The sequence below is a fragment of the Pseudomonas fluorescens group sp. genome (assembly GCF_020093335.1).
In the GTDB taxonomy this organism is placed as follows: domain Bacteria; phylum Pseudomonadota; class Gammaproteobacteria; order Pseudomonadales; family Pseudomonadaceae; genus Aquipseudomonas; species Aquipseudomonas petroselini.
On the sequence record NZ_JAIOKW010000009.1, the window covers coordinates 56,292 to 111,410 of the forward strand.

59 protein-coding genes, 1 pseudogene and 1 riboswitch (2 of these 61 running past the window's edge) are annotated in these 55,119 nt (G+C 60.3%); of the genes and pseudogenes, 38 read left to right on the top strand and 22 right to left on the bottom strand.

All coding sequences use genetic code 11. The features are described 5' to 3' along the window. The 6 genes from mreD to tldD all read left to right on the top strand — a co-directional run. Positions 1-55, top strand: partial view of a rod shape-determining protein MreD gene (gene mreD, locus K7431_RS12575; protein WP_003171788.1) — the 3' end only. The gene continues 434 nt to the left of window position 1, outside the view; 55 of the gene's 489 nt are visible here — the last part of the coding sequence; its start codon lies beyond the left edge, outside the window; its stop codon occupies positions 53-55. Positions 56-106: 51 nt separating this feature from the next. Then, positions 107-703 (top strand): Maf family protein, encoded by a 597-nt coding sequence (locus K7431_RS12580; RefSeq protein WP_012722225.1) that lies wholly within the window; start codon positions 107-109, stop codon positions 701-703. Positions 704-773: 70 nt separating this feature from the next. Then, on the top strand, positions 774-2,231 hold the full coding sequence (gene rng / locus K7431_RS12585; protein WP_012722226.1) for a ribonuclease G: 1,458 nt from the start codon (positions 774-776) through the stop codon (positions 2,229-2,231). 76 nt (positions 2,232-2,307) lie between these two features. Beyond that, positions 2,308-6,123 (top strand): YhdP family protein, encoded by a 3,816-nt coding sequence (locus tag K7431_RS12590; protein WP_012722227.1) that lies wholly within the window; start codon positions 2,308-2,310, stop codon positions 6,121-6,123. A 48-nt stretch (positions 6,124-6,171) separates the two neighbouring features. Further along, the gene (locus tag K7431_RS12595) at positions 6,172-7,020 is read left to right on the top strand and encodes a carbon-nitrogen hydrolase family protein (RefSeq protein WP_012722228.1); all 849 of its coding nucleotides are present in this window, start codon (positions 6,172-6,174) and stop codon (positions 7,018-7,020) included. A 16-nt stretch (positions 7,021-7,036) separates the two neighbouring features. Continuing rightward, a complete protein-coding gene (gene tldD, locus K7431_RS12600) occupies positions 7,037-8,479 on the top strand; it encodes a metalloprotease TldD (protein WP_012722229.1) in 1,443 nt (480 codons plus the stop codon). Between the two features lie 45 nt (positions 8,480-8,524). Here the strand turns inward: tldD and yjgA are convergent, their stop codons facing one another. Further along, positions 8,525-9,046, bottom strand: a complete 522-nt coding sequence (gene yjgA / locus K7431_RS12605) for a ribosome biogenesis factor YjgA (protein ID WP_043204785.1) — start codon at positions 9,044-9,046, stop codon at positions 8,525-8,527. Between the two features lie 108 nt (positions 9,047-9,154). On the opposite strand from yjgA, the gene pmbA reads away from it, so the two are divergent. The 6 genes from pmbA (at position 9,155) to K7431_RS12635 (ending at position 14,415) form a co-directional block, all read left to right on the top strand. Next, the gene (gene pmbA / locus K7431_RS12610; protein ID WP_043204787.1) at positions 9,155-10,501 is read left to right on the top strand and encodes a metalloprotease PmbA; all 1,347 of its coding nucleotides are present in this window, start codon (positions 9,155-9,157) and stop codon (positions 10,499-10,501) included. A 153-nt stretch (positions 10,502-10,654) separates the two neighbouring features. After that, entirely contained in the window at positions 10,655-11,050 is a 396-nt protein-coding gene (locus K7431_RS12615; RefSeq protein WP_012722232.1) for a hypothetical protein, read from the top strand. Next, positions 11,043-12,419 carry a class II fumarate hydratase gene (locus K7431_RS12620; protein ID WP_012722233.1) on the top strand — a complete coding sequence of 459 codons (1,377 nt, stop codon included), beginning with the start codon at positions 11,043-11,045 and terminating at the stop codon, positions 12,417-12,419. The genes K7431_RS12615 and K7431_RS12620 overlap by 8 nt, the downstream gene beginning before the upstream one ends. Positions 12,420-12,446: 27 nt before the next feature. Next, the gene (locus K7431_RS12625) at positions 12,447-12,875 is read left to right on the top strand and encodes a hypothetical protein (RefSeq protein WP_012722234.1); all 429 of its coding nucleotides are present in this window, start codon (positions 12,447-12,449) and stop codon (positions 12,873-12,875) included. A gap of 1 nt (position 12,876) precedes the next feature. After that, a complete protein-coding gene (locus K7431_RS12630; RefSeq protein ID WP_012722235.1) occupies positions 12,877-13,488 on the top strand; it encodes a superoxide dismutase in 612 nt (203 codons plus the stop codon). Between the two features lie 33 nt (positions 13,489-13,521). Next, a complete protein-coding gene (locus K7431_RS12635) occupies positions 13,522-14,415 on the top strand; it encodes a ZIP family metal transporter (RefSeq protein WP_012722236.1) in 894 nt (297 codons plus the stop codon). A 36-nt stretch (positions 14,416-14,451) separates the two neighbouring features. Here K7431_RS12635 and K7431_RS12640 read toward each other — a convergent pair whose 3' ends face one another. The 10 genes from K7431_RS12640 to K7431_RS12685 form a co-directional block, all read right to left on the bottom strand. After that, the gene (locus K7431_RS12640; RefSeq protein WP_012722237.1) at positions 14,452-14,724 is read right to left on the bottom strand and encodes an HPr family phosphocarrier protein; all 273 of its coding nucleotides are present in this window, start codon (positions 14,722-14,724) and stop codon (positions 14,452-14,454) included. A gap of 16 nt (positions 14,725-14,740) precedes the next feature. Then, on the bottom strand, positions 14,741-15,598 hold the full coding sequence (rapZ, locus tag K7431_RS12645; protein ID WP_012722238.1) for an RNase adapter RapZ: 858 nt from the start codon (positions 15,596-15,598) through the stop codon (positions 14,741-14,743). Between the two features lie 2 nt (positions 15,599-15,600). Then, positions 15,601-16,065, bottom strand: a complete 465-nt coding sequence (ptsN, locus tag K7431_RS12650; protein WP_012722239.1) for a PTS IIA-like nitrogen regulatory protein PtsN — start codon at positions 16,063-16,065, stop codon at positions 15,601-15,603. Between the two features lie 10 nt (positions 16,066-16,075). Further along, positions 16,076-16,381: a ribosome hibernation-promoting factor, HPF/YfiA family gene (hpf, locus tag K7431_RS12655; RefSeq protein ID WP_003171804.1), complete on the bottom strand. Its 306-nt coding sequence runs from the start codon at positions 16,379-16,381 to the stop codon at positions 16,076-16,078. A gap of 147 nt (positions 16,382-16,528) precedes the next feature. Next, positions 16,529-18,022: an RNA polymerase factor sigma-54 gene (locus K7431_RS12660; RefSeq protein WP_012722240.1), complete on the bottom strand. Its 1,494-nt coding sequence runs from the start codon at positions 18,020-18,022 to the stop codon at positions 16,529-16,531. Positions 18,023-18,207: 185 nt separating this feature from the next. Continuing rightward, positions 18,208-18,933 carry an LPS export ABC transporter ATP-binding protein gene (gene lptB / locus K7431_RS12665; protein ID WP_003171806.1) on the bottom strand — a complete coding sequence of 242 codons (726 nt, stop codon included), beginning with the start codon at positions 18,931-18,933 and terminating at the stop codon, positions 18,208-18,210. Next, positions 18,933-19,466 carry a lipopolysaccharide transport periplasmic protein LptA gene (gene lptA / locus K7431_RS12670; protein ID WP_012722241.1) on the bottom strand — a complete coding sequence of 178 codons (534 nt, stop codon included), beginning with the start codon at positions 19,464-19,466 and terminating at the stop codon, positions 18,933-18,935. Before lptA ends, lptB begins: the two co-directional genes overlap by 1 nt. Then, positions 19,453-20,025, bottom strand: coding sequence for an LPS export ABC transporter periplasmic protein LptC (gene lptC / locus K7431_RS12675; RefSeq protein WP_012722242.1), 573 nt, complete (start codon positions 20,023-20,025; stop codon positions 19,453-19,455). Before lptC ends, lptA begins: the two co-directional genes overlap by 14 nt. Positions 20,026-20,033: 8 nt before the next feature. After that, the gene (locus tag K7431_RS12680) at positions 20,034-20,558 is read right to left on the bottom strand and encodes a KdsC family phosphatase (RefSeq protein ID WP_010213109.1); all 525 of its coding nucleotides are present in this window, start codon (positions 20,556-20,558) and stop codon (positions 20,034-20,036) included. Further along, on the bottom strand, positions 20,559-21,533 hold the full coding sequence (locus tag K7431_RS12685; RefSeq protein ID WP_012722243.1) for a KpsF/GutQ family sugar-phosphate isomerase: 975 nt from the start codon (positions 21,531-21,533) through the stop codon (positions 20,559-20,561). Positions 21,534-21,855: 322 nt separating this feature from the next. Here K7431_RS12685 and K7431_RS12690 point away from each other — a divergent pair, with 322 nt between their 5' ends. The 10 genes from K7431_RS12690 (at position 21,856) to hisC (ending at position 30,156) form a co-directional block, all read left to right on the top strand. Further along, the gene (locus tag K7431_RS12690) at positions 21,856-22,665 is read left to right on the top strand and encodes an ATP-binding cassette domain-containing protein (RefSeq protein ID WP_012722244.1); all 810 of its coding nucleotides are present in this window, start codon (positions 21,856-21,858) and stop codon (positions 22,663-22,665) included. Then, positions 22,665-23,462 (top strand): lipid asymmetry maintenance ABC transporter permease subunit MlaE, encoded by a 798-nt coding sequence (mlaE, locus tag K7431_RS12695; protein ID WP_012722245.1) that lies wholly within the window; start codon positions 22,665-22,667, stop codon positions 23,460-23,462. Before K7431_RS12690 ends, mlaE begins: the two co-directional genes overlap by 1 nt. Next, a complete protein-coding gene (gene mlaD / locus K7431_RS12700) occupies positions 23,462-23,929 on the top strand; it encodes an outer membrane lipid asymmetry maintenance protein MlaD (RefSeq protein WP_012722246.1) in 468 nt (155 codons plus the stop codon). The genes mlaE and mlaD overlap by 1 nt, the downstream gene beginning before the upstream one ends. Positions 23,930-23,940: 11 nt before the next feature. Further along, positions 23,941-24,588, top strand: a complete 648-nt coding sequence (locus tag K7431_RS12705; protein WP_012722247.1) for an MlaC/ttg2D family ABC transporter substrate-binding protein — start codon at positions 23,941-23,943, stop codon at positions 24,586-24,588. Next, positions 24,585-24,890, top strand: a complete 306-nt coding sequence (locus K7431_RS12710; protein WP_012722248.1) for an STAS domain-containing protein — start codon at positions 24,585-24,587, stop codon at positions 24,888-24,890. Before K7431_RS12705 ends, K7431_RS12710 begins: the two co-directional genes overlap by 4 nt. Before the next feature lie 114 nt (positions 24,891-25,004). Continuing rightward, a complete protein-coding gene (locus tag K7431_RS12715) occupies positions 25,005-25,244 on the top strand; it encodes a BolA family protein (protein ID WP_003188597.1) in 240 nt (79 codons plus the stop codon). 23 nt (positions 25,245-25,267) lie between these two features. Continuing rightward, positions 25,268-26,533, top strand: coding sequence for a UDP-N-acetylglucosamine 1-carboxyvinyltransferase (gene murA / locus K7431_RS12720; protein ID WP_012722249.1), 1,266 nt, complete (start codon positions 25,268-25,270; stop codon positions 26,531-26,533). A gap of 234 nt (positions 26,534-26,767) precedes the next feature. Beyond that, a complete protein-coding gene (gene hisG / locus K7431_RS12725) occupies positions 26,768-27,403 on the top strand; it encodes an ATP phosphoribosyltransferase (RefSeq protein ID WP_003188599.1) in 636 nt (211 codons plus the stop codon). A gap of 374 nt (positions 27,404-27,777) precedes the next feature. Beyond that, positions 27,778-29,100 (top strand): histidinol dehydrogenase, encoded by a 1,323-nt coding sequence (gene hisD, locus K7431_RS12730; protein ID WP_012722250.1) that lies wholly within the window; start codon positions 27,778-27,780, stop codon positions 29,098-29,100. Positions 29,101-29,103: 3 nt separating this feature from the next. Then, entirely contained in the window at positions 29,104-30,156 is a 1,053-nt protein-coding gene (hisC, locus tag K7431_RS12735; RefSeq protein WP_012722251.1) for a histidinol-phosphate transaminase, read from the top strand. Between the two features lie 68 nt (positions 30,157-30,224). On the opposite strand, the gene K7431_RS12740 is transcribed toward hisC, so the two are convergent. Next, positions 30,225-31,499, bottom strand: coding sequence for a uracil-xanthine permease family protein (locus K7431_RS12740; protein ID WP_012722252.1), 1,275 nt, complete (start codon positions 31,497-31,499; stop codon positions 30,225-30,227). Between the two features lie 2 nt (positions 31,500-31,501). Then, entirely contained in the window at positions 31,502-32,140 is a 639-nt protein-coding gene (gene upp, locus K7431_RS12745) for a uracil phosphoribosyltransferase (RefSeq protein ID WP_012722253.1), read from the bottom strand. Positions 32,141-32,304: 164 nt separating this feature from the next. Here upp and K7431_RS12750 point away from each other — a divergent pair, with 164 nt between their 5' ends. The 4 genes from K7431_RS12750 to K7431_RS12765 all read left to right on the top strand — a co-directional run bounded on the left by K7431_RS12750 (position 32,305) and on the right by K7431_RS12765 (position 34,272). Then, positions 32,305-32,862, top strand: coding sequence for a hypoxanthine-guanine phosphoribosyltransferase (locus K7431_RS12750; protein ID WP_012722254.1), 558 nt, complete (start codon positions 32,305-32,307; stop codon positions 32,860-32,862). Positions 32,863-32,865: 3 nt separating this feature from the next. After that, the gene (locus K7431_RS12755) at positions 32,866-33,333 is read left to right on the top strand and encodes a WbuC family cupin fold metalloprotein (protein ID WP_012722255.1); all 468 of its coding nucleotides are present in this window, start codon (positions 32,866-32,868) and stop codon (positions 33,331-33,333) included. Positions 33,334-33,368: 35 nt separating this feature from the next. Continuing rightward, positions 33,369-33,854 carry a hypothetical protein gene (locus K7431_RS12760; RefSeq protein WP_012722256.1) on the top strand — a complete coding sequence of 162 codons (486 nt, stop codon included), beginning with the start codon at positions 33,369-33,371 and terminating at the stop codon, positions 33,852-33,854. 130 nt (positions 33,855-33,984) lie between these two features. Then, a complete protein-coding gene (locus K7431_RS12765; protein WP_012722257.1) occupies positions 33,985-34,272 on the top strand; it encodes a PA4642 family protein in 288 nt (95 codons plus the stop codon). Positions 34,273-34,341: 69 nt separating this feature from the next. On the opposite strand, the gene mqo is transcribed toward K7431_RS12765, so the two are convergent. Further along, the gene (gene mqo, locus K7431_RS12770) at positions 34,342-35,850 is read right to left on the bottom strand and encodes a malate dehydrogenase (quinone) (protein ID WP_012722258.1); all 1,509 of its coding nucleotides are present in this window, start codon (positions 35,848-35,850) and stop codon (positions 34,342-34,344) included. A gap of 395 nt (positions 35,851-36,245) precedes the next feature. On the opposite strand from mqo, the gene K7431_RS12775 reads away from it, so the two are divergent. Next, the gene (locus K7431_RS12775; RefSeq protein ID WP_012722260.1) at positions 36,246-36,566 is read left to right on the top strand and encodes a hypothetical protein; all 321 of its coding nucleotides are present in this window, start codon (positions 36,246-36,248) and stop codon (positions 36,564-36,566) included. 8 nt (positions 36,567-36,574) lie between these two features. On the opposite strand, the gene K7431_RS12780 is transcribed toward K7431_RS12775, so the two are convergent. Then, positions 36,575-36,808, bottom strand: a complete 234-nt coding sequence (locus tag K7431_RS12780; protein WP_043204801.1) for a hypothetical protein — start codon at positions 36,806-36,808, stop codon at positions 36,575-36,577. A 194-nt stretch (positions 36,809-37,002) separates the two neighbouring features. Here K7431_RS12780 and K7431_RS12785 point away from each other — a divergent pair, with 194 nt between their 5' ends. After that, positions 37,003-37,590 (top strand): YajG family lipoprotein, encoded by a 588-nt coding sequence (locus K7431_RS12785; RefSeq protein WP_012722262.1) that lies wholly within the window; start codon positions 37,003-37,005, stop codon positions 37,588-37,590. A gap of 58 nt (positions 37,591-37,648) precedes the next feature. Here K7431_RS12785 and K7431_RS12790 read toward each other — a convergent pair whose 3' ends face one another. Continuing rightward, positions 37,649-37,858: a hypothetical protein gene (locus K7431_RS12790; RefSeq protein WP_012722263.1), complete on the bottom strand. Its 210-nt coding sequence runs from the start codon at positions 37,856-37,858 to the stop codon at positions 37,649-37,651. 182 nt (positions 37,859-38,040) lie between these two features. On the opposite strand from K7431_RS12790, the gene K7431_RS12795 reads away from it, so the two are divergent. Beyond that, a complete protein-coding gene (locus K7431_RS12795) occupies positions 38,041-38,298 on the top strand; it encodes a hypothetical protein (RefSeq protein ID WP_012722264.1) in 258 nt (85 codons plus the stop codon). A gap of 119 nt (positions 38,299-38,417) precedes the next feature. Here the strand turns inward: K7431_RS12795 and K7431_RS12800 are convergent, their stop codons facing one another. Then, a complete protein-coding gene (locus K7431_RS12800) occupies positions 38,418-39,581 on the bottom strand; it encodes a 1-acyl-sn-glycerol-3-phosphate acyltransferase (RefSeq protein ID WP_173390377.1) in 1,164 nt (387 codons plus the stop codon). 133 nt (positions 39,582-39,714) lie between these two features. On the opposite strand from K7431_RS12800, the gene K7431_RS12805 reads away from it, so the two are divergent. From K7431_RS12805 to K7431_RS12815, 3 genes are read left to right on the top strand one after another with little or no spacing between them, the layout of a single operon-like run. After that, on the top strand, positions 39,715-39,897 hold the full coding sequence (locus K7431_RS12805; protein ID WP_012722266.1) for a CPXCG motif-containing cysteine-rich protein: 183 nt from the start codon (positions 39,715-39,717) through the stop codon (positions 39,895-39,897). Positions 39,898-39,908: 11 nt separating this feature from the next. Continuing rightward, positions 39,909-40,169: a putative signal transducing protein gene (locus K7431_RS12810; RefSeq protein ID WP_003171843.1), complete on the top strand. Its 261-nt coding sequence runs from the start codon at positions 39,909-39,911 to the stop codon at positions 40,167-40,169. A gap of 36 nt (positions 40,170-40,205) precedes the next feature. After that, a complete protein-coding gene (locus K7431_RS12815; protein WP_012722267.1) occupies positions 40,206-40,826 on the top strand; it encodes an SOS response-associated peptidase in 621 nt (206 codons plus the stop codon). A gap of 78 nt (positions 40,827-40,904) precedes the next feature. Here K7431_RS12815 and K7431_RS31125 read toward each other — a convergent pair whose 3' ends face one another. Both K7431_RS31125 and K7431_RS31130 read right to left on the bottom strand, forming a co-directional pair. Further along, the gene (locus K7431_RS31125) at positions 40,905-41,747 is read right to left on the bottom strand and encodes a methyl-accepting chemotaxis protein (protein WP_370636091.1); all 843 of its coding nucleotides are present in this window, start codon (positions 41,745-41,747) and stop codon (positions 40,905-40,907) included. A 15-nt stretch (positions 41,748-41,762) separates the two neighbouring features. Beyond that, a pseudogene (locus tag K7431_RS31130) lies at positions 41,763-43,106 on the bottom strand (HAMP domain-containing protein); the annotation flags it as partial. Positions 43,107-43,285: 179 nt separating this feature from the next. On the opposite strand from K7431_RS31130, the gene K7431_RS12825 reads away from it, so the two are divergent. Further along, the gene (locus K7431_RS12825) at positions 43,286-44,104 is read left to right on the top strand and encodes a M48 family metallopeptidase (protein WP_043204803.1); all 819 of its coding nucleotides are present in this window, start codon (positions 43,286-43,288) and stop codon (positions 44,102-44,104) included. 94 nt (positions 44,105-44,198) lie between these two features. Here the strand turns inward: K7431_RS12825 and K7431_RS12830 are convergent, their stop codons facing one another. From K7431_RS12830 to K7431_RS12840, 3 genes are all read right to left on the bottom strand, one after another. Further along, a complete protein-coding gene (locus tag K7431_RS12830; RefSeq protein ID WP_012722270.1) occupies positions 44,199-44,783 on the bottom strand; it encodes a TMEM165/GDT1 family protein in 585 nt (194 codons plus the stop codon). A gap of 88 nt (positions 44,784-44,871) precedes the next feature. Then, positions 44,872-44,993: riboswitch (yybP-ykoY riboswitch) on the bottom strand. A gap of 50 nt (positions 44,994-45,043) precedes the next feature. Then, positions 45,044-46,042, bottom strand: a complete 999-nt coding sequence (locus tag K7431_RS12835) for a class I SAM-dependent methyltransferase (RefSeq protein ID WP_012722271.1) — start codon at positions 46,040-46,042, stop codon at positions 45,044-45,046. 30 nt (positions 46,043-46,072) lie between these two features. Next, positions 46,073-47,038 carry a 2-hydroxyacid dehydrogenase gene (locus K7431_RS12840; RefSeq protein WP_012722272.1) on the bottom strand — a complete coding sequence of 322 codons (966 nt, stop codon included), beginning with the start codon at positions 47,036-47,038 and terminating at the stop codon, positions 46,073-46,075. Between the two features lie 85 nt (positions 47,039-47,123). Between K7431_RS12840 and K7431_RS12845 the strand changes: the two genes are divergently transcribed. The 5 genes from K7431_RS12845 to K7431_RS12865 all read left to right on the top strand — a co-directional run. Then, positions 47,124-47,756 (top strand): LysE family translocator, encoded by a 633-nt coding sequence (locus K7431_RS12845; protein ID WP_010213066.1) that lies wholly within the window; start codon positions 47,124-47,126, stop codon positions 47,754-47,756. Between the two features lie 131 nt (positions 47,757-47,887). Beyond that, positions 47,888-49,570, top strand: a complete 1,683-nt coding sequence (locus K7431_RS12850; protein WP_012722274.1) for a fatty acid--CoA ligase — start codon at positions 47,888-47,890, stop codon at positions 49,568-49,570. 331 nt (positions 49,571-49,901) lie between these two features. Next, positions 49,902-51,761, top strand: a complete 1,860-nt coding sequence (locus K7431_RS12855) for a DUF1302 domain-containing protein (RefSeq protein ID WP_012722275.1) — start codon at positions 49,902-49,904, stop codon at positions 51,759-51,761. A gap of 28 nt (positions 51,762-51,789) precedes the next feature. Then, positions 51,790-53,154: a DUF1329 domain-containing protein gene (locus tag K7431_RS12860; RefSeq protein ID WP_012722276.1), complete on the top strand. Its 1,365-nt coding sequence runs from the start codon at positions 51,790-51,792 to the stop codon at positions 53,152-53,154. A gap of 225 nt (positions 53,155-53,379) precedes the next feature. Beyond that, on the top strand, positions 53,380-55,119 hold the 5' portion of the coding sequence (locus K7431_RS12865) for a LuxR C-terminal-related transcriptional regulator (protein WP_012722277.1). It continues 990 nt past the right edge of the window; 1,740 of the gene's 2,730 nt are visible here — the first part of the coding sequence; its start codon is at positions 53,380-53,382; its stop codon lies off the right edge, out of view.

Consider the following 55,119-nt stretch of genomic DNA (forward strand, 5'->3'; position numbering starts at 1 on the left):
GCCGTGGATCAGTTTCGGTCTGCGCGGGCTGCGTCGTCGTTATAAAATCAATTGAATGGATTGCGAGGCTCTGCCTGGTTATCGAACCCTACAGGGAGAGTCTGCAATGAATTCGCTTTACTTGGCCTCGGGCTCTCCGAGGCGGCGTGAACTGCTGACCCAGATCGGTGTGCCCTTCACCGTGGTCAGCGCCGCCATTGATGAAACGCCTCTTACAAACGAAACCCCTGTTTCCTACGTCGAGCGCCTTGCGCGCGGCAAGGCAACGGCGGGTTTTGCTGCGCTTGAGCACACAACAGGCGCCTGCGTGCTGGGCGCCGATACCGCCGTGATTGTCGATGGCAAGATCCTTGGCAAACCGGTGGATCAGGCCGATGCCCTGGCCATGTTGACGGCCTTGGCGGGACGCGAACATGAAGTCCTTACCGCCATCGCGCTCACTGACGGCCAGCGCTGCGAAGCGCGCTGTGTCAGCAGTCGAGTGCTTTTCCGTGGGATTTCCGTCGAGGAGGCTACAACCTACTGGCACAGTGGCGAACCCCATGACAAAGCGGGCGGCTATGCTATCCAAGGCCTGGGTTCGGTGTTTGTCGCCGGGCTCAATGGCAGTTATTCCGCTGTGGTAGGCCTGCCGGTGTGTGAAACCGCGCAACTGCTCGATCAATTCGGCATACCCTGTTGGCAAAACATCACCGCGCGCTGAACGCCGTACGCCAGCGCCCAGCCTTAAGCGATCGGTCACTATTGTGAAAACGCCTGAACGAGACCCAGCCATGAGTGAAGAGATTCTGATCAATATCACGCCGATGGAATCGCGCGTGGCGGTGGTAGAGAACGGTGTTCTGCAAGAAGTGCACGTGGAGCGCACCCAGAAGCGCGGAATTGTCGGCAATATCTACAAAGGCAAGGTGGTGCGCGTATTGCCGGGCATGCAAGCGGCATTCGTCGACATCGGCCTGGACCGCGCGGCGTTTATCCATGCTTCGGAAATTTCCCTGCGCGAAGGCCCTGCGGTAGAAAGCATCAGCGCCCTGGTGCATGAAGGGCAAAGCCTGGTGGTACAAGTCACCAAGGACCCCATCGGCTCAAAGGGCGCACGCCTGACCACTCAGCTGTCGATTCCTTCGCGGTACCTAGTTTATATGCCGCGCACTGCCCATGTCGGCATTTCCCTGAAGATCGAAGACGAAGCCGAGCGCGAACGCCTGAAGAAAGTGGTCAGCGACTGCGTGGCGGCCGAAGGCATCAAGGAGGCGGGCGGTTTTATCCTGCGTACCGCCGCCGAAGGTGCCGGTGCCGATGAGATCCTGATGGACATCCGCTACCTGCGACGCCTGTGGGACCAGATCGATGCCCAGATCAAGACCATCAGTGCGCCAAGCGTTATTTATGAAGACCTGGGCCTGGCCCTGCGCACGCTGCGCGATTTGGTCAGCCCCAAGATTGAGAAAATTCGCATCGACTCGCGGGAAACTTTTCAGCGCACCACGCAGTTTGTTGCCGAGCTGATGCCGGAAATTGCCGACCGCCTGGAACATTACCCTGGCGAGCGACCGATCTTCGACCTGTATGGCGTCGAAGACGAAATCCAGAAGGCCCTTGAGCGCAAAGTGCCGCTCAAATCCGGCGGCTACTTGGTGGTCGACCCGGCGGAGGCCATGACCACCATTGACGTCAACACCGGTGCGTTTGTCGGCCATCGCAACCTTGAAGAGACCATCTTCAAGACCAACCTCGAAGCGGCGACCGCGATTGCCCGCCAGCTGCGCCTGCGTAACCTGGGCGGCATCATCATCATCGACTTCATTGACATGGAAGACGAAGAGCACCAGCGCCAAGTGTTGCGTACCCTCGAAAAGCAGCTGGAACGCGATCACGCCAAGACCAATATCATCGGCATCACCGAGCTGGGCCTGGTGCAGATGACCCGCAAGCGCACCCGCGAAAGTCTCGAGCAAGTGCTGTGCGAGCCGTGCAGCAGTTGCCAGGGGCGCGGTAAGTTGAAGACCCCGGAAACGGTTTGCTACGAGATTTTCCGGGAAATCTTACGAGAGGCACGTGCCTACCAGGCCGAAGGTTATAGAGTGCTCGCCAACCAGAAAGTGGTCGACCGGTTGCTGGACGAAGAGTCCGGTAACGTGGCCGAACTGGAGGGGTTTATCGGGCGCACCATTCGTTTCCAGGTTGAAACCATGTATTCACAGGAACAATACGACGTGGTGCTGCTCTGATCCTCATTCGTTTACTTTTCAAGAGACCGGCCGACCTTGATCTGCCGTCCGACTACCGCCTTGAGGGTCGCCTGACATGGAGCGTCTGATACGCTTTTTTGCCGCTTTGACCCGTTGGGGCCTGGGCCTCTGCGCGTTGCTGCTGGTATTGGCGGCGGTGTACGTGAGCCTCGGTCGTGAGTTGACCCCGCTGGTGGCCGAGTACCGTGCCGAAGTCGAGGTCAAGGCCCAGGCTGCGGTGCAGATGCCTTTGCACATCGGCAGCCTCGAAGGCCGCTGGAGCGGCTTCGCGCCGGTATTGCTGGCCCATGATGTGATGGTGGGCGAGGGCAGCAGTGCCTTGCGCCTGGACCAGGTCGAAGTGGTGCCGGATATCTGGGCCAGCCTGATGGCCCGCGAAGTCCGCATTGCGCATCTGCAGGTCAGTGGCCTGCAACTCAGCGTCAAGGAAGACAAGGACGGGCATTGGGCACTGCAAGGCCTGCCGGTGCAGGACGACCAGCCGCTGGACCCGGAGCAGTTGCTCAAGCGCATGCAAGTGGTCAAGCGCGTGTCCCTGCTCGACAGCCAGGTGACGTTGCAACCGTTTGACCATGCACCGGTGACCCTTACCTATGTCGGCCTGAGCCTGCACACCGGCGCCACCCGCCAACGCCTGGACGCGCGCCTGACCCTGCCCGACGGCCAGCCCCTTGCCGTCAGCCTGCGCACCCGTATTCGCGCCAGCCAGTGGAAGGAGGGTGAAGTCCAGGCCTACCTGAGCCTGCCGCAAAGCGATTGGGCCAAGTGGATTCCGGCCAAGCTGACCCAACAGTGGAAACTCACCCAATTCAAGGCCGGCGGCGAATTCTGGCTGAACTGGGCCAAGGGCACCGTGCAGAGCGCGGTGGTGCGCCTCAACTCGCCGCAGGTGAAGGGCAGCTACGCCGACCGTAAGCCTGTCCATATCGAAAATCTCGCGCTCACCGCTTACCTGCAACGCAGTGACACCGGCCTCAAGGTGCTGTTCGACTCGCTGGCGATGAACCTAGGGGAGACCCGCTGGGAATCTCGCCTGCAAGTGCAACAGCGCCTGGCCACCGACAAGGAGCAGGAAGTCTGGAAGCTCCAGGCTGACCGCCTGGACCTGACGCCGATCACACCACTGCTCAACGCCCTGGCGCCGCTGCCGGAAGGTTTTGCCAAGACGATCCAGCACCTCAAGGCCACAGGCCTGCTACGCAATGTGCTGGTGGATTTTCGGCCTCAAGACACTACCGATCAAAAAGTCAGCTTCGCCGCTAACCTCGAGCGCATCGGTTTTGATGCCTACTTCGGCGCGCCGGCTGCGCGTAACGTGTCCGGCAGCATCAGCGGCGACCTGGGCCATGGCGAGTTGCGCATGGACAGCAAGGACTTTTCCCTGCACCTCGATCCGATCTTTGCCAAGCCCTGGCAGTACATCCAGGCGAATGCGCGCCTGACGTGGAAACTGGACAAAGAGGGGTTCACCCTGATTGCGCCGTATATCAAGGTGCTGGGGGAAGAGGGCAAGATCGCCGCCGATTTCCTGATTCGCCTGCATTTTGATCACAACCAGGAAGACTACATGGACCTGCGGGTCGGCATGGTCGATGGCGATGGGCGCTTCACGCCCAAATACCTGCCGGCGGTGTTGAGTCCTGCGCTGGATGAGTGGCTACGCACCGCGATCCTCAAGGGCGCAGTGGATGAAGGCTTCTTCCAGTATCAAGGTTCGTTGAACCACGATGCGCTGCCGGCCTCGCGCAATATCAGCCTGTTCTTCAAGGTGCATGATGCCGAACTGGCCTTCCAGCCGGGCTGGCCTCATGTCAGCAAGGTCAAGGGCGAGGTGTTCGTCGAGGAAAGTGGTGTGCGTATCCTGGCCAGCAAGGGCCAGTTGCTCGACACCAAGGTCAAGGACATCTACGTCAATATTCCCCACGCACCTGAAGGCAAAGACAGCCATCTGCTGCTCACGGGTGGGTTTGCCGGTGGCTTGGGCGATGGTCTGAAAATCCTCCAGGACGCGCCGATCGGCACGGCATCGACGTTTGCCGGCTGGAAAGGTGAGGGCGACTTGCAAGGCAGCCTTGACCTGGACATTCCGCTGGCCAAGGGCGCAGAGCCGAAAATCGTGGTGGACTTCAAAACGGATAAGGCGCGCCTGCAACTGGCTGAGCCCACCTTGGACCTGACCCAGCTCAAGGGCGACTTCCGTTTCGACAGCGCCAAGGGCCTCAGTGGCCAGAACATCACAGCCCAGGCGTTCGACCGGCCAATCACCGCGCAGATCTTTGCCGACGGCAAACCGGGCAACATCAGCACACGCGTGGTTGCCAAGGGCCAGGTGACGGTCAAGCGGCTGACGGATTGGCTGAAAATTACCCAGCCGTTACCGGTGTCCGGCGATATTCCGTACCAGTTGCAACTGACTCTGGACGGCGCCGACAGCCAGTTGATGGTCAGCTCCAACCTCAAGGGCGTGGCAGTGGACTTGCCGGCGCCGTTCGGCATGCCGGCCAGCCAAGGGCGTGACAGTGTGTTCCGCATGACGTTACAAGGGGCCGAGCGCCGTTATTGGTTCGATTACGGCGAGTTGGCCAACTTTACCTTTGCTGCGCCGCCGGACAAATTCAATGACGGTCGCGGTGAGCTGTTCCTCGGTGATGGCGACGCCGTGCTACCGGGTGCCAAGGGATTGCGCATTCGCGGTGTGTTGTCGGAGCTCGATATCGATCCCTGGAAGAAACTGGTGGAGCGCTATGCCGGCAACGATCCGGGCGGCAGCGCCAAGCAATTGCTCAGCGGCGCCGACTTCAAGGTAGGCAAGCTGACTGGGCTTGGCACCCAGTTCGATCAGGTCACTTTGCAACTGGACCGCAAACCTGCGGCGTGGGGTTTGCAACTCGACAGCCAGCAGGCCAAGGGTACGGTTAACGTGCCCGACGCCAAAGGCGCGCCGATTGCGATCAACCTGCAATACGTGAAGCTGCCGGCGGTGGACCCAACGGTGCAAGCGGACGAAAACGCGCCGGACCCCTTGGCGAGTATCGATCCCAAGGATATTCCCGCGCTGGATATCGCCATCGACCAGTTGTTCCAAGGCCCGGACCTGATAGGTGCGTGGTCGCTGAAAATTCGCCCGACGGCCAAGGGCCTGGCCTTCAACAACCTGGATCTGGGCCTCAAAGGCATGCAGCTCAAGGGCGCCGGTGGTTGGGAAGGTGCGGCGGGTGACAGCAGCAGTTGGTACAAGGGCCGCTTGGACGGCAAGAACATTGGCGATGTGCTCAAGGGCTGGGGTTATGCGCCCACCGTCACCAGCCAGGATTTCCATCTGGATGTGGACGGACGTTGGCCCGGTTCGCCGGCCTATGTGGGGCCCAAGCGTTTCTCCGGCAGCCTGGATGCGGCATTCCGCAACGGCCAGTTTGTGGAAGTGGAAGGCGGCGCCCAGGCCCTGCGGGTATTCGGCCTGCTGAACTTCAACTCCATCGGGCGCCGGCTGCGCCTGGACTTCTCGGACTTGCTCGGCAAAGGCTTGAGTTATGACCGGGTAAAAGGCTTGTTGGCGGCCAGTAACGGTGTGTTCGTGACCCGTGAGCCGATCACCATGACCGGGCCTTCCACTAATCTGGAACTGAATGGCACCCTGGACCTGGTGGCTGACCGGGTTGATGCCAAGTTGCTGGTAACGCTGCCGGTGACCAACAACCTGCCGATCGCGGCGTTGATCGTTGGCGCGCCCGCGATTGGCGGTGCGTTGTTCCTGATCGACAAGTTGATTGGTGATCGGGTTTCCCGCTTCGCCAGCGTGCAATACAAAGTGGAAGGGCCATGGAAGGACCCGAAAATCACCTTCGACAAGCCATTTGAAAAGCCAAACTGAGAGCCTGTGGAGTAGCATGGCCGTACGCCCCTTACGGAGAGTCGGCCCATGTCCTTTGCGGTAATTCAAATGGTCAGCCAGAGCGATGTGCTGGCCAACCTGGCCCAGGCCCGTCGCTTGCTGGAGCAGGCTGCGGCAGGCGGTGCAAAGCTGGCGGTGCTGCCGGAAAACTTCGCTGCCATGGGCCGCCGCGACGTGGCGGATATCGGTCGCGCCGAGGCGCTGGGCGAAGGCCCGATCCTGCCATGGTTGAAACAGACCGCCCGCGACCTCACCTTATGGATAGTGGCGGGGACTTTGCCGCTGCCGCCGAAGGATCAACCGCACGCCAAGTCCAACGCTTGCTCGCTGCTGGTCGACGATCAGGGCGAAATCGTTGCCCGTTACGACAAGCTGCACCTGTTCGATGTGGATGTCGCCGATGCTCGCGGTCGTTATCGCGAATCCGACGACTATGCTTTCGGGGGCAATGTGGTGGTGGCGGATACGCCCGTCGGTCGCTTGGGCCTGACGGTGTGTTACGACTTGCGCTTCCCCGAGCTGTACAGCGAATTGCGCGCGGCGGGGGCCGAATTGATTACTGCGCCGTCGGCGTTTACGGCAGTGACCGGCGCGGCGCACTGGGATGTGCTAATTCGCGCCCGTGCCATCGAGACCCAGTGCTACCTGCTGGCGGCCGCCCAAGGTGGCGTGCATCCTGGGCCACGGGAAACCTATGGCCATGCAGCGATTGTCGACCCCTGGGGACGCGTGCTGGCACAACAGGATCAAGGCGAAGCGGTGCTGCTGGCCGAACGCGATAGCAGTGAACAGGCGTCGATAAGGGCGCGCATGCCGGTGGTCAACCATCGGCGCTTTTTCTCGCAGGGCGCACAGCGACCTGCTTCGGAACGATGAATTTAAGGCCCTACCTATGAGCGAGTTGTTGTCCTCAGTCAGTGAACACCTCCTGGCACCCGGTGGCGTGACCATCGAAAGTTTGCAAACCGTGCTGGGCGATCTCGCCGGGCCCGGCATCGACGCGGCCGACCTGTATTTCCAGGGCCAGATCTCCGAGTCCTGGGCCCTTGAAGACGGGATCGTCAAGGAAGGCAGCTTCAACTTGGATCAAGGGGTGGGTGTCCGTGCGCAATCCGGTGAAAAAACCGGTTTTGCCTACAGTAACGCAATCACCCTGGAAGCCTTGGGCCTGGCGGCGCGTGCCGCGCGTTCGATCTCCCGTGCCGGGCAAAATGGCACGGTGCAGGCATTCAGCACCCAGGACGTGGCGCAGTTGTACGCGCCGGATAATCCCCTGGAAGTGATCAGCCGTGCGGAAAAGGTCGAGTTGCTCAAGCGTATCGACGCCGCCACCCGTGCCCTTGACCCGCGTATCCAGCAAGTCACCGTCAGCATGGCGGGTGTGTGGGAACGAATCCTGGTGGCGTCCACCGATGGTGGCCTGGCGGCCGATGTGCGGCCGTTGGTGCGTTTCAATGTCAGTGTGATCGTCGAACAGAACGGTCGCCGCGAACGCGGTGGGCATGGCGGCGGCGGGCGTACCGACTACCGTTATTTCCTCACCGACGACCGTGCCATGGGCTACGCCCGTGAAGCGTTGCGCCAAGCATTGGTCAATCTGGAAGCCATTCCGGCGCCGGCCGGTACCTTGCCGGTGGTGCTGGGTTCGGGCTGGTCCGGCGTGCTGCTGCACGAGGCCGTCGGCCATGGCCTGGAAGGTGACTTCAACCGCAAGGGCAGTTCGGCCTACAGCGGGCGCATGGGCGAGATGGTTGCGTCCAAGCTCTGCACGATCGTGGATGACGGCACCCTGGCCGGGCGCCGTGGTTCGCTGAGCGTCGATGACGAGGGCACGCCGACCGAGTGCACCACCTTGATCGAGAACGGTGTGCTCAAGGGCTACATGCAAGACAAACTCAACGCCCGCCTGATGGGCGTGGCACGCACCGGTAACGGTCGTCGTGAATCTTACGCGCACCTGCCGATGCCACGCATGACCAACACCTACATGCTCGGTGGCGAAAGCGATCCTGCGGAAATCATCGCCTCGGTGAAACGCGGCATCTACTGCGCCAACCTCGGTGGCGGCCAGGTGGATATCACCAGCGGCAAGTTCGTGTTTTCCACCAGCGAGGCGTACCTGATCGAAGACGGCAAGATTACCGCGCCGGTCAAGGGCGCAACGTTGATCGGTAATGGTCCGGAAGCCATGAGCAAGGTGTCGATGGTGGGTAACGACCTGTCGCTGGACAGCGGCGTGGGTACGTGCGGGAAAGATGGGCAGTCGGTGCCGGTGGGTGTCGGCCAGCCAACGCTGAAGATTGATGCGATCACCGTGGGTGGCACGGGGTCGTAAGCGGTGGAGCTTCGGGTGGCGAAGACCGCCACCCGGGGAAGGGCATCAACGCAGGCCGCGTTGAGTCTCGTCCAGCTCACGGATGTATTTGAAGATTTTACGGCTGGTGGCCGGCGCCTTGTTATGCGCCTGCTCGTGCTGGGCTTGACGGATCAGGGAACGCAGTTGCTGGCGGTCCGCGTCCGGGTAGTCCAACACGAATTTCTCCAGCACCCCGTCATCGCCCGCGATCAGGCGGTCACGCCAACGCTCCAGGTTATGGAAGCGTTCGTTGTACTGGCGAGTGGAGGCATCGGTTTGATCAAGCAAAGCCAGAATGGCGTCAGTGTCCTGATCGCGCATGAGTTTGCCGATAAACATGATGTGCCGTTTACGCGCGATATTCGCGGTGTGCTTGGGTGCGTCCGCAAGAGCCCGGCGCATTTCGTCGGTCAGTGGCAGTTTTGCAATCAAGTCTTTCTTGAGCGTTGTAAGGCGCTCGCCCAGGTCAACCAGAGCATGCAGCTCACGTTTGACCTGGGTTTTGCTTTTCTCCCCATCGAGGGAGTCGTCGTAAGAATCAACCATGGTGGCAGTCCGCAAAGAAACGCCGCCATGATAACCAGTCGGGGGCCGCTTGTCCGGCCCGGTCGCTCGATGGCCTTAACCGAAAGCAGAATTTGAGTGGAGAAAACCATGAGTGCAGCCCAAAGCGTCGGTCCACAAGCGTTACCGGCACTGCAGGAACAAGTCGAGCAGATCCTTGCCGAGGCCAAGCGCCAGGGGGCCAGTGCCTGTGAAGTGGCGGTATCGCTGGAGCAGGGGTTGTCGACATCGGTTCGTCAGCGGGAAGTGGAGACGGTTGAGTTCAACCGCGACCAAGGCTTTGGCATCACCTTGTATGTCGGACAGCGCAAAGGTTCTGCCAGTACCTCGGCCAGTGGCCCGGAAGCGATTCGCGAGACCGTCGCGGCGGCGTTGGCGATTGCCAAGCACACCTCTGAGGATGAAAGCTCGGGTTTGGCCGACAAGGCACTGATGGCCAAGGACTTGAAGGATTTTGATCTGTTCCACGCCTGGGACATCACGCCCGAGCAGGCCATCGAGCAGGCGCTGACGTGTGAAGCGGCGGCGTTCGATGCCGATGCCCGCATCAAGAACGCTGATGGCACCACGTTGAGCACCCATCAGGGCTGTCGCGTGTATGGCAACAGCCATGGTTTTATCGGCGGTTATGCGTCGACTCGTCATAGCCTGAGCTGCGTGATGATCGCCGAGGCCAACGGCCAGATGCAGCGCGATTACTGGTATGACGTGAACCGCCAGGGCGATTTGCTGGCAGACCCGGTCAGCATCGGCCAGCGTGCTGCACAGCGTGCGGCGAGCCGCCTGGGCGCGCGCCCTGTGCCGACCTGTGAAGTGCCGGTGCTGTTTTCGGCGGAACTGGCCGGTGGCTTATTTGGCAGTTTCCTGGGAGCGATCTCCGGTGGCAACCTGTACCGCAAGTCCTCGTTCCTGGAAGGGGCGATTGGCCAGAAACTGTTTCCCGAGTGGCTGACCATCGATGAACGTCCCCACCTGATGCGTGCTATGGGGAGCACGTCGTTTGATGGCGATGGCTTGGCGACTTATGCCAAGCCGTTCGTCGAAAGCGGCGAGTTGGTCTCCTACGTCCTGGGCACTTATGCCGGGCGCAAACTGGGCCTGCCAAGCACTGCCAACTCCGGCGGGGTGCATAACCTGTTCGTCACCCATGGCGACGAAGACCAGGCGGCGCTGTTGCGGCGGATGGGGCGTGGCCTGCTGGTGACTGAGTTGATGGGGCACGGGCTGAACATGGTCACGGGCGATTATTCCCGTGGCGCGGCGGGTTTCTGGGTGGAAAACGGCGAGATTCAGTTTGCCGTCCAGGAAGTGACAATCGCCGGCAACATGCGCGATATGTTCAAGCAGATCGTTGCCGTCGGAAACGACCTGGAACTGCGCAGCAATATCCGTACGGGTTCGGTGTTGATCGAGCGGATGACCGTCGCCGGTAGCTGATCCTTCCAACACGCGGCCACAAAAAAAGGCGCGCCATCTTCAAGATGGCGCGCCTTTTTTTGTGGCCGCGTGTCAGTGGGATTAACGTGCCGCTCTTGTTTTGATTCTCAATATCATTTAATAATAAATATCATTACCGAATGAGTGTGGATCATGAGCTCTGTCCTGCATGAGGATCCTTACCTTGAAAGCTGGCGCTGGATGAGTCGCCAGATTCGCTGCGGCCTCGATCCCAACGAGCCGCGCCTGATCGAACATTACCTCAATGAGGGTCGATACCTGGCGTGCTGCACCGCGACCCATCCGTGGACGATCGCTGAAACCTCATTTCGCCTGTTGCTCGACACCGCCAGCGATATCGCACTGCCCTGGCACTGGCGCTCCGTGTGCCTGGACCAGGCCTGGCGCCCCCTGCGTGACCTGGAAAAACTCTCCCACTGTGCCTGCCGCCTCAAGCGCTGGCAGACCTTTGCCTGGCAATTGGCTACCTGCGAATTGCTGCCGTCTATTTCTGTTTCTGACCTGGTGCAAGGATCTAACGATGAGTAACACCCGTATCGAACGCGACAGCATGGGCGAACTGCAAGTGCCTGCCGAGGCCCTGTATGGTGCGCAAACCCAACGCGCGGTGAACAACTTTCCGATCAGCAACCAACGCATGCCGGCGCAATTCATCCGTGCCCTGATCCTGGCCAAAGCCGCTGCAGCCAAGGTCAACGTCGATCTCAAGCAAATCAGCGAAGGGCAGGGCAAGGCCATTGTCGATGCCGCCCAGGGGTTGCTGGAAGGCGACTTCATGCAGCACTTCCCGGTGGATATCTTCCAGACCGGCTCCGGCACCAGCTCCAATATGAACGCCAACGAAGTGATTGCGACCCTCGCCAGCCGTGTGCTGGGCGAGTCGGTCAACCCGAACGACCACGTGAATTGCGGCCAAAGCAGCAACGACATCATTCCAACCACCATCCACGTCAGCGCCGCGTTGGTCTTGCACGAGCAAACGCTGCCGGCCCTGCTGCACCTGGTGCAGGTGATCGAGCGGAAGGCTGAAGAGGTTCACCCGTTCATCAAGACCGGCCGCACGCACCTGATGGACGCCATGCCGGTGCGCATGAGCCAGGTGCTCAACGGCTGGGCGCAGCAGCTCAAGGCCAATATCGGTCATCTGCAGGACCTTCTGCCGAGTCTTCAGGCGCTTGCCCAGGGCGGCACGGCGGTCGGTACCGGGATCAACGCCCACCCTGAATTTGCTGCGCGTTTCAGCCAGCAACTGAGCAGCCTGACCGGCGTGAAATTCACCCCCGGCAAAAACCTGTTCGCCTTGATTGGCTCCCAGGACACTGCCGTTGCCGTGTCCGGTCAATTGAAGGCCACCGCCGTGTCGCTGATGAAAATCGCCAACGACCTGCGCTGGATGAACTCCGGTCCGCTCGCCGGCTTGGGTGAGATTGAGTTGGAAGGCCTGCAGCCTGGCTCTTCGATCATGCCTGGCAAGGTCAATCCGGTGATTCCTGAAGCGACTGCCATGGTCGCCGCGCAAGTCATCGGGAATGACACGGTGATCACCGTCGCCGGTCAGTCGGGCAATTTCGAGCTGAACGTGATGCTGCCGATCATCGCGCAGAACCTGTTGAGCAGCCTTGAGCTGCTGGCCAACGCCAGCCACCTGCTGGCGGACAAGGCCATCGCCAGTTTCAAGGTCAATGAAGCGAAGCTAAAAGAAGCGCTGTCGCGCAACCCGATCCTGGTCACCGCACTCAACCCGATCATCGGTTATCAAAAAGCTGCTGAAATCGCCAAGAAGGCCTATCAGCAAGGCCGTCCGGTGATTGACGTCGCTCTCGAGCACACCGACTTGCCGCGTAGCCAACTGGAGATCCTGCTGGACCCGGAAAAGCTCACGGCCGGCGGCGTGTAATCACCGACCCTGCTTTGGAGGCTCACCATGGAGCACTGGAAACGCACGATCGAACGGGCCAATCGCTGCTTTATGGCAGGCGAGCTGGTCGACGCTCGCGAGGCCTATTTGCAAGCCCTGGCCCTGGCCCAAGTGTTGTTCGAACGCTGGGCGGATGCCGACGAAGCAGTGGCGGCGTGCGTCATTTCCCATCACAACCTGGCGGACCTGCACCTGCGCCTGAACCAACCGGAGGAGAGCGCGGAATACCTCTGCGCTATCCACCAGCGCCTGCTGCAGACCATGCAGGACCCGCGACTCAGCCCGCAGTTGCGGGAAGCGGCCTTGCGCCAGAGCAGCAAAACCTACGTCGAGCTGTTGAATTTCATCAGCGATCACGGCGAGTACCCGCGTACTCATCGCTTGCTGGGCGGCACTGCGGCACAGCCGACCACTCCTCAATACGGAGCACATTGATATGACTTACACCTTGCCTGCCTTGCCTTACGCGTACGACGCCCTGGAGCCGCATATTGATGCGCAAACCATGGAGATCCACTACAGCAAGCATCACCAGACTTACATCAACAACCTCAACGCTGCGGTAGAGGGCACTGAATTCGCCGGCTGGCCGGTCGAGAAGCTGGTGTCCAGCGTGCAGCAACTGCCGGAAAAACTGCGTGCCGCCGTGATCAACCAAGGCGGCGGCCATGCCAACCACTCGTTGTTCTGGGCGGTGATGTCGCCCAAAGGTGGTGGCAAACCCGAAGGTGCATTGAGCAAAGCCATTGATGAACAGCTTGGCGGTTTTGATAGCTTCAAGGAGGCCTTCACCAAAGCGGCGTTGACGCGTTTCGGCAGCGGTTGGGCGTGGCTGAGTGTCACCCCGCAAAAAACCCTGGTGGTGGAGAGCAGCGGCAACCAGGACAGCCCACTGATGAACGGCAACACGCCGATCCTCGGCCTGGACGTGTGGGAACACGCCTATTACCTGCTGTACCAGAACCGCCGCCCGGAATACATCAACGCCTTCTACAGTGTTATCAACTGGCCAGAAGTTGCAGACCGCTACCAGGCCGCCGTGGCCTGACATCCACCTTCATAACAAGACCTAAGGCCGACTATGGGCACTGAAACACTGGCGATCAGCAGCGGGCGAATGTTTCGTTATGCGTTTGGCTCGCTGCTGCTGCTGGCAGGTACTGCATTGCTGGTGGCCCACGGGCTGGCCTGGCTGGACCTGGAACCGCGGATTCTACGCGCCCTGCAGGGCGGCTCCATTTGCGCGCTCGGCACTGCGCTCGGTGCGGTCCCGGTGCTGGTGATTCGCCATATGCCGGTGGCGTTGAGCGATACATTGCTGGGCTTTGGTGCGGGGGTCATGTTGGCGGCGACGGCGTTTTCGCTGATCGTGCCGGGCATTGCCGCGGCAGAAGGCTTGGGGCTTTCGCCCTGGAGCGCCAGCGGCTTGATCAGCTTCGGCATCATGCTGGGAGCGTTCGGGCTGTATCTGGTTGACCGCAAGGTCTCCGGCGCCAGTCCGGAAATGCTGGTCGGCACGCCGGATAAACCGGTGATCCCGCCGCGTATCTGGCTGTTTGTGTTTGCCATCATCGCCCACAACATTCCCGAAGGCATGGCGGTCGGTGTATCCGCTGGCGGCGGTATGCCGGATGCCGACAGCCTTGCCATGGGGATTGCCCTGCAAGACGTGCCCGAAGGCCTGGTGATTGCGTTGGTCTTGGCCGGGGCAGGCATGTCGCGGGTCAAGGCGTTCCTGATCGGCGCGGCGTCAGGTCTGGTGGAGCCCGTGTTTGCAGTGCTCTGTGCCTGGCTGGTAAGCCTGGCAGAAGTGCTATTACCGTTGGGCCTTGCCCTGGCCGCTGGTGCGATGCTGCTGGTCGTCACTCACGAGGTGATCCCCGAGTCGCGCCGCAATGGTCACGAAAAGCTCGCCAGCCTGGGTTTGTGCATCGGTTTTTGTTTGATGATGGTGATGGACACGGCGCTGGGGTGAGGTCGTTGCGACTTCATCCCGCCTCAAAGGGTGAGTTTACTCACCCTCATCAAAGTAGTTATTGATCAGCGCCACCAGGGCGTCCATCGCTTCCTGCTCTTGCTCACCTTCTGTCTTCAAGTGAATCTTGGTGCCTTTGCCGGCGGCCAGCATCATCATGGCCATGATGCTTTTGCCATCGACCATGGACTCTGGCGTGCGTCCGGCGCGGATCTGGCAAGGGAACTGTCCTGCAACGCCGACGAACTTGGCTGACGCCCGGGCGTGCAAGCCCAGCTTGTTGATGATTTCAATTTCCAGAGCGGGCATCGCGCAGGTGTTCCTTTCAGCTGAGGTCGCGGTGGCGGACCTGGACGTTCTTGAGGGTTTTTTGCAGCACCTGGCCCAGGCGCTCGGTCAGATAGACGGAGCGGTGGTGACCGCCGGTGCAGCCGATGGCAATGGTGACATAGGCCCGATTGCTGGCAGCAAATCGGGGTAACCATTTGAGCAAGTAGCTGGAAATGTCCTGGAACATCTCCTCCACATCCGGTTGTGCAGCCAGGTAATCGGCGACGGGCTGATCCAGTCCGGACTGATCACGCAGTTCCGGCTTCCAATAAGGGTTGGGCAGGCATCGCACATCGAATACCAAGTCGGCGTCCACCGGCATGCCGCGCTTAAAACCAAACGACTCCACCAGAAACGCCGTGCCTGGCTCCGGCTGGTTCAGCAGGCGCAGCTTGATGGCATCGCGCAGTTGGTACAGGTTAAGGCTGGTCGTGTTGATCTTGAGGTCGGCGAGGTCAATGATCGGTCCCAGCAGCTTGGTTTCATCTTCGATGGCTTCTGCCAGCGAGCGATGAGGGCTGCTGAGGGGGTGACGCCGGCGGGTTTCGGAGAAACGCTTGAGCAGTGTCTCTTCGTCGGCATCCAGGTACAGCACATCGCAATGAATGTGCTTGGCCCGCACTTCCTCGAGCAATTGCGGAAATCGCTCCAGGTGGCTGGGCAGGTTGCGGGCATCAATCGAAACGGCGACCAGGGGTTGAGCCAGTTCGGTGTGGATCAACGCGCGTTCTGCCAATTCCGGCAGCAGGCCGGCGGGCAGGTTGTCGATGCAATAGAAACCGTTGTCCTCAAGAACATTGAGGGCGGTACTTTTACCCGAGCCGGAGCGGCCGCTGACGATGATCAAGCGCATGGTTACTGCCCGTTCTGTTCATCCAGGACAACCTGGTACAGCGCCTCATTGCTGCTGGCGCTGCGCAGTTTGTCGCGTACGTCCTTGCGGTCGAGCATGCTGGCGATCTGCCGGAGCAGTTCCAGGTGCGCATCGGTGGCAGCTTCCGGGACCAGCAGAACGAACAGCAGGTCGACCGGGGCACCGTCGATGGCGTCGAAATCGATAGGGGCGTCCAGGTGCAGCAGGGCGCTGACAGGTGTCTCGCAGCCTTTGAGGCGGCAGTGGGGAATGGCGATGCCGTTGCCAAAACCGGTCGAGCCAAGTTTTTCACGGGCAATCAGTGCCTCATACACAGCTTGCGTATCCAGTTCGGGCACTTCACGGCCGATCAGGTTGGCAATTTGTTCGAGGGCGCGTTTTTTACTGCCGCCCGGCACGTTCACGAGGGAACGGCCGGGGGTCAGGATGGTTTCAAGTCGGATCATGGGGGGAGAGTTAACGACCTGTACCTTGCATCAGGTGCAGATTCTTTTCCTTATGCTTTATGAGTTGGCGGTCCAGCTTGTCGTAGAGCGAGTCGATCGCCGCGTACATGTCTTCATGTTCCGCATTGGCGACGAGCTTGGCATTCGGAACATGCAGGGTGGCCTCGATTTTCTGCTTGAGCTTGTCGACCTCCATGATGACCTGCACGTTGGTGATCTTGTCAAAATGCCCCGCAAGCTTGTTCAACTTGCTTTCGGTGTACTCACGCAGGGGCTTGGTAACTTCCAGTTGGTGTCCACTGATGTTGACTTGCATACAGCTTCTCCTTCGTTGCCAGTGCATAACGCGACGGGTAGGAATACCCGCCACTGGTCTGCATTTTAAAACTGCCTGCGCGTCGATCTTGCCTGATCGCCGCTCGGCGAGTTTCAAAACGCATCCCGGAACGCTGTGGCCCGCCCGTCACATCAAACGCTTACGCTCGCTGGAAGGCGCGATCCCAAGGGATTCGCGGTACTTGGCGACGGTTCGACGGGCGACCTGAATGCCTTGTGCCTCCAGTAAACCAGCGATCTTACTGTCACTCAATGGCTTTTTCTGATTTTCAGCAGCAACCAGTTTTTTGATGATCGCGCGGATCGCCGTGGACGAGCATTCACCGCCTTCGGAGGTGCTGACGTGGCTGGAGAAAAAGTATTTCAGTTCATAAATACCCCGAGGGGTATGCATGAATTTTTGCGTGGTCACCCGGGAAATCGTTGATTCATGCATGCCGACCGCTTCGGCGATGTCATGCAGCACCAGCGGTTTCATCGCTTCGTCGCCGTACTCCAGGAAGCCGCGCTGATGCTCGACGATCTGGGTGGCGACTTTCATCAGGGTTTCGTTTCGGCTTTGCAGGCTCTTGATGAACCAGCGCGCTTCCTGCAACTGGTTGCGCATGAAGGTGTTGTCGGCACTGGTATCGGCGCGACGTACGAAGCCGGCGTATTGCGGGTTCACCCGCAGGCGCGGCACCGATTCCTGGTTCAGCTCTACCAGCCAGCGCTCGTTGTCCTTGCGCACGATCACATCGGGAACCACGTATTCGGCTTCGCTCGATTCGATTTGTGAGCCAGGACGCGGGTTGAGGCTCTGTACCAGCTCGATGACCTGGCGCAGGTCGTCTTCCTTGAGCTTCATGCGGCGCATCAACTGGCTGTAGTCGCGGCTGCCCAGCAGGTCGATGTAATCGGTCACCAGGCGCTGGGCTTCGGCGAGCCAGGGGGTCTTGGCCGGTAATTGGCGCAATTGCAGCAACAGGCATTCGCTGAGGGTGCGTGCGCCGATGCCGGCGGGCTCGAACTGTTGGATGCGGTGCAGGACGGCTTCGATCTCGTCCAGCTCGATATCCAGCTCCGGATCGAAGGCTTCAAGAATTTCTTCGAGCGTCTCGTCCAGGTAACCCTGATTGTTGATGCAGTCGATCAGGGTCACGGCGATCAAGCGATCGGTGTCCGACATCGGCGCAAGGTTCAGTTGCCACAGCAGGTGGCTCTGCAGGCTCTCGCCAACGGAGGTGCGGGTGGTGAAGTCCCACTCATCATCGTCATTGCTGGGCAGGCTGCTGGCGCTGGTCTGGTAGACGTCTTCCCAGGCCGTGTCGACCGGAAGCTCGTTGGGAATGCGTTCGTTCCATTCGCCTTCCTCAAGGTTATCCACCGTAGGGGCGGTTTCCTGGTAGGAGGGTTCCTGCACGTCGGGATTGGGTTTTTGCTCGATATTATCGGCCAGCGGGTCTGCATTATCGAAGTCGTCGCCTTCCTCCTGGCGTTCGAGCATCGGATTGGACTCCAGGGCCTCCTGGATTTCCTGTTGCAGGTCCAGGGTCGACAATTGGAGCAGGCGGATGGCCTGTTGCAGCTGCGGTGTCATCGTCAGCTGCTGGCCCATTCTCAGGACTAGCGATGGTTTCATGGCAGGGGCTTAACACCTTATTCGCCGGCGCAATGCGCCATCCACGACAGGGCGCGTGAGCGCCAAACATAAGCAAATTATATGCCTGATGTCGGGGGCTTTGCCTAGAGCGCGGTAACAATAAAAATACGGAGGTTTTCATTGACTCCCGCGCGCCTTGGCGAACAGCCGTGACACCACGGTGTTTACAGGCGGAACTCGTGACCCAGGTACACTTCCTTGACCAGCTCGTTGGCCAGGATGGTGGCGGAATCACCTTCGGCGATCAGCTGGCCATCGTTGACGATATACGCTGTTTCGCAGATATCGAGGGTCTCACGGACGTTGTGGTCGGTGATCAGCACGCCAATGCCCTTGGCCTTGAGGTGATGGATGATCTGTTTGATGTCGCCCACCGAGATCGGGTCGACGCCCGCAAACGGTTCGTCCAGCAGGATGAACTTGGGCGCAGTGGCCAGGGCGCGGGCGATTTCCACACGGCGACGCTCACCGCCGGACAGGCTCATGCCGAGGTTGTCGCGGATATGGTTGATGTGGAACTCCTGCAGCAGGCTTTCCAGCTCCTTGCGACGGCCGTCACGGTCGAGCTCCTTGCGGGTCTCGAGGATGGCCATGATGTTATCGGCGACCGACAGTTTGCGGAAGATCGACGCTTCCTGCGGGAGATAGCCGATACCGGCGCGGGCGCGGCCGTGCATCGGCTGGTGGCTCACGTCCAGGTCGTCGATCAGTACGCGGCCCTGATCCGCCTGGACCAGACCGACGATCATGTAGAAGCAGGTGGTCTTGCCGGCGCCGTTAGGGCCGAGCAAGCCGACGATCTGGCCGCTGTCGATCGACAGGCTGACGTCGCGCACGACCTGACGGCTTTTATAGGCCTTGGCCAGATGCTGGGCTTTCAGGGTTGCCATTACTCGGCCTTCTTCTTCGGCTGGATGACCATGTCGATCCGTGGACGAGGTGCAGTGACCTTGTTGCCATTGGCGCGACCGGCGTTAGCGATCTGTTTCACGGTGTCATAGGTGATCTTTTCACCTTCCGTGGAGTTGCCGTCCGGGCTGAGTACTTTCGCCTGGTCGATCAGTACGATGCGGTTCTGCTGGGCGTGATACTGGATGGTCTTGCCGTAGCCCTTCATCGGACCGGTATCGGCAGCGGACTGCTTCTGTTCGAAGTAAGCCAGGTTGCCGACCGAGGTCACCACATCAATGTCGCCAGCCGGGGTGCGAGTCAGGGTCACGGTATTACCAGTGATCTTCATCGAGCCTTGGGTGATGATCACGCCGCCGGTATAGGTGGCGACGCCTTGTTTATCATCCAACTGCGCATCGTCAGCCGAGATGTGGATCGGTTGCTGGCTATCGTTCGGCAGAGCCCAGGCGCTCACGCTTCCCAGTGCTGCGCCCAGACCGAGCAAAATAGGGAGAGTTTTAACGAGCCTCATACTGTCCTCTTACGTTCGATAGCAGGTGTATCCTGCTTTCTTTCAAATACGCTTTCATTCCCTTGCCAGTCGATACACCGCCAGCGCCGTCGATTCTAACGTCTTGCTCGGTCTGCGCATATTGCTTCTGCGGGAATACGGTCATGCGACTGCTGGTAATCACGGTCTCACGTTTTTTATCGTCAGTGCGCGCAACGCGCACCGAGTCGATCAGTTCCACCTCGGTACCGTCCGGGTTGACCTCGCCACGTTTGCTGGTGACGTGCCATGGGAACTCGGTACCGCGGTAAATGTTCATGTCGGGGTTGGTCAGCAGGGTGACTTCGCTGGCCTTGACGTGTTCGACCTTGTCCGAGGTCATCTCGTACTGCACTTTGCCGTCGGGCAGGAACTGCACGCTCTTGGCATTGGTGGCGTAATAGTCGATAGCGCCTTCGTCAACCTGCGCGGCAGGCTGGTCGAGAAAGCGCTCCGGGCTGATATTCCAGTAGCCCACCGCCAGGAACAGCGCGGCGATGACCCCGAATAACAGGAAGTTGCGAATCTTTTTGCTCAGCATAAAACGCTCTATAAGTAGGCGGCGTGGGCCGCTTCAAGGCTACCCTGGGCTCGCAGGATCAGCTCGCAGAACTCGCGTGCGGCGCCTTCACCGCCACGGGCGGTGGTGATGCCATGGGCGTGCTCGCGAACAAAGGCTGCCGCGTTGGCGACCGCCATGCCCAGGCCCACTCGGCGGATCACCGGCAAGTCGGGCAAGTCATCGCCCAAGTAGGCGACCTGCTCATAGCTTAGGTTGAGTTGGCCAAGAAGCTCGTCCAGAACCACCAGTTTATCCTCGCGGCCCTGATACAGGTGAGGAATCCCCAGGTTTTGTGCGCGACGTTCCACAACGGGGGTTTTTCTGCCGCTGATAATCGCCGTTTGCACGCCCGACGCCATCAGCATCTTGATGCCCTGGCCGTCGAGGGTGTTAAAAGTCTTGAATTCACTGCCGTCTTCGAGGAAGTACAAGCGGCCATCGGTCAGCACGCCGTCAACGTCGAAAATCGCCAGCTTGATGTTTTTACCGCGTTGCAACAGGTCGCTGGTCATTTACATCACTCCCGCACGCAGCAAGTCGTGCATGTTCAGGGCGCCAATCGGGCGGTCGTCGCCATCGACCACCACCAGTGCGCCGATCTTGTGGTCTTCCATGATTTTCAACGCCTCGGCTGCCAGCATTTCGGGGCGCGCGGTCTTGCCGTGAGGTGTCATCACTGCGTCGATGCTGGCGGTGTGGATATCGATGGTGCGGTCCAGGGTGCGGCGCAAGTCACCGTCGGTGAACACCCCTGCCAGGCGGCCATCGGCTTCCAGGATCACCGTCATGCCCAAGCCCTTGCGAGTCATTTCCATCAGCGCGTCCTTCAGCAGGGTACCGCGCTGGACATGGGGCAACTCATCACCCGAGTGCATGACGTTTTCCACTTTCAGCAGCAGGCGGCGGCCCAGGGCGCCCCCCGGGTGCGAAAACGCAAAGTCCTCGGCGGTAAATCCACGCGCCTCCAGCAGTGCCACGGCCAGGGCATCACCCATCACCAGGGCGGCAGTGGTGGAGGAAGTCGGCGCCAGGTTCAGCGGGCAGGCTTCGTGGTCCACGTGAACGTTGAGGTTGACTTCGGCGGCCTTGGCCAGCGTCGATTCCGGGTTGCCGGTGATGCTGATCATCTGGATGCCCAGGCGCTTGATCAGCGGCAACAGGGTCACGATTTCGTTGGTGCTGCCGGAGTTGGACAACGCCAGGATGATGTCATCCTTGGTGATCATGCCCATGTCGCCGTGACTGGCTTCGGCGGGGTGCACGAAAAACGCGGTGGTCCCGGTGCTGGCCAGGGTGGCGGCGATCTTGTTGCCAACGTGGCCTGACTTGCCCATGCCGACCACGACAACGCGGCCCTTGCTGGCCAGAATCATCTCGCAGGCGCGTACGAAATCTGCGTCGATATGCGCCAGCAAGCCTTCTACGGCTTCAAGCTCGAGGCGGATTGTGCGTTGTGCGGATTGAATAAGGTCGCTGGATTGGCTCATGTCTGAAATCGTATAGCCTGACGAAAAGTCGGCGATTATAACGGTAATGATCAATTCCCTCACGCAAGTTCGTCAGGGTTTGTTCGCGGTGCGCTTGGGATTCCCTCCTTAGTAACATAGCTGGCAACGTTTTTTCCCTGTCCTGGATCTGAACAAGCACTGTTCCGGCCTTGGGCGCCCTGTACCAGCAGTGATATAGTTCGCCGCCAGTTCGGTCCGCTCTGCCCATGTGGCCATCGATTGCGCAACTATTGTGCGGCTGATGCAAACGTTTGTCGCAAGCGTGGTGTCTGAGTGAGAGGCTGCATCCCAAGGAGTTTAGATGAGTGCCGATAACGCCTACGCGGTCGAGCTGAAGGGACTGACCTTCAAGCGCGGGACGCGCAGCATCTTCAATAACGTCGATATCCGCATTCCGCGCGGCAAGGTCACGGGCATCATGGGGCCTTCCGGTAGTGGCAAGACCACCCTGTTGCGCCTGATGGGCATGCAATTGCGGCCCAGTGCCGGCGAAGTGTGGGTAAACGGCCAGAACCTGCCGACGCTGTCGCGCAGCGATCTGTTCGACGCGCGTAAGCACATGGGTGTGCTGTTCCAGAGCGGTGCGCTGTTTACCGACCTTGATGTGTTCGAGAACGTGGCGTTTCCGCTGCGTGTGCATACCCAACTGTCTGACGAAATGATTCGTGACATTGTGTTGCTGAAACTGCAGGCCGTAGGCCTTCGCGGTGCCATTGACCTGATGCCCGACGAACTGTCCGGCGGTATGAAGCGTCGTGTGGCCCTGGCCCGCGCCATTGCCCTCGACCCGCAGATCCTCATGTATGACGAGCCCTTCGTCGGTCAGGACCCGATCGCCATGGGCGTGTTGGTGCGCCTGATCCGCTTGCTCAACGATGCACTGGGCATCACCAGCATCGTGGTCTCCCATGATCTTGCAGAAACCGCGAGTATTGCCGATTACCTCTATGTCGTCGGCGATGGCCAGGTGCTGGGGCAGGGCACGCCCGAAGAACTGATGAACGCTGATAACCCGCGCATTCGCCAATTCATGACCGGCGATCCTGATGGCCCCGTGCCTTTTCACTTTCCGGCAGCGGATTACCGCTCAGATCTTCTGGGGAAGCGCTGATGCGCAAGACATCTCTTATCGAAAAGGTTCGCCTTTTCGGTCGCTCGGGCATCGACATCGTCGAAGTGCTGGGCCGTTCGACGATTTTCCTGTTTCACGCCTTGCTCGGCCGCGGCGGCATAGGTGGCGGCTTCGGCCTACTGGTCAAGCAGTTGCATGCTGTGGGTGTGATGTCCCTGGTGATCATCGTGGTCTCCGGGGTGTTCATCGGCATGGTGCTGGCGCTGCAGGGCTTCAATATTCTGTCCAGCTATGGTTCGGAGCAGGCGGTGGGGCAGATGGTCGCCCTGACGTTGTTGCGAGAGCTGGGGCCGGTGGTGACCGCTTTGCTGTTCGCCGGGCGTGCGGGTTCTGCGCTGACCGCCGAAATCGGCAACATGAAGTCCACCGAGCAGCTGTCCAGCCTGGAAATGATCGGCGTGGACCCGCTCAAGTACATTGTTGCCCCGCGTCTGTGGGCCGGCTTCATTTCCCTGCCACTGCTGACGATCATCTTCAGCGTGGTGGGTATCTGGGGTGGTTCGTGGGTGGCGGTGGACTGGCTGGGCGTCTACGACGGCTCTTACTGGGCCAACATGCAAAACAGCGTGACGTTCACGGGCGACGTGCTCAACGGCATCATAAAAAGCATCGTCTTCGCCTTTGTAGTGACCTGGATCGCCGTATTCCAAGGCTACGACTGTGAGCCCACTTCAGAAGGGATCAGTCGTGCCACCACCAAGACCGTTGTGTACGCCTCGCTGGCGGTACTGGGCCTTGACTTCATTTTGACCGCCTTGATGTTTGGAGATTTCTGATGCAAAACCGCACTGTGGAAATCGGTGTCGGCCTTTTCTTGCTGGCTGGCATCCTGGCTTTACTGTTGTTGGCCCTGCGAGTCAGCGGTCTTTCGGCCAGCCCCACCGCCGATACTTATAAACTTTACGCGTACTTCGACAATATCGCCGGTTTGACTGTCAGAGCTAAAGTGACCATGGCCGGTGTGACGATCGGCAAGGTCACTGCAATCGATCTGGACCGCGACAGCTTCACCGGTCGAGTGACAATGCAGCTGGATAAGAAGGTTGATAATCTGCCGACCGACTCCACTGCATCTATCCTCACTGCGGGGCTGCTGGGCGAGAAGTACATCGGTGTCAGCGTGGGCGGGGAATCAGCCCTGCTCAAGGATGGCTCGACAATCCACGACACACAGTCGTCGCTGGTGCTTGAAGACCTGATCGGTAAATTCCTGCTTAATACGGTCAATAAAGACGCCAAATGAGGAATCTGTACATGATCTCTACCTTGCGACGTGGCCTTCTGGTACTGCTTGCAGCGCTGCCGTTGATGGCCAACGCAGCGGGTTCTGCCCACGATCTGGTGCAGGACACGACCAACAAGATGTTGGCTGACCTGTCGGCCAACAAAGAAAAGTACAAACAAGACCCGAGTCAGTTCTACAACGCGCTCAATACCATTGTGGGGCCGGTGGTGGATGCTGAAGGCATCTCCAAAAGCATTATGACGGTCAAGTATTCGCGCAAGGCTACGCCGGCGCAGATGCAGACCTTCCAGGAAAACTTCAAGAAAGGCCTGTTCCAGTTCTACGGCAACGCTCTTCTTGAATACAACAACCAGGGCATTACCGTCGCTCCCGCCGGGGATGAGTCGGGTGATCGCACCAGCGTCAACATGAGCGTCAAGGGCAACAATGGCGCGGTCTACCCGGTGCAGTACACGCTGGAGAAGGTCAACGGCGAGTGGAAGCTGCGTAACGTGATCATCAACGGCATCAACATTGGCAAGCTGTTCCGTGACCAGTTCGCGGATGCGATGCAGCGCAATGGCAACGACCTGGACAAAACCATCAATGGTTGGGCCGGTGAAGTCGCCAAGGCCAAGGAAGAGACCGATAAAGCTGCTGGGAAGCCCGCGCAATGATCGAGTCGGCTGTTCGTCTCGGCGACGCCGGCGAGCTGTTCATCAGTGGCGTGCTGGATTACCGCACCGGGCCTGACCTGCGCAAGCAGGGTCAGGCACTGATCAAGACCAGCACTGCGCCTGCGTTGGTGCTGGACTGTTCGGCCGTGACCAAGTCCAGCAGCGTCGGCTTATCGCTGTTGCTGTGCTTCATGCGCGATGCCGAAGCTGCCAAAAAAGCGGTCAGCGTTCGGGCGTTGCCCGAAGACATGCGCGAAATTGCCGAAGTTTCCGGTCTGACCGAGCTGCTGGCGCACCCCTAATACACATTATTAAAGAGGCCCCCCGTCAGAGTCCTGCTATGCGGGGTTCGCAGGCGCGGGGCTTTTTTGTATGATGTGCGACCCGCGCGCACTGGGCGCCGATAGAGGTTGAGCATGCAGGCCCTAGAAGTTAAGAGCTTTCTTGAAGGAAAGCTGCCGGAAACGACCGTAGAAGTTGAAGGCGAAGGCTGCAACTTCCAGCTGAACGTGATTAGCGATGAACTGGCGGCACTCAGCCCGGTCAAGCGTCAGCAGCAGATCTATGCCCATTTGAACCCGTGGATCACCGATGGCAGCATCCATGCGGTCACTATGAAATTTTTCAGCCGCGCGGCCTGGGCCGAGCGCACCTGAGCCCCCAAGGCGTCGAGATTCTTATGGATAAATTGATTATTACCGGCGGTGCCCGCCTTGATGGCGAGATTCGCATCTCCGGTGCAAAAAACTCCGCCTTGCCGATCCTGGCAGCGACCCTGCTGTGCGATGGCCCGGTCACCGTGGCCAACTTGCCGCACCTGCACGACATCACCACCATGATCGAGTTGTTCGGTCGCATGGGTATCGAGCCGGTTATCGACGAGAAATTGTCGGTTGAAATCGACCCGCGCACCATCAAGACCCTGATCGCTCCGTACGAACTGGTGAAAACCATGCGTGCGTCGATCCTGGTGCTGGGCCCGATGGTTGCCCGTTTCGGTGAAGCCGAAGTGGCCCTGCCTGGTGGTTGCGCCATCGGCTCGCGTCCGGTGGACCTGCACATCCGTGGCCTCGAAGCCATGGGCGCGACCATCGACGTCGAAGGCGGCTACATCAAGGCCAAGGCGCCGGAAGGCGGCCTGCGTGGCGCCAACTTCTTCTTTGATACCGTCAGCGTGACCGGTACCGAGAACATCATGATGGCCGCTGCCCTGGCCAACGGCCGCAGCGTCCTGCAAAACGCCGCGCGCGAGCCGGAAGTGGTCGACCTGGCCAACTTCCTGATCGCCATGGGGGCCAACATCACCGGCGCCGGCACCGACACTATCACCGTCGACGGCGTAAAACGCCTGCACCCGGCCACCTACAAGGTGATGCCGGACCGCATCGAGACCGGTACCTACCTGGTTGCCGCCGCCGTTACCGGTGGCCGCGTCAAGGTCAAGGACACCGATCCGACAATCCTGGAAGCGGTCCTGGAAAAGCTGCGCGAAGCGGGTGCCGAAATCACCACCGGCGAAGACTGGATCGAGCTGAACATGCACGGCAAGCGTCCTAAAGCCGTCAACGTGCGTACCGCTCCGTACCCGGCGTTCCCGACCGACATGCAAGCGCAGTTCATTTCCTTGAACGCCATTGCCGAAGGCACCGGTGCCGTGATCGAGACCATCTTCGAAAACCGTTTCATGCACGTGTACGAACTGCACCGCATGGGCGCGAAGATCCAGGTTGAAGGCAACACCGCCATCGTCACCGGCACCGAGAAGCTCAAGGGCGCGCCAGTCATGGCCACCGACCTGCGGGCTTCGGCCAGCCTGGTAATCTCTGCGCTGATCGCCGAAGGCGACACCCTGATCGACCGCATCTACCACATAGACCGTGGCTACGAGTGCATCGAAGAAAAACTGCAGATGCTCGGCGCGAAAATCCGCCGCGTACCGGGCTAGTCCCCGGCGCTGCAAACACCTTAAGCGTGGCGAGGGAGGTTGCTCCCGCTGGACTGCGCAGCAGTCCCGCTTTTGAGGGCCGCTTCGCGACTCAGCGAGAGCAAGCTCCCTCGCCACAGGAAGGTGTTTGTTGTTAAATGGTTTGTTTCAAATCGGGGCTGTAATGGCCTCGATCTGTGTCTGGCGCCGTTCGCGACCGGACAGCAATAGCCTGATGAAGGACTGACGTTTCCCATGTTGACCATCGCACTGTCCAAGGGCCGCATCCTTGACGACACGTTGCCGCTTCTGGCTGAAGCGGGCATCGTGCCGACCGAGAATCCGGACAAGAGCCGCAAGCTGATCATCCCCACGACCCAGGACGACGTTCGCCTGTTGATCGTGCGGGCTACCGACGTGCCGACCTACGTTGAACATGGCGCGGCCGACCTCGGTGTCGCGGGTAAAGACGTGCTGATGGAATACGGCGGCCAGGGCTTGTACGAGCCATTGGACCTGCGTATCGCCCTGTGCAAGCTGATGACCGCCGGCCGTGTCGGTGATGTCGAGCCCAAGGGCCGCCTGCGCGTGGCGACCAAGTTCGTCAACGTCGCCAAGCGCTACTACGCCGAGCAAGGTCGTCAGGTCGACATTATCAAGCTGTACGGCTCGATGGAGCTGGCGCCGCTGATCGGCCTGGCCGACAAGATCATCGACGTGGTCGACACCGGCAACACCCTGCGTGCCAACGGTTTGGAGCCGCAGGATTTCATTGCCGATATCAGCTCACGCCTGATCGTCAACAAAGCATCGATGAAGATGCAGCACGCCCGTATCCAGGCGTTGATCGACACCCTGCGCAAGGCAGTGGAGTCGCGACACCGCGGTTGACCTACCTGCGTAGCTGAAAAGCTACGCCCGTCTATCCGCCTCATAGCCAGAATTCTCAGGTGCCCAAGCGGAAACGACTGCTGGAAAGGTGCGCTGACGTTCAATAACGAAGCGCGCCTTACCCCAAAAGGCAACTTATGTTAGTAGAAGATTCTTTTTCAATAATTAGCGACGCGTAGCAGCCTGCCTTTTGAGGGGCCCTGCGGGTTGGCACTGTGGTCGCGCCATGCTGCGTTGCGGGACTTGGTAAGGAAACTACCCTTACCAGCCCCGCGCCTTGCCTGGCACAACCACAGTACCAACGCGCTTCGTTATTGAACGTCAGCGCACCTTCGGGCGCCTGAGTTTTTGCCAATTCTATTGAGGCCCTCGCTATGACCACGTCCACTGCAATTGCCCGACTCAACGCTGCCGACCCGGATTTCGCCCATCATCTGGATCATCTGCTGAGCTGGGAAAGCGTGTCCGACGACTCGGTCAACCAGCGGGTGCTCGACATCATCAAGGCCGTGCGCGAGCGCGGTGATGCGGCGCTGGTGGACTTCACCCGCCAGTTCGACGGCCTGGACGTCAAGTCCATGTCTGACCTGATCCTGCCACGCGAACGCCTTGAGCTGGCCCTGACACGCATCACCGCACCGCAGCGCGAGGCCCTGGAAGTGGCGGCGTCTCGCGTGCGCAGCTACCACGAAAAGCAGAAACAGGACTCCTGGAGCTACACCGAAGCTGACGGCACGGTGCTGGGCCAGAAGGTCACGCCGCTGGACCGTGCCGGTTTGTACGTGCCTGGCGGTAAAGCGTCGTATCCGTCATCGGTGTTGATGAACGCAATCCCGGCCAAAGTGGCGGGCGTGACCGAAGTGGTCATGGTGGTACCGACCCCGCGCGGTGAAATCAACGAGCTGGTGCTGGCTGCCGCTTGCATCGCCGGTGTCGACCGCGTGTTCACCATCGGTGGCGCCCAAGCCGTCGCCGCCCTGGCCTATGGCACCGAAAGCGTACCGAAAGTCGATAAAGTGGTCGGTCCCGGCAACATCTACGTCGCCACTGCCAAGCGCCACGTGTTTGGCCAGGTCGGTATCGACATGATCGCCGGCCCTTCGGAAATCCTCGTGGTATGCGACGGCCAGACCGATCCGGACTGGATCGCCATGGACCTGTTCTCCCAGGCCGAGCACGATGAAGACGCCCAGGCGATCCTGGTCAGCCCGGACGCCGAGTTCCTCGACCAAGTGGCGGCCAGCATCAATAAGCTGCTGCCGACCATGGAGCGCGCCGAGATCATCGAGAAGTCGATCAATGGCCGTGGCGCATTGATCCTGGTGCGCGACATGGACCAGGCCATCGAAGTGGCCAACCGCATCGCGCCGGAGCACTTGGAGTTGTCCGTAGCCGACCCACAAGCCTGGCTGCCGTCGATTCGCCACGCCGGTGCGATTTTCATGGGCCGCCACACCAGCGAAGCCCTGGGTGACTACTGTGCGGGCCCGAACCACGTGCTGCCGACCTCCGGCACCGCGCGTTTCTCGTCGCCGCTGGGCGTGTATGACTTCCAGAAGCGTTCGTCGATCATCTTTTGCTCGCCGCAAGGCGCCTCCGAGCTGGGCAAGACCGCTTCCGTGCTGGCCCGAGGTGAATCCCTGAGTGCCCACGCCCGCAGCGCCGAATACCGCATCCTTGAAGAGAAGGGGAACTGAAACATGAGTAAATTCTGGAGCCCTTTCGTCAAGGACTTGGTGCCTTACGTACCCGGCGAACAACCCAAGCTGACCAAGCTGGTCAAGCTCAACACCAACGAAAACCCCTACGGCCCATCGCCCAAGGCGTTGGCGGCGATGCAGGCCGAGTTGAACGACAACCTGCGCCTGTACCCGGACCCCAACAGTGACCTGCTCAAGCAGGCGGTGGCCAAGTATTACGGGATCGACGCCGGTAAAGTTTTCCTCGGCAACGGTTCCGATGAAGTCCTTGCACACATCTTCCACGGTCTGTTCCAGCACGATTTGCCGCTGCTGTTCCCGGACATCAGCTACAGCTTCTACCCGGTTTACTGCGGTCTTTATGGCATCAAGTCCGACCCGGTGCCGCTGGACGAGCAGTTCCAGATCCGCGTGGCGGACTACGCCAAGCCCAACGGTGGGATCATCTTCCCCAACCCGAACGCGCCCACTGGCTGTGTGCTGGCGCTGGACGCGGTGGAGCAGATCCTCAAGGGCAGTCCGGATTCGGTGGTGGTGGTCGATGAAGCCTATATCGACTTCGGCGGCGAAACCGCGATCAGCCTGGTAGACCGCTATCCGAACCTGCTGGTGACCCAGACCCTGTCCAAATCGCGCTCACTCGCCGGTCTGCGCGTGGGCCTGGCCGTGGGCCACCCGGACCTGATCGAAGCGCTGGAGCGGGTCAAGAACAGCTTCAACTCTTACCCACTGGATCGCCTGGCGATTGTCGGTGCAGCGGCGGCGTTCGAAGACCGTGAGTATTTTGAGAAGACGTGCCGGTTGGTCATCGATAGCCGTGACAAGCTGGTCGCTCAATTGGAGGAGAAGGGTTTTGAGGTGTTGCCATCGGCAGCCAACTTCATCTTTGCCCGCCACCCTGAGCACGACGCTGCCAGCCTGGCGGCCAAGTTGCGGGAGCAAGGGGTGATCGTACGGCACTTCAAGCAGGCGCGGATTGCCCAGTTCCTGCGGATCAGCATCGGCACGCCTGAGCAGAACCAGGCGCTGATCGATGGTCTCGGTGAGCTCTAAGCCACACTGAAGAGCAAAATGTGGGAGGGGGCAAGCCCCCTCTCCCACATTCAGTTTTGCAGTACTGGTTAGATCAGTGGTTCGTCAGGCTTTTTGTTCTTCCAGCCATCATTGCCTGGCAGCAGCAGGTTCAAACCAATCGCCACCACCGCGCACAGGGCGATGCCCTTGAGGCCGAAGTCATCCGGGCCGGTGCCGGTACCCACCAGCACACCGCCAATCCCGAACACCAACGTCACCGACACGATCACCAGGTTGCGTGCCTCGCCCAGGTCGATCTTGTGGCGGATCAGTGTGTTCATCCCCACCGCAGCAATCGAGCCGAACAGCAGGCACAGAATCCCGCCCATCACCGGCACCGGGATGCTCTGCAGCAGCGCGCCGAACTTACCGATAAACGCCAGGCTGATGGCAAACACCGCCGCCCAGGTCATGATCTTCGGGTTGTAGTTCTTGGTCAGCATCACCGCGCCGGTCACTTCGGCGTAGGTGGTGTTCGGCGGGCCGCCAAACAGGCCGGCGGCCGTGGTGGCAATGCCGTCACCCAGCAAGGTACGGTGCAGGCCGGGCTTCTTCAGGTAGTCGCGACCGGTCACGCTGCCCACTGCAATCACACCGCCGATATGTTCGATCGCCGGGGCCAGGGCCACCGGTACGATAAACAGGATCGCCTGCCAGTTGAATTCCGGCGCGGTGAAGTGGGGCAGGGCGAACCAGGGTGCGGCGGCGATCTTCGCGGTGTCGACCACGCCAAAGTAGAACGACATGGCAAAACCCACCAGCACGCCGGAGATGATCGGCACCAGGCGGAAAATACCCTTGCCGAACACCGCCACGATCAGGGTGGTCAGCAGCGCCGGCATCGAGATCAGCATCGCCGTCTGGTAGTGGATCAGCTCGGCACCGTCGCCGGATTTACCCATCGCCATGTTGGCGGCAATCGGCGCCATGGCCAGGCCGATCGAAATGATCACCGGGCCGATGACCACTGGCGGCAGCAGCCGGTCTATAAACCCGGTGCCCTTGATCTTCACCGCCAGGCCCAGGAAGGTATAAACGAAACCGGCCGCCATCACCCCGCCCATCGTCGCCGCGAGGCCGAACTGGCCCTTGGCGAGAATGATCGGGGTGATGAAGGCAAAGCTCGACGCCAGGAAGACCGGCACCTGTCGCCCTGTCACCACCTGAAACAGCAAGGTACCCAGGCCCGCGGTGAACAGTGCGACGTTTGGATCAAGGCCTGTGATCAGCGGCATCAACACCAGCGCGCCAAATGCTACGAAGAGCATCTGTGCGCCAGACAGGATCTGGCGCCAAAGCGGGTCGTTGAATTCATCCTGCATGCTCACGCGTCCTTCTGCTTGGTGCCGAAGATCTTGTCACCGGCATCGCCCAGGCCTGGGATGATGTAGCCGTGTTCGTTGAGGCGCTCATCGATGGACGCGGTGTAGATCTGCACGTCCGGGTGGGCCTTCTCGACGGCAGCGATGCCTTCGGGCGCGGCAACCAGCACCATGGCGCGGATGTCCTTGCAACCGGCTTTCTTCAGCAGGTCGATGGTGGCAACCATGGAACTGCCGGTGGCGAGCATCGGGTCGATGATCATCGCCAGGCGCTCGTTGATTTCCGGGACCAGTTTTTCCAGGTAGGTATGGGCCTGCAACGTTTCTTCATTGCGGGCCACGCCGACGGCGCTGACCTTGGCGCCCGGGATCAGGCTGAGTACGCCTTCGAGCATGCCGATACCGGCGCGCAGGATCGGCACCACGGTGATTTTCTTACCGGCGATTTTCTCGACTTGGACGGTACCGGCCCAGCCTTCGATATCGTAGGTTTCCAGGGGTAAATCTTTGGTGGCTTCGTAAGTGAGCAACGCTCCGACTTCCTGAGCAAGCTCACGGAAGTTCTTCGTGCTAATGTCGGCGCGGCGCATAAGGCCGAGCTTGTGTCGGATCAGCGGGTGGCGGATCTCGCGAGTGGGCATGGGAAAGGCTCCGGCGGCGGGCAAAAAAACCGGCCTAGATTAATCTATCCGAGGGTGTTGTCCTATAGACATCTAGTACGTTAGTCCATTAAGGCTTGCTCGGAGCGCATGAGAAGCGTACCTTCGCCCGCTTTTCTTGCCACAGCACCCCCTTGGAGAGCGCCATGTCCGCTGATCTCGAGCATATCCGTCAAATCATGCGCGAGGCTGACTGCCTGTACACCGAAGCGCAAGTCGAAGAGGCGATCGCCAAGGTTGGCGCGCACATCACCCGCGAGATGGCCGACACTAACCCGGTGGTCTTCTGCGTGATGAACGGTGGCCTGATCTTCGCCGGCAAATTGCTCACCCACCTGCAATTTCCGCTTGAAGCGTCCTACCTGCACGCCACCCGCTATCGCAACGAAACCAGCGGCGGCGACCTGTTCTGGAAAGCCAAGCCGGAAGTCTCCTTCATTGATCGCGACGTGCTGATCATCGATGACATTCTCGACGAGGGGCACACCCTGGGCGCGATCATCGACTTCTGCAAACACGCCGGCGCGCGCAAAGTGCACACCGCCGTGCTGATCGACAAAGACCACGACCGCAAGGCGCGCCCTGAGCTCAAAGCCGATTTCGTCGGCCTGCCGTGCATCGACCGTTACATCTTCGGCTATGGCATGGACTACAAGGGCTACTGGCGCAACGCCAATGGCATTTACGCCGTCAAAGGGATGTAAGCCATGGCCCGTTTTCTTGATCAGACGCTGTTTGCCGAACTGGCCGAGAAAGCGGGCGCCAGCCCTCGTGGCCGGCACCACCACAACTTCCACCAGATGGAAGAACCCTGTCATCGCCTGGCCGTGGGCCTGCAACCTGACACCTATGTCCCGCCCCATCGGCACCTGAGCGCTGATAAGGCCGAAACCTTGTTGGTGCTGCAGGGCCGTTTGGGCTTGCTGGTTTTCAGCGACACCGGCGAAGTGCTCGCCAAGCGCGTCATGCAGGCGGGTGGTGAATGCTCGGGCGTTGATCTGCCGCCGGGTGTATTCCATGGCCTGGTGGTGCTGGCGCCCGACACGGTGATGTTCGAGTGCAAGGCCGGGCCTTATCGTCCGGTGGGCGAGGGTGAGCTGGCCGACTGGGCGCCCCGCGAAGGCGAGGCCGGCGTGGCCGAGTATCAACGCTGGATGCTTGCCCAGTTCAGTTGAGCTACAGTGCTGGGCTACCTCGCACGGAGCGGCCCATGAGCCTGTTGATTCGCACCTGCGCCGCCTTGGCGCTGACCCTCAGCTTACCCCTGGCAGCGGCGCCTGCGCCGATGCAAAGCCAATTCCTGCCGGCGGACGACCTCACCCTGCGTGCCGAAATCCCTGACCAGCAGCAACTGCTGCAAGTCACTGAGTACGCAGTGGTGGTGGGCAACCAGCGCCAATCCAACCAGCAACCGATCCCGGTGACCTCGCCGCTGATGATCCGCCTCAAGGGCAAGTCCTTGAACAAAGGCGCGACAATCAGCCAAGTGGTGCTCAATTTTGATGCTGAAAGCAAAAGCCTGAAAAAACCGGTGTATGACGACTCCAGCAAAACCCTGACGCTGTCTTACCCCTTGGCCCAATACCGGGTGATTGTCGACCTGCTGCGCAATGACACGGTGTATGTGCAGTTCCTCAGTTATGCCAATGGGCATATCTGGGCGGATTTGCATACCGGTGCGGTGCGTACCCAATAGCAAGAACACTGAAAAGCTAATGTGGGAGGGGGCAAGCCCCCGCCGACATTGAATCTCCAGCGCTTTCGAAGCCTGCGTCGCACAGGTAGACTTCAAACCCCGTGTAAATGTCTGCAGGCTGGAGTCGGTAATGCGTAAAGATAAGAAACAGGTGATTGGTGACGAGATCGGTGACGATCAGATCAAGTTGTTCCTGGACTTCGAGCCGGTCGACGCGACTTCACCGTCCCTGCACAAACTGATCAAGGCCTACCGTGGCCTGCGTATCGACGACTTCGAACGGTTCCTGGGCTTCTTCAAGGAAGCTGGCCTGGACCTCGACGGCAAGGATGAGCATGGCCAGACCTTCGTCGATCTGATCAAGGATCAGCGTCACGCGGACGAGTACATCGAACTGATCGAAAACGCTCGCGGCTGATTAGCCGAGACATAAAAAAACGCCCCGTTCTCATCACGAGAGCGGGGCGTTTTTTATGGCGTCACGGCCTCAAGCGTAGCTCTCAGTCTCGGCGGCAGGTGCAACCAGCTCCAGGCTGATGTTGTTCTGCATGTTGATCTTGCGATACAGCTCGGCGTCGGTCTCCAGGACTTTCTCCCGCGCCGGGAAGATTTCCTGCAACTTGGTCGCCCATTCCCCGGCGGTTTTTTCCGGGAAGCAGCGTTCGATCAGTTCCAGCATGATCGAAACCGTCACCGAAGCGCCTGGGGATGCGCCCAAGAGTGCTGCCAGCGAACCATCTTTGGCCGCGACCAGCTCGGTACCAAATTGCAGCACGCCGCCTTTCTTCGGGTCTTTCTTGATGATCTGCACCCGTTGGCCGGCCACTTCCAGGCGCCAGTCTTCGGCTTTCGCCTCCGGGTAGAAGCGGCGCAGGGATTCCAGGCGCTGCTCCATGGACTGCATCACTTCGCTGACCAAGTATTTGGTCAGGTCCATGTTGTCCCGGGCCACGGCCAGCATCGGGCCGATGTTGCCGGCGCGAACCGACAGAGGCAGGTCAAGGAATGAGCCGTGCTTGAGGAACTTGGTGGTGAACCCGGCGTATGGCCCGAACAGCAGGGACTTCTTGCCATCCACCACGCGGGTGTCCAAGTGCGGCACGGACATCGGTGGCGAACCCACCGCCGCCTGGCTGTAGACCTTGGCCTGGTGATGCTTGACCACTTCCGGGTTGTCGCAACGCAGCCATTGGCCGCTGACCGGGAAGCCGCCAAAGCCTTTGCTTTCTTCGATGCCCGAGGCTTGCAGCAGCGGCAGGGCCGCGCCACCGGCGCCGAGGAACACGAACTTGGCATCGACTTCACGGCTGTTGCCGCTGTTGACGTCCTTGATGCTCACGGTCCAGCCCGCGCCATTGCGCTTGAGGCCGGTGACACGCTTGCTGTACTTGACCTGGGCATCCGGCGAGCTGGAGAGGTGGCTGAGCAGCTGGTTGGTCAGCGCGCCGAAGTTGACGTCGGTACCGTTCATCACGCGGGTGGCCGCGATTTTTTCGTCGAGCGGGCGCCCCGGCATCATCAGCGGCATCCACTCGGCCATCTCGTTGCGGTCTTCGGTGTAGTGCATGTCCGAAAACGCGTGATGCTGGCTGAGGGTTTCAAAGCGCTGCTTGAGGAAAGACACACCTTTTTCGCCCTGCACGAAGCTCAGGTGCGGCACCGGGCTGATAAAGGACTTGGACGAGCCAAAGGTGCCCTTTTGGGTCAGGTACGCCCAGAACTGCTTCGACACCTCGAACTGGGTGTTGATGTGCACGGCTTTCTTGATGTCGATGGAGCCATCTGCGGCCTGCGGCGTGTAGTTCAGCTCACACAGGCCGGCGTGGCCGGTACCGGCGTTGTTCCACGGGTTGGAACTTTCCGCGGCACCCGAATCCATCAGCTCAACGACTTCCAGCTTGAGGCCGGGGTCGAGCTCTTTGAGCAGTACGGCCAGGGTGGCACTCATGATGCCGGCCCCTACCAGTACTACGTCGACTGCTTCGTTATGCGCCATTTAACGCGTCTCCAAAATCTGCAGCACCAAATTGACGGCATGGCTGCCAGGAGTGACGGGGCGGTTCACGTGTTGCCCCAGGTTACCCATGGCCAGGATCGCCATGTCCGATTCGCAATTCTTTGCAACTTCAGCACACGCTTCCTGCCGGGCGAATCTGCCTATGAACGCATTCATGGGCGCCTGTGGCAATTCGACTTATGGTCAAAGCGTGTGATTCGTGCAATCAATCCGTAGCGGACAGGCTCAAGCTCCGGTTGTTAAGGAGTACTCGGTCCTGTGTGGTTGGGCTGTTCCAGACGCTGATGGTGCTTGTACAAACGCCAAACTATTCATTTGCTCGCCACACTCTTGTGAAGTTGTGAAAACCCGTTTTTTCACGCTCTTTTGAAGACGTGAACCTCAAAAAAGGGCTGCCCCAGCCTGGCACCTGGCCCGGATACCTTGCCGACACGCGGCAAAACGGGCAAACAACTCAAGTGGCCGAGCGCAATGGCAGCTCTGGCAGATTCGGTAAAGGCGGGTGGTTTGCAAAAAAACAGCAAGCGCGCCAGCTTCACTCGATCTGTGTGGGCGGCTCTCTGTGGGCGATTCTTGGGGTTAATACCGAGGCATTAACGATGCTGCGAGGCCCGATCAGGAGACGTCCTTATAATCGGGGGGAGATTGTAGCGAAGAACGCTAAGGAAATGGGCGTGTTTTATGACTTTTATTAGGCGTTCGGTCAGGCGGCCAACGGCTGGTGTCGGGGTGACTGCGCTGCACGCGGGCTGACACGGGCGCGGGCCGGCAGCGGGTGGTGCATCCAGCTCAGGCGGATTTCGTCGATTTCCACCCAGCCGTCACCTACAGGAGGCTGGCTGCACTCCTTGAAGGCCTGGCAACGACCTTGCGCATCGAGCAGGGCATACTGGCGAAGGGCGGTCTTGCGCGTGAACAGTGACCAGAAAAAATGCATGGCGATCAACCTCCTGAGATTGGGGCCAAGCTTGCCTGTCGGGCATGACGGGTCTGTGTATCGGTCATGACATATCAGTGACATCGAACCGCTACAGTCCGCAGGGGTCTCAGGATGTAACTGGCGCTAGTTCCCGGCACTGGCGCACCGCTATACTGCCCGCCTGTCGGTACTCGATTTCTGGAGAGAAGAGCATGTTGCAACGCCTGTTGTTCGGTTTGATCACTGTGACCAGTTTGACCTTGGTTGGCTGCGCCAACAGCCCGCAACAACTGACCCCGGAACCGAAGATCACCACGCAGTTGGCCCCAGTCGGCCACGGCCAGGCGGTATCGGTGCGTGTGGTGGATGGTCGTCCATCGCCGACACTCGGCTCGCGCGGTGGCCTGTACCCGGAAACGGCCCTGGTCTCGGTGAACGCTCAAGACGTACTGCCCAAGCTGCAAGCCCAGGCTGAAGCCGCCGTGCGCCTGCTGGGTTTCACCCCGAGCCCCAACGCGCCGGGGGCTCCGCAGTTGACCATCACCCTGGCCGAATTGAAATATCAGTCGCCTAAAGACGGCCTGTACGTGACCGAGGCGTCCATCGGCGCGACCTTCAAGTCCGACGTCAGCGCCGGTACCCGTCGCTACAGCGGTCGCTACGGTGCGTCCCTGAACCAGCGGTTCGGTATGTCGCCGAACCAGGAAACCAACACCAAGTTGGTCAGCGATGTCCTGAGTGACGCCTTGACCCGACTTTTCAAGGACCCAAGCATCGGTTCATTGCTCAGCTCGCAATAACCGCTTCCCAAAAAAAACCGGACGCTGCGAGGCGTCCGGTTTTTTTTCGCCTTCAGTTTCATGCGGCGGTGTCGATACAGAAGTCCAGCAGGCTCACCCCCGTCAACAGATCGGTCTCCGGCAAGTCCGCATGCTGGTGCCCGCCAAGCGCGCAATACACCAGCCAGTGGCGGTCCTGGACGTTGAAGGCCAGGCCGCCGATCAGCGCCTCTTGCTCTTCGCTTTGGGCGATCAGGTACAGCCGATCCTGGTTTTGCGCGTGCAACATGACAAGCTCCTAAAGCGTCGAAGGGCAACAGAGTGGCCTGTTAAGGTGACGTTCAGGTGACGACGTAAATTACTGGATACATTAGCCGTCAATGGGGGAGGGAGCATTTGCGGCGCTGGAGGCCACTATCGTTCAGGTTTGTATCTGAACTGATACCAAGACACTGTCTACTGAGGTTTGCGATGGCGCTGCCCGCACTATTGATTAATGTTGTGGCTTTATTGGTGGCCTGCCCGGGTGCCGCGCTGCTGTTCATCACCCGCCTGCACGAACAACGCGCGATGGCCGAACTGACCGCACAACGCGAAGACCGCGCGATCGACCAGCCGATGTTGTTTCTGGATGTGCGCACCGAGCGGGCGCATCGCCTGGCTTACCGCGTCGGGTTCGCCTGCCTGGGGTTGGCGCTGGCCCTCTCCTGGCTCAGCACCCGTCTTTGAACACGCCATAAAGCAAATGTGGGAGGGGGCTTGCCCCCGATAGCGGTGTGCCAGTCAATTAGATGTCGACTGACACTCCGTCATCGGGGGCAAGCCCCTCCCACATTTGGAACGGTGTTTTACAGCGGAATGCCCGCTTTGACCCGATACTGATTACGCACCGGGGTTGCATATTGCACCACCAGGAACGGCCGGTGCTCGGCCGGGCATTCGTTCAGGCGGCGCTCCCATTCAGCCTTAGCCTTGGCCAGTTCGTCCGCCGGGAACACTTCGGCCGCCGTCGGCACCTGCAATTGCGGGTCGGCGTCGCTCCACTGCTGGTACGCCAGGTAGTGCACCGGGAACAGCCTGTAACCGCCCAAAATCTGCCGGTCCATTTCCACCGCCAGCAGCTTGGTGTCTTCGAAGCGTTCGGTAATCGGCGGTGCGAAGTTGATATGCACCCGGCCCTTGTAGCCCGTGATGCCAAGGGCGATGCTCACGTCATCCTCACCCGGTGCCTTGCAGTAGGTACCCGTCGTAGCGCGGATATACAGCTCGCGAGCCTTGGCGGTATCGCAAGGGTCGTACTCGTAGCTGATCGATACCGGCGTCAGGTTCAACGACTGGATCACCTCGGCAAACGGCTCGTCCTTGCGGCTGACGTGGAACATCTTGAGGATCGCCGACTCGGTGCGATCATCCCCATCCTTGGCACGCCCTTCTGCCTGGGCGATCCAGATCGACTGGCAGTCGTTGCGGATCGAGTGGTTGATGTAGGCCGACAGCAGGTTGTAGGCCGCCATCTTCTCCTTTCGCCCGGTGATCGAGCGGTGCACGATAAAGCTCTTGTTCAGGCGCATCAGGTCGCTGACAAACGGCTTTTGCAGCAGGTTGTCGCCGATGGCGATGCGGGGCGTCGGCAGGCCGGCGTGGTATACGGCATAGTTGACGAAGGCCGGGTCCATTACGATATCGCGGTGGTTGGCCAGGAATACGTAGGCGGTGCCAGACTTGAGTTGCTCTACACCGGTATAAGTGACGCCGTCGGTCGCTCGATCAATGGTGTGATCGACGTAATACTCGACTTTGTCCTGCAGCGTGGCCACGGTGGTGACACCGGCGAATTCACGGCGCAGCTTGCGGGCGATCATTGGCTTGAGCAGCCAGCCCAGGGCGCCGGCAAAGCGCGGGAAGCGAAAGTGGGTCAGGATGTCCAGAAAGGCCTTGTCACTGAACAGCCGGTCCAGTACTGCCGGGACTTCGCTGTCGTTGTAAGGTCGGATGGTATCGAATTGGCCCATCATGCTCTCTTGTTAGAAACGGCTAGGGTAAGTAAAGGAAATACCAGGGCGCGGCCTGAGTAATGGGCTCAGCCGAACGATAACCCTGTAAATAGACCGGCGATTATACGCACAAGTCACCTTGGAGGCTGCGATGCTGGAAAGCGCGACGTACGATTGTCCTTATTGTGGTGAAGTGGTCGAGACAACGGTGGATTTGTCGGGTGGTGACCAGACCTATATAGAAGACTGCCAAGTGTGTTGCCGACCGATTATTTTCGATCTGCAGGTCCATGGTGAAGAATGGATGCTTGAAACCCGCAGCGAGAACGAATAACGGGGACGCCCATGCAGCGAATCTACGAACCGGAAAACCTGATGGAAGGCGAGCTGCTGCAACAGATGCTCGCCAGCGAGGGCATCGAGGCGCACCTGGTGGGTCGCCATTTGCTGGGCGGCACTGGCGAATTGCCGATCTTCGGCCTATTGGGGCTGGAGGTGGACAACGACCGGGCCGTTGACGCCCGCGAGCTGATCACTGCCTACATTGGCGCGCAACCCTTGCCCGGCGACGAACCGGACAGCTTCCCCGACGTGCTGGTCTGTTAGGCTGTCGGTCGGTTTACCCAAGAGTCGTGTTGCCCCATGTGTGGACGTTATGCCCTGTTTCGCTGGAACCCTGCTTTTGCTGCCTTGCCGGGCTTCCCGGCCGACCAGCAGGCCCAGTGGAACATCTCCCCGAATGATTCGGTGCTGATCCAGCGCGCCACCGACGGCCAGCGCACCCTGGCGCGAGCCCGCTGGGGGCTTACACCGCCCTGGCTGACCGACCTGTCCCGCACGCCTGCGCATGCGCGAGCCGAAACCTTGGCCGAACAACCGATGTTCCGCGAAGCGTTCCGCCAACGTCGCTGCCTGCTGCCCGCCAACGGTTTCTACGAATGGCGCGGTACCCAGCGCAAACGCCCGTACTGGTTGACGCCGGGGGAGGGCTCCACGCTGTTTTTCGCCGCGATCTGGGAAGCTTACCCCGTGCAGGAGCAGGTGTGGCTGAGCACGGCGGTGGTGACCCAGGCCGCACAGGCTCAGCGCCGGCCGTTAATCCTGGATGCAGCAGGGCAGGAAGCCTGGCTTGATCCCGAGACGCCGTTGCCTGTGTTGCAAGGCTTGTTGGCCAGTGAGCCGACCGCGTTGCGCGAGCGGGTTTTGGCCAACATGGTCAATGATCCGAAGCTCAATGGGCCGGAGTGCCTGACGCCGGCGTGAGTCAGTAAGTGTTGGGTTAGGTTGACTGGCCCCTTCGCGGGCTTGCTCGCGAAGGCGGCCTCAAACCACCGAAAATCCCTAGACTTTGAACTGATTGATCAGCCGCCGTTGCTGCTCCGCCAATTTGGTCAGGTCCGCACTGGCCGCGCTGGACTCATCCGCGCCGCCCGCCACTTCATTGGCCACCTGGCCAATATTGATCACGTTGCGGTTGATATCCTCGGCCACAGCGCTCTGCTCCTCGGCCGCGCTGGCGATCTGGGTGTTCATGTCGTTGATCACCGACACGGCCTGGCTGATGGTTTCCAGTGCTTCGGCCGCCTTGGCCGCGTGCTGCACGCTTTCATCGGTACGGCTCTGGCTGTCTTCCATCACCCGCACCACATCCCGCGTGCCTTGTTGCAACTGCTGGATCATGGCCTGGATTTCTTCGGTGGCCTTCTGGGTTTTCTGCGCCAGGTTGCGCACTTCGTCGGCGACCACGGCAAAGCCACGCCCTTGCTCGCCGGCACGCGCCGCCTCGATGGCTGCGTTGAGGGCCAACAGGTTGGTCTGCTCAGCGATCCCGCGAATGGCTGTGAGGATGGCGTTGATGTTCTCGCTGTCCTTGGCCAGGGTTTGCACCACGCCCACCGCCTTGCCGATTTCCTCGGCCAGTGCGCCGATGGACGTCGACGTGTCGCGCACAATGCGCATGCCCTGGCTCGCGGCCTGGTCGGCATGGCTGGCGGCTTGCGCGGCCTGGGTGGCGTTACGCGCAACGTCTTGCGCCGTGGCGGTCATCTCATGCACCGCAGTCGCGACCTGATCGATTTCCACCATCTGTTTATGCACGCCCTGATTGGTGCGGATCGCGATGTCGGCGGTGTGCTCCGACGAGTCGCTGACCTTCTGCACTGAGCTGACCACTTGGGTGATCATGCCCTGTAGTTTGATCAGGAAGGTGTTGAAGCCGTTGGCAATAGCACCCAGCTCATCGGCGCGATCACTGGTCAGGCGCCGCGTCAGGTCGCCTTCGCCCTGGGCGATGTCATTGAGCATGGCCACCATTTGCTTGAGTGGGCGTGCGATGCCGTGGCCGACCAGCCAGATCACCAACAGGCCGATGCCGGCAATCAACAGGCCTGCAATGGCCATACCGACGATGTCGGCCTTGCGTTGTGCGTCCAAGTCGCTTTGCAGTGTGTGCAAGTCTGCCATCACCGCGTTCAGCGGCAGTTGCATCATCAAGGTCCAGCGCGCATCGGTCTGGCCAATATTGAAGGGCAGGAACAGCTCGATATGCCCGTGTTCCCTGTCGATGTCGTAACGCACTTCGCCGGCTTTCAGTTGGGCGAGGTTGGCCTGTTCGTTGGTGTCGAGCAGGTCGCTGGATTTTTCGCCAAGCTTGCTGGCGTCCTTGGTGTAGGCCACCAGGCGGCCGTTGCTGGAGATCAGCGCCAATTCACCGGCCCCGTTGTAGAGGTTTTGATCGGCGCTGGTGAGCATGTCCTGGATGAAGTTCACCGAGAGGTCCGCCCCGACAATGCCCTGGAAGGTGCCATCGATCATGATCGGTTCGATAAACGAGGCCAGCATCACCATCGCGTTGCCGACCTTGTAAGGGGCAGGGTCGATGGCGCAGGCTTTTTTGCTTTCCTTGGAGCACAGGTAGTACTCGCTGGCGCGCACGCCGGTGGAGAGGATTTTCTGGTCGGCCACATCCGCGAGTTTATCCAGGCCCAGGCTGCCATCCGCGTTGCGGTACCACCACGGCAGGAAACGCCCGTCGGTGCCCATGCCCACTATCGGGCTGTCCACGTAGGCGGCGTCGTTGTGTTCGATCGCATTGGGTTCCCAGCCAATGTAGGCGCCGAGGATTTTCGGGTTGCGCACCACGGTTTCGTGCAGCAGGTTGATCAGTTGTTCGCGACCGATCTGCAGGGCCGGTTGGCCCTTGGCGTCTTTCATGCCGAGCAAGGCGTTGGTGGTGGCCAGGGCCTTGGCACTCACCAGCGGCGCTTCCAATTCGCGCTGGATCATGGTGGCCTGGGTTTGCGCCAGGGTCGTAAGGCGCTGCTCGATGATCTGCTCGAATTGAGCCTGGGTGCGCGCCTGCACCCTCTCCTGAGTCCGTGCGCCGGCAAACAAGGCATACAGCACCAGCACCGCGATCACGCTGAGGACGATGGCGCCGGCCAGTGCCGCGACAGAAAATTGAATCGACTTGAATTTCATGAACGCTCCGGGCGCAAACGAAGAGGGCTGCCTTTTTGTATCGGCCACGGGCCCAATGGGCATGAGGGGGCGCCCGGTAAAATAGTGGGGTGTGTCGCAAATGGAATGGTCGCTGCCGCTGGCAAACTGTGCGATGTATCCGAAATTCAGCGGTTACACGTCTGGTGTATCTGGCGCCGATACACATGAGCGCCTACGATACGCGCCATGTTTTCAGGCGTCTTTTCAGGGAGAGTGTGTTGATGAAGAAATCAATGGCGATAAGTGGATTGGTTGCAGCGATGTTGCTGGCCGGTTGTCAGTCGGTCAACACCACCAGCGGCGGTGCCGTTGGGGTCGAGCGCAAGCAGTACATGTTCAGCATGCTGTCGAGCCAGGAAGTCGACCAGATGTATGCCCAGTCCTACCAGCAGACACTGGGCGAAGCCAGCAGCAAGGGCCAGTTGGACAAGACCAGCGCCAACGCCAAGCGCGTGCAGGCCATTGCCAAGCGGCTGATCGCCCAGGCGCCGACCTTCCGCCCGGATGCGGCGCAGTGGAAGTGGGAAGTGAACCTGATCAAGAGCGACGAGATGAACGCCAACTGCGGGCCTGGCGGCAAGATCTTCGTGTACAGCGCGTTGATCGATAACCTCAAGCTCACCGATGACGAACTGGCCGCGGTCATGGGCCATGAAATTGCGCATGCCTTGCGTGAGCATGGTCGCGAAGCCATGTCCAAGGCCTACGGGATCGAGATGGCCAAGCAGGGGGCCGGTGCACTCTTTGGCCTCGGCCAGGACAGCCTGGCATTGGCCGATACCGTGGCCAACTACGGCATGACCTTGCCCAACAGCCGCAGCAATGAAAACGAAGCAGACCTGATCGGCCTGGAACTGTCGGCTCGCGCGGGCTACAACCCGAATGCGGCGATCACGCTGTGGAATAAGATGGCCAAGGCTTCGGAAGGCTCGCCGCCTGAGTTCATGAGCACTCACCCGGCGTCCGACAGCCGAATTGCCTCGTTGCAGGCGGCGATTCCGAAGGTGATGCCGCTGTACCAGCAGGCCAAAAAATCCTGATCCACCGATAAGCACATGGCTGGATTTTTGTAGTGAGCGAGCTTGCCTCGCGCGGGGCAAGCCCGCTCACTACAGAACTGTGCTCATGAGCGCCCTAGATCCAGCCGCTGCTCTGCATGGCCTTGTACACCGCCACAATCGCCAGGACGAAAAACGCTGTCGCCGCCAGTCGACGAATCAAGGTCAATGGCAGTTTTTCCGCCGCAAAATTCCCCGCCAATACCACCGGCACGTTGGCAATCAGCATGCCCACGGTGGTGCCGATAATCACCAGCCACAGTTCCGGGTACTGCGCCGCCAGCATGACCGTGGCGATCTGCGTCTTGTCACCGATTTCCGCGAGGAAGAACGCAATCAGCGTGGTCAGGAATGGCCCGAATTTGCGGCTGGTACTGGCTTCGTCATCATCGAGTTTGTCCGGCACCAGGGTCCAGAGTGCCGTGGCGCAGAAGCTCGCCGCCAGGATCCAGTGCAGCACAGCATCCGAGAAGAAACTCCCGAACCAGGCCCCCACGGCACCGGCAGCCGCATGGTTGGCCAGGGTCGCGGCGACGATGCCGGCGATGATCGGCCAGGGCTTGCGGAAGCGAGCGGCAAGGATGAGTGCGAGCAGTTGCGTCTTGTCGCCGATTTCGGCCAAGGCAACGATTGCGGTAGGAACGAGTAATGAATCCAGCATCAGGTAGGTTTCCAGGGGCGGGTCGACACGGCTATGACACGTACAGCCTTCCCGCCCCGGGTAAGGTGTGCGTGTCATAGGTCTTGTCAAACCCCGGTCCGTCTGTGCGGACTCCTGGGTCGCATACGCCATGGTCTGCTGACCAAGTATGTTGACGTATGCCGGACGAGCGTGGCGCTCGTGGGAGACTACTCCCCTAGGACGGAGCGGATTCTGCCTAGGCAAAATCCATTCGGCAAGTGTTCTTTTTCAAACGCCCGTCAGCCGCGCTTGGCACGGTAGATGCGGAAACCGTTGCCTTCGGCCTTCACCGCACACACGCCCAGATGCTCTTCGATCAGCGGCTGGTACTTCAGGAAACTATTGGCAACCAGGCGCAGTTCGCCGCCTTTTGCCAGATGTTTCGCCGCTTTTCGCAGCAGGTTCTCGGTGGCGAAATAATCGGTATGCACCCCGACATGGAACGGTGGGTTGCTCAAAATTGCGTTCAACCCCATCGGCGCCGCGTCGATGCCATCACCGGTCAGTACCTCGGCTTCCAGGCCATTGGCGGTCAAGGTCAAGCGACTGCTGGCCGCAGCAAACGCATCCACATCCAGCATCGTGACGGTGTTGTGCGGGTAGCGACGTTTTACCGCAGCCCCCAGTACGCCAGCACCGCAACCAAAGTCAAGCAGATGACCACTCGGCAGTTTGTCCAAATGCGCCAGCAACAGCTCGGTGCCGCGATCCAGGCGACCGTGGCTGAACACACCCGGCAAGCTCACCACCTTCAGGGGGCCTTCGGCCAGCGGCACCTCGAAGACCTGCGCCAGGCTTTCCAGCTCGACCGCCTGCGGCGCGTTGGCCACGGTGACCTGCCACAGCTGGCAATGCCGCGCGTTGTCGAGCTTGCGCGGTTTGCCGAAGGGAATCATCTGCTTGGCGGCGCTTTCGATACCGGCCTTTTTCTCGCCGACCAGGAACAACTCGGCACCGGGCAAGCGTGCAGCCACGGCGTTGAGCAGGTAGTCGGTGAGGTCCTTGGACTTGGGCAGGAAGATCACCGCCGCTTCAAAGGCGCGCTCCGGCACGGTCACACCGAAGTGGCTACGCTCGGCGAAGCGTGCGTCGAGTGCCGCCTGGTCGCCGGCATGCCAGCTCCAACCGTGGGCGTTGGGCAGGCGACCCAGCAGGTCGTCGGCAGGCAAACCCACCAATAGCAGGTTGCCTTGAAAAAGTTCGGCCTGACGAAGCAGTACTTCACTGCGCGGATCCATGGTCTGCTCCTTGAAAAGGGGCGCAGTTTATCAACTGACGACGCGCAGCGGGGCGCCGCTGAAAAAGCTCCGGGCGTTTTCCGCCAGTTGGCCGACGATGCGCTGGCGCGCCTCGCGACTGCCCCAGGCGTTGTGCGGTGTCACGATCAGCCGAGGGATATCGCCGGCCAGCAGCGGGTTGCCGTTGATCGGCGGTTCCACGCTCAGCACATCGGTCGCCGCGCCACCCAGATGGCCGTTGCGCAACGCATCAGCCAGGGCCTGTTCGTTGATCAAACCACCGCGTGCGGTATTGACCACAAACGCACCCGGCTTGAGCAGCGCCAGTTCGCGGGCGCCGATAAAGTCGCGGGTGTGTTCATTGAGCGGGCAGTGCAGGGTGAGGGCGTCGACCTGCGCGAGCAGTTCATCCAACGGCACGCGGTCGGCACGGGCAGGGCGTCCCGGAATCGCACCGAGCACCACGCGCATACCAAAGGCTTCCGCCAGGCGTGCTACGGCGCTGCCCAATTCACCGTGACCGAGCAGGCCGAGGGTTTTGCCTTCCAGCTCGACGATGGGGTGGTCCAGCAGGCAGAACTGCTTGGCTTGCTGCCACTTGCCGGCGCTTACATCCCGTTGGTAGTCCTTCAAGCGCGTCGCCAGGTTGAGCAGCAGCATGATCGTGTGCTGCGCCACCGACGGCGTGCCGTAGCCCTGGCAGTTGCTCACCGTGATGCCTTGGGCGCGGGCGGCTTCGAGGTCGACGTTATTGGTGCCGGTGGCCGACACCAGAATCAGCTTGAGTTCCGGGCAGGCCGCCAGGGTGTCGTGGTTGAGGGCGATTTTGTTGCTGATGGCTACCTGAACGCCTTGCAGGCGTTCAACCACATTCTGCGGCGTGGTGCCTGTAAACAACTGCAACTCGCTGAAGCTGTTGCGCAGCTCGCTGAGGTCAAGGTCCCCCAGGTCCAGGGACGGATGATCAAGGAAGACGGCGCGGCGATTGTTCGTCATCAACTGTACCTTTTGCGACAGGGTTCGAAGGCGTAATCTGCCGAGCCTATCAGATGAAATAATCAGTTACTTAATGGGAGTGAGCATGTACGCCGCCGAGTTCTTGACCGTAGCCCTGATTCACTTATTGGCGGTGGCCAGCCCCGGCCCGGATTTCGCGGTAGTGGTGCGTGAAAGTGTGACCCACGGCCGCCGCGCCGGCACCTGGACCGCACTGGGCGTGGGCTCGGCGATATTCCTGCACGTGGGGTACTCGCTGCTCGGTATCGGCTTGATCGTGTCCCAGTCCATCGTGCTGTTCAACGCGCTCAAGTGGGCGGCGGCGGCCTACCTGCTGTACATCGGTTTCAAGGCCCTGCGCGCACAGCCGGCCAAGCCGGCCGCCGAGGGCGAGTTGCACCGCGAGGCGGGCGAGCGCACCCCGCGTGGGGCGTTCACTGCCGGTTTCGTGACCAACGGCTTGAACCCCAAAGCCACGCTGTTCTTCCTGTCGTTGTTTACCGTGGTGATCAACCCGCATACACCGTTGGCGATCCAGGCCGGTTACGGCGTGTACCTGGCGGTAGCGACGGCGCTGTGGTTCTGCCTGGTGGCGATGCTGTTCAGCCAGCAGCGCGTACGCGCCGGGTTTGCGCGGATGGGGCATTGGTTTGATCGGACCATGGGCGCGGTGTTGATCGCCATCGGGGTAAAGCTGGCCTTCACCAGCATGAAATAGGCTGGATGCTGGCGCAAAGCTAGCATTCATTGGGGTCTGCAAATCATTCCTTTGGGTGATTTGGTTGAAACATAAGGTCTCTAAAGTGCAGGTCTTCAAGCCAAGACCGTGCAGTCATAAAAGGGATTCGTATGTTGCAGACCCGTGTTATCCCGCCCGCCGAAGGTGCGTACCAATACCCGCTGTTGATCAAACGCCTGTTGATGTCCGGCACCCGTTACGAGAAGACCCGGGAAATCGTCTACCGCGACAAGCTGCGCTACACCTACCCGACGTTGATCGAGCGGGTCGCGCGCCTGGCGAATGTGTTGACCGATGCCGGCGTCAAGGCCGGTGACACCGTGGCGGTGATGGATTGGGACAGCCATCGCTACCTGGAATGCATGTTCGCCATCCCGATGATCGGCGCGGTGATCCACACCATCAACGTGCGCCTGTCGCCGGAACAGATCCTGTACACCATGAACCACGCCGAGGACCGCTTCGTGCTGGTCAACAGCGAGTTCGTGGGCCTCTACCAGGCCATCGCCGGGCAGCTCACCACCGTCGACAAGACCCTGCTGCTCACCGACGGCGAGACCAAGACCGCCGAGTTGCCCAACCTGGTGGGCGAGTACGAAACCCTGCTGGCCGCCGCCAGCCCGACATACGACTTCCAGGACTTCGACGAGCATTCCGTCGCCACCACCTTCTACACCACCGGCACCACCGGTAACCCCAAGGGTGTGTATTTCACCCATCGCCAATTGGTGCTGCACACCATCGGCGTGGCGACCATCATGGGCAGCGTCGACAGTGTGCGCCTGCTCGGCACCAACGACGTGTACATGCCCATTACACCGATGTTCCACGTGCACGCCTGGGGCCTGCCTTACGTGGCGACCATGCTTGGCCTGAAACAGGTCTATCCCGGCCGCTACGATCCGGAATACCTGGTGGAGCTGTGGCGCAAGGAAAAGGTCACCTTCTCCCATTGCGTGCCGACCATCCTGCAAATGGTGCTCAACGCCAAGGCCGCCCAGGGTGTGGATTTTGGCGGCTGGAAAATCGTCATCGGCGGCAGCGCGCTCAACCGTTCGCTGTATGAAGCGTCCAAGGCGCGTGGCATCCAATTGACCGCTGCGTACGGCATGTCCGAGACCGGGCCGCTGGTGTCCTGCGCCCACCTCAACGACGAGTTGATGGCCGGCAGCGAAGATGAACGCATTACCTACCGCATCAAGGCCGGCGTGCCGGGGCCGTTGGTGGAGGCGGCGATCATCGACGGCGACGGCAATTTCCTGCCTGCCGACGGTGAGTCCCAGGGTGAATTGGTGTTGCGTGCGCCGTGGCTTAGCGAAGGTTATTTCAACGAGCCGCAAAAGGGCGCCGAGCTGTGGGCCGGCGGCTGGATGCACACCGGCGATGTGGCCACGCTGGATGCCTTTGGCGTAATCGACATCCGCGACCGCATTAAAGACGTGATCAAGACTGGCGGCGAGTGGATCTCGTCCCTGGCCCTCGAAGACCTGGTCAGCCGCCACCCGGCGGTACGCGAAGTAGCGGTGGTGGGCATCGCCGACCCGCAGTGGGGCGAGCGCCCGTTTGCCCTGCTGGTAGTGCGTGATGGCCATGTGATAGGGGCCCGCGAGCTCAAGGAACACCTCAAGCCGTTCGTCGAACTGGGCCACTTGAGCAAGTGGGCAATTCCGAGCCAGATCGCCGTTGTTACGGAAATTCCCAAGACCAGCGTCGGCAAGCTCGACAAAAAACGTATCCGAGTTGACATCATTGAGTGGCAGGCCAACAACAGCACGTTCCTGTCGACGCTCTAATGCCCGCGCCGTGCCCATTCGGGCACGGCACTGCTCTATCTCGCGCCTTCACTTGTGATTTGCCAATTTTCAGCCATCCTTGCCGCGTCGGCCTTCGCCGACATGGCGAAAGGGTCGTGGCAGACGGGTTGGTGATGCAAATCACACTTTAGAGGGATCAAGCACTACCCCCCTGCTGGCTATAGTCCCTTCCAGAGTTTTTCACGGATGTTCCGCTTCGGGCCATGGGGGCTCGGCTGCCGAGCGGCATTGGAATCGTTGTATTCCGGCCGTTACAAGCATCACAGAACGAACTCACTGCCATAACAATAATGCACATGGAGTAGCGTCGATGACCTCAGTAAACCAGTTCTGGCGCCGGGCAAAACTGCCCCTGGCCGTCAGTCTCGCCTCTACGCTCGCCGGGCCCGCATTCGGCGTCAGTTTCAATATCGGTGAAATCGAAGGGAGTTTTGACTCGTCTCTTTCCGTGGGGGCGAGCTGGTCGACGGCCAAAGCCAACCGCGACCTGATAGGCGTCAACAACGGGGGCAGGGGCTTGTCCCAGACCTCCGATGACGGCCATTTGAACTTCAAGCGGGGTGAGACCTTCTCGAAGATCTTCAAAGGCATTCATGACCTGGAGCTGAAGTACGGCGACACCGGCGTGTTTGTGCGTGGCAAGTACTGGTATGACTTTGAGTTGAAAGACGAAAGCCGTCTGTTCAAGGACATCAGCGACAACAACCGTAAAGAGGGGGCAAAGTCCTCGGGCGGGCAAATTCTCGATGCGTTCGTCTACCACAACTATGCGATCGCCGATCAGCCGGGTTCGGTGCGGTTGGGCAAGCAGGTTGTAAGTTGGGGGGAGAGTACTTTCATCGGCGGCGGCATCAACTCCATCAACCCGATCGATGTGTCCGCGTTCCGTCGTCCGGGGGCTGAGGTCAAGGAAGGCTTGATTCCGGTCAACATGTTCTATGTGTCGCAGACACTGACCGATAACCTGTCGGCGGAAGCGTTCTATCAGTTGGAATGGGACCAGACGGTTACGGACAACTGCGGGACATTCTTCTCTCAGCCGGACGTCATCTCTGATGGTTGCGACAACAACCTACGGGTCTTGAACAAGCGCTCTCGCATCTCGCCTCTTGCGTATCCCACGCTCAATGCTTTGGGTGTTGATGTGAACGAAGAGGGTGTGCTCGTGCGCCGTGGCCCCGACCGTGATGCCCGGGACAGCGGCCAGTTTGGCGTAGCCATGCACTACAACTTCGAGCCGTTGGACACCGAGTTCGGCGCTTACTTCATGAACTATCACAGCCGTGCGCCGATTTTCAGTGCCCAGGGTGCGCCAGCATCAGCTTACAACCGTCCACTGGGTGGGCTGGCGGCGTTACGCCCGGTGATTGTGGCGGGTAGCTCCAACTACTTCGTCGAATACCCGGAAGACATTCGTCTTTACGGCTTGAGCTTTTCCACCACGCTGCCTACCGGTACTGCATGGAGCGGGGAGTTGAGCTACCGGCCGAATGCACCGGTGCAACTGAGCACCACCGACATACTCTATGCGGGCGTCACGCCTATTATCGGCTTTGGCAACGCTTCGGTGCTCAAAGGCTCGCCTGGTCAAGACCTGCATGGTTACAACCGCAAGGAAATCACGCAGTTCCAGACCACATTCACGCACTTCTTTGATCAAGTGATGGGCGCCAGCCGCTTGACCACGGTGGGTGAGATTGGGGTGACTCATGTGGGCGGCCTGGAGAGCAAATCAGAGGCCCGTTATGGCCGCGACCCGGTATTTGGTCCAGGTACTTTGCCCGGTGGTTTCTGCAATACGCTTAATAATTCCACCGCCGTGGGTGCTGGCCTGGCTAATGCCAATGGGCTGAATACCAACTGCAATAACGATGGCTTTACTACGGCCACTTCTTGGGGCTACCGCGCTCGTGCGATATGGGAGTATCCGGACGTCTTCGCTGGCGTAAACCTTAAGCCAAACGTGGCGTGGTCCCATGACGTCAAGGGTTACTCCCCAGGTCCTGGCGCTAACTTCGAAGAAGGTCGCAAGGCGGTCAGCCTGGGCCTGGATGCCGAGTATCAGAACACCTATACCGCCAGCCTGGCCTACACCAACTTCTTTGGTGGCAAGTTCAGTACGGTGGATGACCGCGACTTCGTCGCTTTGAGCTTCGGCGCCAACTTCTAAGCACACTGCATTTCAGGAAGACCAGAACATGAAAATAACCAAAAGTCTGTTGCACGTGGGTGTGCTTGGGCTGTCGATCCTGGCGAGCAACGTCATGGCCGCAGTCTCGGCGGATGAAGCGGCCAAGTTGGGCACGAGCCTGACACCGATGGGCGCCGAGATGGCCGGTAACGCTGCAGGCACCATTCCTAAATGGTCGCCGCTGCCTACCAACGCCGGCGCCGTCGACGCCCGTGGGTTCCTGGCCAACCCCTACGCCAGTGAGCAACCGCAATTCACCATCACTGCGGCGAACGTCGAGCAATACAAAGACAAGCTGGCACCGGGGCAGTACGCGATGTTCAAGCGTTACCCGGAAACCTTCAAGATGCCGGTCTACCCGACCCATCGCGGCGCCACCGTGCCGGCTGATGTGTTCGCCGCGATCAAGAAGAACGCCACCACCACCAACCTGGTGTCCGGCGGCAACGGCCTGGAAAACTTCGAAACCGCCGTGCCGTTTCCGATTCCCAAAAGCGGCGTTGAAGTCATCTGGAACCACATCACCCGTTATCGCGGCGGCAGCGTGACCCGTCTGGTAACCCAGGCTACGCCACAAACCAACGGTTCCTACAGCCTGGTGTACTTCCGCGACCAGTTTGTGTTCCGCGACAAGATGAAAGACTTCGACCCGAAAAACCCGGGTAACGTGCTGTTCTACTTCAAGCAGCAAGTGACCGCGCCGGCCCGTCTGGCCGGTGGTGTGCTGCTGGTGCACGAAACCCTGGACCAGGTGAAGGAGCCGCGTTCGGCCTGGGTCTACAACGCCGGCCAGCGCCGTGTTCGCCGGGCGCCGCAAGTGTCCTATGACGGCCCAGGTACCGCCGCCGATGGTCTGCGCACGTCCGACAACCTCGACATGTACAACGGTGCACCGGATCGCTACGACTGGAAGCTCGAAGGCAAGAAAGAAATCTACATCGCCTCCAACAGCTACAAGATCGATGATCCGAAGCTCAAGTACGCCGACATCATCAAGGCCGGCCACATCAACCAGGACCTGGCTCGCTACGAGCTGCGCCGCGTCTGGCACGTGGTCGCGACCTTGAAGGAAGGCCAGCGCCATATCTATGCCAAGCGTGATTTCTTCATCGACGAAGACACCTGGCAAGCGGCGGTCATCGACCACTACGACGGCCGTGGCCAGCTGTGGCGCGTCGCCGAAGCCCACGCCGAGAACTACTACGACAAGCAAGTGCCGTGGTACGCCCTGGAAACCCTCTACGACCTGCAGTCCGGCCGCTACCTTGCACTGGGCATGAAGAACGAAGAGAAACAGGCGTATGACTTCGGCTTCACCGCCACCACCAGCGACTTCACGCCAGCGGCCTTGCGCCAGGATGGTGTTCGCTAAGCTGAGTTAACTCGCAAATGTGGGAGGGGGCTTGCCCCCGATAGCGGTGTGACAGTCAAAAAGTGCATTGACTGATCCGCCGCCATCGGGGGCTTGCCCCCTCCCACATTTTTTGTCGCAGTTCTTTTTCAGGCAAATGTTGCAAAGATCTACAAACCTGCCGCTTTTACCGCTAGTCTGCGGACATCTGCAATGCCGACAACAGCCTTCTACAAGAGCCCGGCGATGACTGATCTGTCCCGAATCCAAGGGCCTGCCAGCGCGGTAATCCCCACCCTGGAAGGTCGTTTCTACAGGCCACCCCTGCCTGACGGCTACGTGCTGCGACCGCGCCTGTGCGAGCGCCTGAGTGCCGGGCTGGAAGGGCGGCTGTTGCTGGTCAGCGCGCCGGCGGGGTTCGGCAAGAGTTCGTTGGCGGTGGAGTTCTGCCAGAGTCTGCCGCCCCATTGGCAGAGTTTGTGGCTGGGCCTGAGCCCGCGTGACAACGACCCCGGCCGTTTCCTCGAACGCCTGCTCGACGGTTTGCAGCAATTCTTCCCGCAACTCGGCGCCCAATCCCTGGGCCTGCTGAAAATGCGCCAGCGTCACCAACCCTTTGCTTTCGAAGAATGGCTGGATGGCCTGCTCGATGAGCTGACGGTGCACCTGTCTACCCGCGCGCCGCTGTTGCTGGTGCTGGATGACTATCACCTGGCCCAAGGGCCGGTGCTCGATCGCTGCCTGCAGTTTTTTCTCAACCATTTGCCCGATGGCCTGGTGGTGCTGGTCACCAGCCGCCAGCGCCCGGACTGGCATCTGGCGCGGCTGCGGTTGTCGCGCCACCTGCTCGAGCTGCACGAACAAGACCTGCGCCTGACGCACGGCGAATCCCTGGCCGTGCTGGATCGCCACAGTAGTTCCTTGCGCGGCGAAGCCCTCGACAACCTGATCCGCCGCAGTGAAGGCTGGGTCGCCGGTTTGCGCTTCTGGTTGCTGGCCGCCTCTGAAGCCGGCAGTGATGGTGCCCTGCCCCAGAGCCTGCACGGGGGGGAAGGGCTGATCCGCGATTACCTGCTGGAAGAAGTGATCGACTGCCTGCCGGCCGACGTGCAGGCGTTTTTGTACGACACTGCCCCTCAGGATCGTTTTTGCAGCGCGCTCTGCGACGCCGTGCGCGAAGCTCATGACAGCGCCGAAATCCTGCGTTACCTGCAAGCCCACCAAGTGTTCCTGGTACCGCTCGACGAGCAGGGCCATTGGTACCGTTACCACCATTTGTTTTCCGACCTGCTGCGCACCCGACGCGCCAGCAGCAACGTGCTGCCAGCGGCCAGCCTGCACCTGCGTGCGTGCCGATGGTTCAATGCCCAGGGCTTGATCGATGAAGCGGTGGAGCAGGCGTTGCGCGCCGGTCACCTGGATGTGGCCGCTAACCTGGTGCAGAACCTGTCCGAAGAGCAACTGTTGGCCGAGCAGAATGTGGGCATGCTGCTGCGCTGGAAAATGGACTTGCCCGACAGTCTGCTGATCAGCACGCCGCGCTTGATCGTGCTCTACAGCTGGGCTTTGGGCCTGGCCTGTCAGTTGGATGCGGCGGAGGAGCTGTCCAGCTACCTCAGCCGCTTCCTGCCGGCACCGTCGGCCACCGCGCAGAAATCGATGCTGGCTCAATGGCTGGCGCTGAGCGGGATCATCGCGCGGGGCCGGGGCGATCGCGAGCTGACCCAGCGCTATTGCAGCGAAGCGTTGGAAAGCCTGCCGCAACGGCGTTACGGCCAGCGGCTGATGTGCCTGTCGACCCTCTCCAACCTGGCCATTGTCGATGCCGACCTGTGGCGTGCCCGTGGCTTGAATCGCGAATCCCTGGAGCTGGCGCAGCGCGTCGGCAACCCGTTGTTCGAGGCCCTGGCCCATTACGACCGTGCGCGCGTGTTGCAGGCGCGCGGCGAAATCCTGCGCTCCCTGGATGAAGTGCGCCAGGGCCTG

Coding starts and splice junctions, on each gene's coding strand:
- K7431_RS12715 (WP_003188597.1), top strand. CDS start 25,005: ATGCAGGCCCTAGAAGTTAAGAGCTTTCTTGAAGGAAAGCTGCCGGAA.
- K7431_RS12855 (WP_012722275.1), top strand. CDS start 49,902: ATGACCTCAGTAAACCAGTTCTGGCGCCGGGCAAAACTGCCCCTGGCC.
- K7431_RS12660 (WP_012722240.1), bottom strand. CDS start 18,022: ATGAAACCATCGCTAGTCCTGAGAATGGGCCAGCAGCTGACGATGACA.
- murA (WP_012722249.1), top strand. CDS start 25,268: ATGGATAAATTGATTATTACCGGCGGTGCCCGCCTTGATGGCGAGATT.
- K7431_RS31125 (WP_370636091.1), bottom strand. CDS start 41,747: ATGATCACCCAAGTGGTCAGCTCAGTGCAGAAGGTCAGCGACTCGTCG.
- mlaD (WP_012722246.1), top strand. CDS start 23,462: ATGCAAAACCGCACTGTGGAAATCGGTGTCGGCCTTTTCTTGCTGGCT.
- K7431_RS12625 (WP_012722234.1), top strand. CDS start 12,447: ATGGAGCACTGGAAACGCACGATCGAACGGGCCAATCGCTGCTTTATG.
- K7431_RS12620 (WP_012722233.1), top strand. CDS start 11,043: ATGAGTAACACCCGTATCGAACGCGACAGCATGGGCGAACTGCAAGTG.
- K7431_RS12850 (WP_012722274.1), top strand. CDS start 47,888: ATGTTGCAGACCCGTGTTATCCCGCCCGCCGAAGGTGCGTACCAATAC.
- K7431_RS12810 (WP_003171843.1), top strand. CDS start 39,909: ATGCAGCGAATCTACGAACCGGAAAACCTGATGGAAGGCGAGCTGCTG.
- K7431_RS12710 (WP_012722248.1), top strand. CDS start 24,585: ATGATCGAGTCGGCTGTTCGTCTCGGCGACGCCGGCGAGCTGTTCATC.
- K7431_RS12795 (WP_012722264.1), top strand. CDS start 38,041: ATGGCGCTGCCCGCACTATTGATTAATGTTGTGGCTTTATTGGTGGCC.
- rapZ (WP_012722238.1), bottom strand. CDS start 15,598: ATGCGCTTGATCATCGTCAGCGGCCGCTCCGGCTCGGGTAAAAGTACC.
- ptsN (WP_012722239.1), bottom strand. CDS start 16,065: ATGATCCGACTTGAAACCATCCTGACCCCCGGCCGTTCCCTCGTGAAC.
- K7431_RS12690 (WP_012722244.1), top strand. CDS start 21,856: ATGAGTGCCGATAACGCCTACGCGGTCGAGCTGAAGGGACTGACCTTC.
- K7431_RS12680 (WP_010213109.1), bottom strand. CDS start 20,558: ATGACCAGCGACCTGTTGCAACGCGGTAAAAACATCAAGCTGGCGATT.
- K7431_RS12805 (WP_012722266.1), top strand. CDS start 39,715: ATGCTGGAAAGCGCGACGTACGATTGTCCTTATTGTGGTGAAGTGGTC.
- K7431_RS12705 (WP_012722247.1), top strand. CDS start 23,941: ATGATCTCTACCTTGCGACGTGGCCTTCTGGTACTGCTTGCAGCGCTG.
- hisG (WP_003188599.1), top strand. CDS start 26,768: ATGTTGACCATCGCACTGTCCAAGGGCCGCATCCTTGACGACACGTTG.
- rng (WP_012722226.1), top strand. CDS start 774: ATGAGTGAAGAGATTCTGATCAATATCACGCCGATGGAATCGCGCGTG.
- lptC (WP_012722242.1), bottom strand. CDS start 20,025: ATGCTGAGCAAAAAGATTCGCAACTTCCTGTTATTCGGGGTCATCGCC.
- K7431_RS12830 (WP_012722270.1), bottom strand. CDS start 44,783: ATGCTGGATTCATTACTCGTTCCTACCGCAATCGTTGCCTTGGCCGAA.
- lptA (WP_012722241.1), bottom strand. CDS start 19,466: ATGAGGCTCGTTAAAACTCTCCCTATTTTGCTCGGTCTGGGCGCAGCA.
- upp (WP_012722253.1), bottom strand. CDS start 32,140: ATGCCCACTCGCGAGATCCGCCACCCGCTGATCCGACACAAGCTCGGC.
- K7431_RS12815 (WP_012722267.1), top strand. CDS start 40,206: ATGTGTGGACGTTATGCCCTGTTTCGCTGGAACCCTGCTTTTGCTGCC.
- K7431_RS12760 (WP_012722256.1), top strand. CDS start 33,369: ATGAGCCTGTTGATTCGCACCTGCGCCGCCTTGGCGCTGACCCTCAGC.
- K7431_RS12615 (WP_012722232.1), top strand. CDS start 10,655: ATGAGCTCTGTCCTGCATGAGGATCCTTACCTTGAAAGCTGGCGCTGG.
- K7431_RS12785 (WP_012722262.1), top strand. CDS start 37,003: ATGTTGCAACGCCTGTTGTTCGGTTTGATCACTGTGACCAGTTTGACC.
- K7431_RS12845 (WP_010213066.1), top strand. CDS start 47,124: ATGTACGCCGCCGAGTTCTTGACCGTAGCCCTGATTCACTTATTGGCG.
- K7431_RS12860 (WP_012722276.1), top strand. CDS start 51,790: ATGAAAATAACCAAAAGTCTGTTGCACGTGGGTGTGCTTGGGCTGTCG.
- hisC (WP_012722251.1), top strand. CDS start 29,104: ATGAGTAAATTCTGGAGCCCTTTCGTCAAGGACTTGGTGCCTTACGTA.
- K7431_RS12580 (WP_012722225.1), top strand. CDS start 107: ATGAATTCGCTTTACTTGGCCTCGGGCTCTCCGAGGCGGCGTGAACTG.
- K7431_RS12755 (WP_012722255.1), top strand. CDS start 32,866: ATGGCCCGTTTTCTTGATCAGACGCTGTTTGCCGAACTGGCCGAGAAA.
- tldD (WP_012722229.1), top strand. CDS start 7,037: ATGAGCGAGTTGTTGTCCTCAGTCAGTGAACACCTCCTGGCACCCGGT.
- K7431_RS12590 (WP_012722227.1), top strand. CDS start 2,308: ATGGAGCGTCTGATACGCTTTTTTGCCGCTTTGACCCGTTGGGGCCTG.
- K7431_RS12640 (WP_012722237.1), bottom strand. CDS start 14,724: ATGCCCGCTCTGGAAATTGAAATCATCAACAAGCTGGGCTTGCACGCC.
- K7431_RS12835 (WP_012722271.1), bottom strand. CDS start 46,042: ATGGATCCGCGCAGTGAAGTACTGCTTCGTCAGGCCGAACTTTTTCAA.
- mlaE (WP_012722245.1), top strand. CDS start 22,665: ATGCGCAAGACATCTCTTATCGAAAAGGTTCGCCTTTTCGGTCGCTCG.
- pmbA (WP_043204787.1), top strand. CDS start 9,155: ATGAGTGCAGCCCAAAGCGTCGGTCCACAAGCGTTACCGGCACTGCAG.
- K7431_RS12740 (WP_012722252.1), bottom strand. CDS start 31,499: ATGCAGGATGAATTCAACGACCCGCTTTGGCGCCAGATCCTGTCTGGC.
- K7431_RS12685 (WP_012722243.1), bottom strand. CDS start 21,533: ATGAGCCAATCCAGCGACCTTATTCAATCCGCACAACGCACAATCCGC.
- K7431_RS12630 (WP_012722235.1), top strand. CDS start 12,877: ATGACTTACACCTTGCCTGCCTTGCCTTACGCGTACGACGCCCTGGAG.
- K7431_RS12790 (WP_012722263.1), bottom strand. CDS start 37,858: ATGTTGCACGCGCAAAACCAGGATCGGCTGTACCTGATCGCCCAAAGC.
- K7431_RS12750 (WP_012722254.1), top strand. CDS start 32,305: ATGTCCGCTGATCTCGAGCATATCCGTCAAATCATGCGCGAGGCTGAC.
- K7431_RS12825 (WP_043204803.1), top strand. CDS start 43,286: ATGAAGAAATCAATGGCGATAAGTGGATTGGTTGCAGCGATGTTGCTG.
- K7431_RS12635 (WP_012722236.1), top strand. CDS start 13,522: ATGGGCACTGAAACACTGGCGATCAGCAGCGGGCGAATGTTTCGTTAT.
- lptB (WP_003171806.1), bottom strand. CDS start 18,933: ATGGCAACCCTGAAAGCCCAGCATCTGGCCAAGGCCTATAAAAGCCGT.
- mqo (WP_012722258.1), bottom strand. CDS start 35,850: ATGGCGCATAACGAAGCAGTCGACGTAGTACTGGTAGGGGCCGGCATC.
- K7431_RS12840 (WP_012722272.1), bottom strand. CDS start 47,038: ATGACGAACAATCGCCGCGCCGTCTTCCTTGATCATCCGTCCCTGGAC.
- yjgA (WP_043204785.1), bottom strand. CDS start 9,046: ATGGTTGATTCTTACGACGACTCCCTCGATGGGGAGAAAAGCAAAACC.
- hpf (WP_003171804.1), bottom strand. CDS start 16,381: ATGCAAGTCAACATCAGTGGACACCAACTGGAAGTTACCAAGCCCCTG.
- K7431_RS12595 (WP_012722228.1), top strand. CDS start 6,172: ATGTCCTTTGCGGTAATTCAAATGGTCAGCCAGAGCGATGTGCTGGCC.
- K7431_RS12765 (WP_012722257.1), top strand. CDS start 33,985: ATGCGTAAAGATAAGAAACAGGTGATTGGTGACGAGATCGGTGACGAT.
- K7431_RS12800 (WP_173390377.1), bottom strand. CDS start 39,581: ATGGGCCAATTCGATACCATCCGACCTTACAACGACAGCGAAGTCCCG.
- K7431_RS12780 (WP_043204801.1), bottom strand. CDS start 36,808: ATGCATTTTTTCTGGTCACTGTTCACGCGCAAGACCGCCCTTCGCCAG.
- hisD (WP_012722250.1), top strand. CDS start 27,778: ATGACCACGTCCACTGCAATTGCCCGACTCAACGCTGCCGACCCGGAT.